The organism is Microcella sp. (genome assembly GCF_025808395.1).
Classification (GTDB): domain Bacteria; phylum Actinomycetota; class Actinomycetes; order Actinomycetales; family Microbacteriaceae; genus Microcella.
Map to the genome: position 1 here is coordinate 2,044,969 of NZ_CP075524.1, position 56,057 is coordinate 2,101,025.

General features: G+C 67.1%; 56 protein-coding genes and 3 tRNA genes (2 of these 59 only partly in view). 31 read left to right on the top strand and 28 right to left on the bottom strand.

Annotation, left to right across the window (positions count from 1 at the left end):
- From KIT89_RS10000 to KIT89_RS10010, 3 genes are all read right to left on the bottom strand, one after another.
- On the bottom strand, positions 1-92 hold the beginning of the coding sequence (locus KIT89_RS10000) for a single-stranded DNA-binding protein (protein WP_297601016.1). Its footprint begins 415 nt before the window's first position; the window shows 92 of its 507 coding nt (coding positions 1-92); it begins with the start codon at positions 90-92; the stop codon falls past the left edge of the window.
- 2 nt (positions 93-94) lie between these two features.
- Positions 95-496 carry a 30S ribosomal protein S6 gene (gene rpsF, locus KIT89_RS10005; RefSeq protein WP_297601019.1) on the bottom strand — a complete coding sequence of 134 codons (402 nt, stop codon included), beginning with the start codon at positions 494-496 and terminating at the stop codon, positions 95-97.
- A gap of 145 nt (positions 497-641) precedes the next feature.
- Positions 642-2,072 carry a CCA tRNA nucleotidyltransferase gene (locus KIT89_RS10010; protein ID WP_297601022.1) on the bottom strand — a complete coding sequence of 477 codons (1,431 nt, stop codon included), beginning with the start codon at positions 2,070-2,072 and terminating at the stop codon, positions 642-644.
- A gap of 25 nt (positions 2,073-2,097) precedes the next feature.
- On the opposite strand from KIT89_RS10010, the gene KIT89_RS10015 reads away from it, so the two are divergent.
- From KIT89_RS10015 to KIT89_RS10040, 6 genes are all read left to right on the top strand, one after another.
- Positions 2,098-4,191, top strand: coding sequence for a DUF6049 family protein (locus tag KIT89_RS10015; protein ID WP_297601025.1), 2,094 nt, complete (start codon positions 2,098-2,100; stop codon positions 4,189-4,191).
- Positions 4,188-5,834: a murein biosynthesis integral membrane protein MurJ gene (gene murJ / locus KIT89_RS10020; RefSeq protein ID WP_297601027.1), complete on the top strand. Its 1,647-nt coding sequence runs from the start codon at positions 4,188-4,190 to the stop codon at positions 5,832-5,834. The genes KIT89_RS10015 and murJ overlap by 4 nt, the downstream gene beginning before the upstream one ends.
- Positions 5,835-5,905: 71 nt before the next feature.
- Complete coding sequence (gene trxB / locus KIT89_RS10025; RefSeq protein WP_297601030.1) at positions 5,906-6,868, top strand: thioredoxin-disulfide reductase; 963 nt, start codon at positions 5,906-5,908, stop codon at positions 6,866-6,868.
- Positions 6,869-6,888: 20 nt separating this feature from the next.
- Positions 6,889-7,212, top strand: a complete 324-nt coding sequence (gene trxA, locus KIT89_RS10030; protein ID WP_297601033.1) for a thioredoxin — start codon at positions 6,889-6,891, stop codon at positions 7,210-7,212.
- 137 nt (positions 7,213-7,349) lie between these two features.
- Positions 7,350-8,660, top strand: a complete 1,311-nt coding sequence (locus KIT89_RS10035; RefSeq protein WP_297601036.1) for a PLP-dependent aminotransferase family protein — start codon at positions 7,350-7,352, stop codon at positions 8,658-8,660.
- A 3-nt stretch (positions 8,661-8,663) separates the two neighbouring features.
- Positions 8,664-9,635 (top strand): D-alanine--D-alanine ligase, encoded by a 972-nt coding sequence (locus KIT89_RS10040; protein ID WP_297601037.1) that lies wholly within the window; start codon positions 8,664-8,666, stop codon positions 9,633-9,635.
- A 161-nt stretch (positions 9,636-9,796) separates the two neighbouring features.
- On the opposite strand, the gene KIT89_RS10045 is transcribed toward KIT89_RS10040, so the two are convergent.
- From KIT89_RS10045 to rpmH, 8 genes are all read right to left on the bottom strand, one after another.
- Entirely contained in the window at positions 9,797-10,741 is a 945-nt protein-coding gene (locus tag KIT89_RS10045; protein WP_297601040.1) for a ParB/RepB/Spo0J family partition protein, read from the bottom strand.
- Positions 10,741-11,655, bottom strand: coding sequence for a ParA family protein (locus KIT89_RS10050; protein ID WP_297601042.1), 915 nt, complete (start codon positions 11,653-11,655; stop codon positions 10,741-10,743). Before KIT89_RS10050 ends, KIT89_RS10045 begins: the two co-directional genes overlap by 1 nt.
- Before the next feature lie 72 nt (positions 11,656-11,727).
- On the bottom strand, positions 11,728-12,372 hold the full coding sequence (rsmG, locus tag KIT89_RS10055) for a 16S rRNA (guanine(527)-N(7))-methyltransferase RsmG (protein ID WP_297603954.1): 645 nt from the start codon (positions 12,370-12,372) through the stop codon (positions 11,728-11,730).
- A 46-nt stretch (positions 12,373-12,418) separates the two neighbouring features.
- Entirely contained in the window at positions 12,419-12,898 is a 480-nt protein-coding gene (locus KIT89_RS10060; RefSeq protein WP_297601045.1) for a R3H domain-containing nucleic acid-binding protein, read from the bottom strand.
- Positions 12,899-12,901: 3 nt separating this feature from the next.
- The gene (gene yidC, locus KIT89_RS10065) at positions 12,902-13,861 is read right to left on the bottom strand and encodes a membrane protein insertase YidC (RefSeq protein WP_297601047.1); all 960 of its coding nucleotides are present in this window, start codon (positions 13,859-13,861) and stop codon (positions 12,902-12,904) included.
- An 8-nt stretch (positions 13,862-13,869) separates the two neighbouring features.
- Positions 13,870-14,187: a membrane protein insertion efficiency factor YidD gene (gene yidD, locus KIT89_RS10070; protein WP_297601050.1), complete on the bottom strand. Its 318-nt coding sequence runs from the start codon at positions 14,185-14,187 to the stop codon at positions 13,870-13,872.
- A complete protein-coding gene (gene rnpA / locus KIT89_RS10075) occupies positions 14,184-14,525 on the bottom strand; it encodes a ribonuclease P protein component (RefSeq protein ID WP_297601053.1) in 342 nt (113 codons plus the stop codon). Before rnpA ends, yidD begins: the two co-directional genes overlap by 4 nt.
- A gap of 8 nt (positions 14,526-14,533) precedes the next feature.
- Entirely contained in the window at positions 14,534-14,671 is a 138-nt protein-coding gene (gene rpmH, locus KIT89_RS10080) for a 50S ribosomal protein L34 (protein WP_055823896.1), read from the bottom strand.
- 269 nt (positions 14,672-14,940) lie between these two features.
- Between rpmH and dnaA the strand changes: the two genes are divergently transcribed.
- From dnaA to KIT89_RS10130, 10 genes are all read left to right on the top strand, one after another.
- Positions 14,941-16,353: a chromosomal replication initiator protein DnaA gene (dnaA, locus tag KIT89_RS10085; protein ID WP_297601070.1), complete on the top strand. Its 1,413-nt coding sequence runs from the start codon at positions 14,941-14,943 to the stop codon at positions 16,351-16,353.
- A 398-nt stretch (positions 16,354-16,751) separates the two neighbouring features.
- Entirely contained in the window at positions 16,752-17,894 is a 1,143-nt protein-coding gene (dnaN, locus tag KIT89_RS10090) for a DNA polymerase III subunit beta (protein WP_297601075.1), read from the top strand.
- Positions 17,895-17,899: 5 nt separating this feature from the next.
- Entirely contained in the window at positions 17,900-19,060 is a 1,161-nt protein-coding gene (recF, locus tag KIT89_RS10095) for a DNA replication/repair protein RecF (protein ID WP_297601078.1), read from the top strand.
- Positions 19,057-19,587: a DUF721 domain-containing protein gene (locus KIT89_RS10100; RefSeq protein ID WP_297601080.1), complete on the top strand. Its 531-nt coding sequence runs from the start codon at positions 19,057-19,059 to the stop codon at positions 19,585-19,587. The genes recF and KIT89_RS10100 overlap by 4 nt, the downstream gene beginning before the upstream one ends.
- Positions 19,588-19,758: 171 nt before the next feature.
- The gene (gene gyrB, locus KIT89_RS10105; RefSeq protein WP_297601084.1) at positions 19,759-21,732 is read left to right on the top strand and encodes a DNA topoisomerase (ATP-hydrolyzing) subunit B; all 1,974 of its coding nucleotides are present in this window, start codon (positions 19,759-19,761) and stop codon (positions 21,730-21,732) included.
- Positions 21,733-21,773: 41 nt separating this feature from the next.
- Positions 21,774-24,347 carry a DNA gyrase subunit A gene (gene gyrA / locus KIT89_RS10110; protein ID WP_297601086.1) on the top strand — a complete coding sequence of 858 codons (2,574 nt, stop codon included), beginning with the start codon at positions 21,774-21,776 and terminating at the stop codon, positions 24,345-24,347.
- Positions 24,344-24,751 (top strand): DUF3566 domain-containing protein, encoded by a 408-nt coding sequence (locus KIT89_RS10115; RefSeq protein WP_297601089.1) that lies wholly within the window; start codon positions 24,344-24,346, stop codon positions 24,749-24,751. The genes gyrA and KIT89_RS10115 overlap by 4 nt, the downstream gene beginning before the upstream one ends.
- Before the next feature lie 63 nt (positions 24,752-24,814).
- Positions 24,815-24,888, top strand: a tRNA-Ile gene (locus tag KIT89_RS10120).
- 41 nt (positions 24,889-24,929) lie between these two features.
- Positions 24,930-25,002, top strand: a tRNA-Ala gene (locus KIT89_RS10125).
- A gap of 328 nt (positions 25,003-25,330) precedes the next feature.
- Positions 25,331-26,224 (top strand): alpha/beta hydrolase, encoded by an 894-nt coding sequence (locus tag KIT89_RS10130; protein WP_297601091.1) that lies wholly within the window; start codon positions 25,331-25,333, stop codon positions 26,222-26,224.
- A 31-nt stretch (positions 26,225-26,255) separates the two neighbouring features.
- Here the strand turns inward: KIT89_RS10130 and KIT89_RS10135 are convergent, their stop codons facing one another.
- A complete protein-coding gene (locus KIT89_RS10135) occupies positions 26,256-26,822 on the bottom strand; it encodes a hypothetical protein (protein WP_297601093.1) in 567 nt (188 codons plus the stop codon).
- Between the two features lie 122 nt (positions 26,823-26,944).
- Here KIT89_RS10135 and KIT89_RS10140 point away from each other — a divergent pair, with 122 nt between their 5' ends.
- Both KIT89_RS10140 and KIT89_RS10145 read left to right on the top strand, forming a co-directional pair.
- Positions 26,945-27,487 (top strand): peptidylprolyl isomerase, encoded by a 543-nt coding sequence (locus KIT89_RS10140; RefSeq protein ID WP_297601095.1) that lies wholly within the window; start codon positions 26,945-26,947, stop codon positions 27,485-27,487.
- Positions 27,484-28,332, top strand: a complete 849-nt coding sequence (locus KIT89_RS10145) for a rhomboid family intramembrane serine protease (protein ID WP_297601097.1) — start codon at positions 27,484-27,486, stop codon at positions 28,330-28,332. Before KIT89_RS10140 ends, KIT89_RS10145 begins: the two co-directional genes overlap by 4 nt.
- A 77-nt stretch (positions 28,333-28,409) precedes the next feature.
- Here the strand turns inward: KIT89_RS10145 and KIT89_RS10150 are convergent, their stop codons facing one another.
- Positions 28,410-28,649: a cell division protein CrgA gene (locus KIT89_RS10150; RefSeq protein ID WP_297601098.1), complete on the bottom strand. Its 240-nt coding sequence runs from the start codon at positions 28,647-28,649 to the stop codon at positions 28,410-28,412.
- A 53-nt stretch (positions 28,650-28,702) separates the two neighbouring features.
- Here KIT89_RS10150 and KIT89_RS10155 point away from each other — a divergent pair, with 53 nt between their 5' ends.
- From KIT89_RS10155 to KIT89_RS10165, 3 genes are read left to right on the top strand one after another with little or no spacing between them, the layout of a single operon-like run.
- Positions 28,703-29,587, top strand: a complete 885-nt coding sequence (locus tag KIT89_RS10155; protein WP_297601100.1) for a class E sortase — start codon at positions 28,703-28,705, stop codon at positions 29,585-29,587.
- A gap of 24 nt (positions 29,588-29,611) precedes the next feature.
- Positions 29,612-29,770 (top strand): hypothetical protein, encoded by a 159-nt coding sequence (locus tag KIT89_RS10160; RefSeq protein WP_297601103.1) that lies wholly within the window; start codon positions 29,612-29,614, stop codon positions 29,768-29,770.
- A 1-nt stretch (position 29,771) separates the two neighbouring features.
- Positions 29,772-30,419 carry an aminodeoxychorismate/anthranilate synthase component II gene (locus tag KIT89_RS10165; protein WP_297603955.1) on the top strand — a complete coding sequence of 216 codons (648 nt, stop codon included), beginning with the start codon at positions 29,772-29,774 and terminating at the stop codon, positions 30,417-30,419.
- 10 nt (positions 30,420-30,429) lie between these two features.
- On the opposite strand, the gene pknB is transcribed toward KIT89_RS10165, so the two are convergent.
- The 7 genes from pknB to KIT89_RS10200 form a co-directional block, all read right to left on the bottom strand.
- Complete coding sequence (gene pknB / locus KIT89_RS10170) at positions 30,430-32,151, bottom strand: Stk1 family PASTA domain-containing Ser/Thr kinase (RefSeq protein WP_297601105.1); 1,722 nt, start codon at positions 32,149-32,151, stop codon at positions 30,430-30,432.
- Between the two features lie 107 nt (positions 32,152-32,258).
- Entirely contained in the window at positions 32,259-33,911 is a 1,653-nt protein-coding gene (locus tag KIT89_RS10175) for a serine/threonine-protein kinase (protein WP_297601106.1), read from the bottom strand.
- On the bottom strand, positions 33,908-35,362 hold the full coding sequence (locus tag KIT89_RS10180) for a penicillin-binding protein 2 (protein ID WP_297601108.1): 1,455 nt from the start codon (positions 35,360-35,362) through the stop codon (positions 33,908-33,910). Before KIT89_RS10180 ends, KIT89_RS10175 begins: the two co-directional genes overlap by 4 nt.
- Entirely contained in the window at positions 35,359-36,777 is a 1,419-nt protein-coding gene (locus tag KIT89_RS10185; RefSeq protein ID WP_297601110.1) for an FtsW/RodA/SpoVE family cell cycle protein, read from the bottom strand. Before KIT89_RS10185 ends, KIT89_RS10180 begins: the two co-directional genes overlap by 4 nt.
- Positions 36,764-38,002, bottom strand: a complete 1,239-nt coding sequence (locus KIT89_RS10190; protein ID WP_297601113.1) for a PP2C family serine/threonine-protein phosphatase — start codon at positions 38,000-38,002, stop codon at positions 36,764-36,766. The genes KIT89_RS10185 and KIT89_RS10190 overlap by 14 nt, the downstream gene beginning before the upstream one ends.
- A gap of 4 nt (positions 38,003-38,006) precedes the next feature.
- Positions 38,007-38,522, bottom strand: a complete 516-nt coding sequence (locus KIT89_RS10195; protein WP_297601116.1) for an FHA domain-containing protein — start codon at positions 38,520-38,522, stop codon at positions 38,007-38,009.
- The gene (locus KIT89_RS10200) at positions 38,519-39,229 is read right to left on the bottom strand and encodes a DUF3662 and FHA domain-containing protein (RefSeq protein WP_297601118.1); all 711 of its coding nucleotides are present in this window, start codon (positions 39,227-39,229) and stop codon (positions 38,519-38,521) included. The genes KIT89_RS10195 and KIT89_RS10200 overlap by 4 nt, the downstream gene beginning before the upstream one ends.
- A 120-nt stretch (positions 39,230-39,349) precedes the next feature.
- Between KIT89_RS10200 and KIT89_RS10205 the strand changes: the two genes are divergently transcribed.
- Positions 39,350-39,436, top strand: a tRNA-Leu gene (locus KIT89_RS10205).
- A 65-nt stretch (positions 39,437-39,501) separates the two neighbouring features.
- A complete protein-coding gene (locus KIT89_RS10210; protein ID WP_297601121.1) occupies positions 39,502-40,041 on the top strand; it encodes a YaeQ family protein in 540 nt (179 codons plus the stop codon).
- Positions 40,042-40,268: 227 nt separating this feature from the next.
- Here the strand turns inward: KIT89_RS10210 and KIT89_RS10215 are convergent, their stop codons facing one another.
- On the bottom strand, positions 40,269-41,438 hold the full coding sequence (locus tag KIT89_RS10215) for a helix-turn-helix transcriptional regulator (protein WP_297601123.1): 1,170 nt from the start codon (positions 41,436-41,438) through the stop codon (positions 40,269-40,271).
- An 87-nt stretch (positions 41,439-41,525) separates the two neighbouring features.
- Here KIT89_RS10215 and KIT89_RS10220 point away from each other — a divergent pair, with 87 nt between their 5' ends.
- Genes KIT89_RS10220 through KIT89_RS10230 form a run of 3 tightly spaced genes read left to right on the top strand, consistent with a single transcriptional unit; the run spans position 41,526 to position 44,885 of the window.
- Entirely contained in the window at positions 41,526-42,161 is a 636-nt protein-coding gene (locus KIT89_RS10220; protein WP_297601125.1) for an NAD(P)-dependent oxidoreductase, read from the top strand.
- Positions 42,162-42,206: 45 nt separating this feature from the next.
- Positions 42,207-42,581 carry a heavy-metal-associated domain-containing protein gene (locus KIT89_RS10225; protein WP_297601128.1) on the top strand — a complete coding sequence of 125 codons (375 nt, stop codon included), beginning with the start codon at positions 42,207-42,209 and terminating at the stop codon, positions 42,579-42,581.
- Positions 42,582-42,629: 48 nt separating this feature from the next.
- Positions 42,630-44,885, top strand: a complete 2,256-nt coding sequence (locus tag KIT89_RS10230; protein ID WP_297601131.1) for a cation-translocating P-type ATPase — start codon at positions 42,630-42,632, stop codon at positions 44,883-44,885.
- A 53-nt stretch (positions 44,886-44,938) separates the two neighbouring features.
- On the opposite strand, the gene KIT89_RS10235 is transcribed toward KIT89_RS10230, so the two are convergent.
- The gene (locus KIT89_RS10235; RefSeq protein ID WP_297601134.1) at positions 44,939-46,750 is read right to left on the bottom strand and encodes a GMC oxidoreductase; all 1,812 of its coding nucleotides are present in this window, start codon (positions 46,748-46,750) and stop codon (positions 44,939-44,941) included.
- Positions 46,747-48,447 carry an aldehyde dehydrogenase family protein gene (locus KIT89_RS10240; RefSeq protein WP_297601136.1) on the bottom strand — a complete coding sequence of 567 codons (1,701 nt, stop codon included), beginning with the start codon at positions 48,445-48,447 and terminating at the stop codon, positions 46,747-46,749. The genes KIT89_RS10235 and KIT89_RS10240 overlap by 4 nt, the downstream gene beginning before the upstream one ends.
- A gap of 114 nt (positions 48,448-48,561) precedes the next feature.
- Here KIT89_RS10240 and KIT89_RS10245 point away from each other — a divergent pair, with 114 nt between their 5' ends.
- From KIT89_RS10245 to KIT89_RS10255, 3 genes are read left to right on the top strand one after another with little or no spacing between them, the layout of a single operon-like run.
- On the top strand, positions 48,562-49,626 hold the full coding sequence (locus KIT89_RS10245; protein ID WP_297601139.1) for a type III polyketide synthase: 1,065 nt from the start codon (positions 48,562-48,564) through the stop codon (positions 49,624-49,626).
- Positions 49,623-50,153, top strand: coding sequence for an isoprenylcysteine carboxylmethyltransferase family protein (locus KIT89_RS10250; protein WP_297601141.1), 531 nt, complete (start codon positions 49,623-49,625; stop codon positions 50,151-50,153). The genes KIT89_RS10245 and KIT89_RS10250 overlap by 4 nt, the downstream gene beginning before the upstream one ends.
- Positions 50,150-51,193 (top strand): NAD(P)/FAD-dependent oxidoreductase, encoded by a 1,044-nt coding sequence (locus KIT89_RS10255; RefSeq protein ID WP_297601143.1) that lies wholly within the window; start codon positions 50,150-50,152, stop codon positions 51,191-51,193. The genes KIT89_RS10250 and KIT89_RS10255 overlap by 4 nt, the downstream gene beginning before the upstream one ends.
- Before the next feature lie 4 nt (positions 51,194-51,197).
- Here KIT89_RS10255 and KIT89_RS10260 read toward each other — a convergent pair whose 3' ends face one another.
- The gene (locus KIT89_RS10260) at positions 51,198-51,851 is read right to left on the bottom strand and encodes an HAD hydrolase-like protein (protein ID WP_297601145.1); all 654 of its coding nucleotides are present in this window, start codon (positions 51,849-51,851) and stop codon (positions 51,198-51,200) included.
- 147 nt (positions 51,852-51,998) lie between these two features.
- Between KIT89_RS10260 and KIT89_RS10265 the strand changes: the two genes are divergently transcribed.
- The gene (locus KIT89_RS10265) at positions 51,999-53,513 is read left to right on the top strand and encodes a hypothetical protein (RefSeq protein ID WP_297601147.1); all 1,515 of its coding nucleotides are present in this window, start codon (positions 51,999-52,001) and stop codon (positions 53,511-53,513) included.
- Here the strand turns inward: KIT89_RS10265 and nucS are convergent.
- Positions 53,510-54,205: an endonuclease NucS gene (nucS, locus tag KIT89_RS10270; RefSeq protein ID WP_297601150.1), complete on the bottom strand. Its 696-nt coding sequence runs from the start codon at positions 54,203-54,205 to the stop codon at positions 53,510-53,512. The genes KIT89_RS10265 and nucS overlap by 4 nt on opposite strands.
- Positions 54,206-54,268: 63 nt before the next feature.
- Between nucS and KIT89_RS10275 the strand changes: the two genes are divergently transcribed.
- Entirely contained in the window at positions 54,269-55,228 is a 960-nt protein-coding gene (locus KIT89_RS10275) for a hypothetical protein (RefSeq protein WP_297601153.1), read from the top strand.
- A gap of 101 nt (positions 55,229-55,329) precedes the next feature.
- On the opposite strand, the gene KIT89_RS10280 is transcribed toward KIT89_RS10275, so the two are convergent.
- The 3 genes in view from KIT89_RS10280 to KIT89_RS10290 are tightly spaced (at most 37 nt apart) and all read right to left on the bottom strand, a layout consistent with a single transcriptional unit that may run on beyond the window.
- Positions 55,330-55,569, bottom strand: coding sequence for a hypothetical protein (locus KIT89_RS10280; RefSeq protein ID WP_297601155.1), 240 nt, complete (start codon positions 55,567-55,569; stop codon positions 55,330-55,332).
- Positions 55,566-55,826, bottom strand: a complete 261-nt coding sequence (locus tag KIT89_RS10285) for a ribbon-helix-helix protein, CopG family (RefSeq protein WP_297601158.1) — start codon at positions 55,824-55,826, stop codon at positions 55,566-55,568. The genes KIT89_RS10280 and KIT89_RS10285 overlap by 4 nt, the downstream gene beginning before the upstream one ends.
- A gap of 37 nt (positions 55,827-55,863) precedes the next feature.
- Positions 55,864-56,057, bottom strand: the end of a protein-coding gene (locus tag KIT89_RS10290; protein ID WP_297601161.1) for an SDR family NAD(P)-dependent oxidoreductase. It continues 628 nt past the right edge of the window; only the last 194 of its 822 coding nucleotides appear in the window; its start codon lies beyond the right edge, outside the window; the stop codon is at positions 55,864-55,866.

Below are 56,057 nucleotides of genomic sequence, written 5' to 3' on the forward strand. Positions count from 1 at the left end.
AAGTTGGCCACCGCCAGGCCGCTCTGCGTGTACCGCAGCTCGGGGTCGGCCGTGAGGTTTCCGACGACGGTGATGATCGTCTCGCCGGCCATGACTACTCGGCGGCCTTCGCGGCAGCGGCGGCCTTGCCGGCGGCAGCGGTCGCGCGAGCGGCCTTCGCCTCAGCGCGAGCGGTGTTATCGGCCTCGATCGAGGCGGCACGAGCGACTGCCTCTTCGGTGCGCAGAACCTTCGTGCGCATGACAGCCTCGCTGAGCTTCAGCTGGCGGTCGAGCTCGCTGGTCGCCGCGGGAGTCGCCGAGAAGTTGACGACTGCGTAGATGCCCTCGTTCTTCTTGTTGATCTCGTAGGCGAGGCGGCGTCGGCCCCAGATGTCGACGTTCTCGATCGTTCCGCCATCGTTGCGGATGACACCGAGAAATTTGTCCAGACTCGGAGCGACGGTGCGCTCATCGATCTCTGGGTCGAGAATGACCATCAATTCGTACTGATGCATGACTCACCCACCTCCTTCGGACTCGAACGGCTGCAGACGGTCTGCAGCAGGAGGGTTATGGCATCGTGTGCGAGCCCGTGCACGAGCGCGGGCGCAACCTGAGGAGTCTAGTCGCACACGGGGCTCGACTCAAACCGCGCAGCACTCAGGCGGTGCGGGCCGAGAACCACTCTCGCAGTCGTCGTTCGGCCTCTGCTTCACCGAGCGGGCCGTCGTGGAGCCTCTGCTCGAGCAAGTAGCGGTATGCCTCGCCGACCAGCGGCCCCGGCGAGATCTCGAGGATTCTCATGATCTGCTCGCCGTCGAGGTCGGGGCGGATGGCCTCGAGCTGCTCTTGCTCGGCAAGTGCTGCGATGCGCCGCTCGAGCTCGTCGTACGCAGCTCGCAGTCTCGAGGCCTTGCGGTGGTTGCGGGTCGTGACGTCGGCGCGGGTCACGATGTGCAGCCGGGGCAGCTGCTCGGCCGCGTCACGCACATATCGACGCACTCCCGAGTCTGTCCACGGGGCGTCGCTGTAGCCGAAGAACCGCAGGTGCAGCTCGATCAGCCTGCTGACCGCTGCGATCGTGTCGTTGTCGACGCGCAGAGCGGCGAGGCGCTTGCGGGCGAGCTTCGCGCCCACGACATCGTGGTGGTGAAATGTCACCGCGCCCGAGGCTTCGACCTTCTTCGTCGCGGGCTTGCCGATGTCGTGCAAGAGCGCCGCCCACCGCAGCACCAGATCGGGTTCGGCGTCGGGGTGCCGCTCTCGCTCGAGCTCGATCGCCTGCTCGAGCACGGTGAGCGAGTGCTCATAGACGTCTTTGTGGTGGGCGTGCTCGTCGATCTCGAGCTGCAGGGCCGGCAGTTCAGGCAGCACGAGCGCGGCGATGCCGGTATCGACGAGCAGCTCGAGCCCGACACGGGGCGAGTCGGCCGCGAGCAGCTTTCCGAGCTCGTCGCGAATGCGCTCTGCCGACACGATCGACAAGCGGTCGCGCATCCGGTGCATCGCCTCGACGACCGCCTCGTCGACCGCCACGCCGAGCTGGGCCGCGAATCTGGCGGCGCGCAGCATGCGCAAGGGGTCGTCGCCGAATGACTGCTCTGGGCTGCCCGGCGTCACCAGCCGACGAGCGAACAGGTGGTCGAGCCCGCCTGACGGGTCGACGAGGGTGAGCGACGGAAGCCGCAGGGCGAGAGCATTCATGGTGAAGTCTCGGCGCACGAGATCGCCATCGAGGGTGTCGCCGAACTGCACCTCGGGCTTGCGCGAATCGCTCGCATAGGCGTCAGAGCGATAGGTCGTGATCTCGACGGTCGCCTCGCCGAGCCGGGCCCCGATCGTGCCGAACGCGCGCCCGATCTCCCAGTGCGCGTCGGCGATCGGGCGCACGATGCGAACGATCTGATCGGGATGCGCGGAGGTCGCGAAGTCGAGGTCGTTCACGGGGCGGCCCAAGAAGGCGTCGCGCACGGGGCCCCCGACGAGCGCGAGTTCGTGCCCCGCCGCCTCGAAGCGCGAGGCGAGGGTCGCGAGAGGCTCGGATGCCGCGAGTGCCTGCAACCGGGTGACGGCCGCGGCCACGCTCTCCATAGTGACCAGAGTCTAGACTTCCCCCATGGCGGCCGTGCGGGAACGAAGGGGTCGTCGCGCCTTCACCCGGCAGTCATCGTTCTGGGCCCTCGCGCTCTCTGGCGCCCTGCTCTGGGGTGCGGCACTGCCGGCGTCGGCGACGACGAGCGACCCTGCGAGCGAGCCGGTGCTCGAGGTGATCGCCGCGCCCAGCGGGTCAGGAGCCGTTCGAGAGGGGCAGGCACTCAGCGTGCGCGTCACGCTCTCGAATGATGGAGGCAGAACCAACGGCGCGCTCGACGTGGCCCTCACGATCGACGGCAGTCGGGCGGCCGAGCAGACCGAGCTCGCCGCCTGGTTCTCGAGCGACGACGACATCGGGCTCGCCGAGTTGTCGCCCTCGACCATCGAGACCCTCTCGCCCATCGACGCCGGCGCGAGCGCCGTTCTCGACCTCACGGTGAGTGCCGGAAGCGCACTGTGGCAGGGCCCGTTCGGCCCACGACTCGCCGAAGTGACCGTCACCGACCGCACGTCGGGCACCGTCGTGGCTCGCGACCGCACCTCGGTGGTGTGGGTGCCGGCCGATACAGCGATCCCGGTGGCCTCCACGGTGTTCGTGGCCGCCCTCTCGACCCCTGAGTCGACCGAGGCCCTGCTGACTGCCGACACCCTGGCCACGCTCACGAGCGAGACCGGTTCGCTGAGCCGCACGCTGAGCGCCGTGACTGGTCGACCCGTGCTGCTCGCCATCGATCCGCGCATCATCGCCTCGATCAGGGTGCTCGGCGAGCAGGCACCGCCGAGCGCGCTCGACTTTCTCGAGCGGCTCGCAGCCGCACCCAATGAGAGCTTCCTGCTGCCGTGGGCCGACGCCGACGCGGTGGCCGCGCTCGCGGCGACCGAATCGCCGCTGCCACGTCCCGAAGGAACAGGCGTCGCCGTGGCGGCCCTCGAGCTCGAAGGCTCCGGGGCGACGGCCGACCCAGACGATCAGTCGTCCGACGCCGCACTCACGCAGTCGCTCGCGGAGCTTCTCGAGTGGCCGGTCACGTTCGAGCACGCGCTGTGGCCGGCAGCAGAGGGCCTGACGGCAGAGTCGCTCGACGCCCTTGCGGCTGCCGGAACCCGACTCGTGCTGACCCCGTCGACCGTGCTCGGCTCGCTGTCTGCCGTTCAGCAGCGCGGCGACGTGACCCTGCTGCGGGCCGACGAAGCGCTCAGCACCGCCGCGCGCGCCGCCAGTCATGCTCCGTCGCAGCAGCGGTTCGACAGTGCGATGGCGCGAGTATCGGCCCTGGTCGCCGCGAGCGCCGCGCCGGGCACCTCGACCGCCGTCGTCATCGCGCTCGATCGCGAGGCGGTCGTCGGCAGCGATCGAGTGCTCGACACGGTGTCGCAGACGATCGCTCTGCCGTGGTCGACCGGATCAACGGTGTCGTCGGCGATCACGGGCCGTGCAGCTGCCGCCACGATCGTCGACCGGCCGGTCGATGAGGTGCGCTCGACCGCGATCAGGGCTGCTGTCGCGGCGGAGGCCGCCGATCGGCGGTTCGCCCAGATCGCCCTCACTCCGGGAGCGATCAGCGACGTGCGCAGGCTCGAGCTGCTGTCGGCGCTCTCGCTGGGCTGGGGCGACGACTCGGTGGCCGCCCTCGAGCGGTTCGTCGATGCATCGTCGAGGCTGCGGTCATCGGTCAACGTGGCCGAGAGCAGCGCGATCCTGCTGCTGAGCGACCGTGCGTCGATTCCGGTCACCGTGCAGAACGACCTGGATGTTGCGGTGCGGGTCTACGTGAACGTCGATCCAGATACCGCGCAGTTGCGCGTGCTCGACCCGCAGGTCGAGACTCTCGTCGAACCGCAGTCGCAGACGCGCGTCGTCGTGCCGGTCGAGTCGCTCACGAATGGCGAGGTCGACATCACGGTGACGGTTCAGGATGCTGACGGCAGGTCGCTCTCGACTCCGACCCGAGTCTCACTCAACTTGCAGGCCGGGTGGGAGACGGCCGGAACCATCGTCGTCGCCCTCGCCGTCGCCGGGCTGTTCGTGACCGGCATCGTGCGCGACGTGCGCAAGCGCCGCCGGCGCCAGGCGGCGGCCGACCCAGCCGACCCGAGCGAGGTGACGAGCACGTGAGCGCGCCGACCTCCGCCGCCGGCGACAGCATCGGTCGCGCGAGCATGCTCCTGGCGTCTGGCACCGTCGTCTCGCGCCTACTGGGGTTCGTCAGCGCCGTCGTGCTCGCTCAGACGATCGGCACGGTCGGCGCCGGCGCCGACGCGTTCGCCCTCGCCAATCAGCTGCCGAACAACATCTACGCGATCGTGGCCGGCGGCGTGCTGAGCGCCGTGCTCGTGCCGCAGATCGTCAAGGCGGGGCTGCACGACGACGGCGGGGCGAGGTTCGTGAATCGCCTCGTGACCCTCGGGTTCGTCGTCTTTCTGGGTGCCGCGGTCATCGCGACCCTCGCTGCGCCCCTGCTCGTCACGCTGTACTCGCAGCAAGCGGGCGACGGCGGGCGCGGCTTCACCGACGACGAGCTCGCGCTCGCGGTCGCCTTCGCATACTGGTGCCTGCCGCAAGTGCTGTTCTACGCCGTGTATGCGCTGCTCGGCGAGGTGCTCAACGCCCGCAAGGTCTTCGGGCCGTTCACGTGGGCCCCCGCACTCAACAACGTCGTGGCGATCATCGGACTCGTGGCGTTCTCGCTGCTGTTCTCGAACGACGTCACCACGGCCACGTCGTGGACCCCAGCCATGATCTCGGTGCTCGCTGGTTCGGCCACGCTCGGCATCGCCGTGCAAGCGCTCGTGCTCTTCGCCTTCTGGCGACGGGCGGGATTGCGCTATCGACCCGACTTCCGCTGGCGGGGAGTCGGCCTCGGGGCGACAGGCCGCGCGGCCGGCTGGGTCTTCGGCATGGTGCTCGTCACCCAACTGGCCGGCATCGTGCAGGCCAACGTGGCCTCGCTCGCGGCGGCGGGGGGCGAGCCCTCGCTCGCAGTGCTGCGATTCTCGTGGCTCATCTTCATGCTGCCGCACTCCGTCGTCACCGTCTCGCTCGCCACCGCATACTTCACGCGCATGAGTCAGCACGCCCGCGACGGCGATCGAGACGCCGTGCGGGCCGATGTGAGCGAGTCGCTCAGGCGCATCCTCATGATCATGGTGCTCGCGACCATCGGCCTGCTGGTCGTCGCGGGCCCGTTCGCCCGGGTGTTCGGGGGCACCCCCGAGGTGGTCGACGGCATGGCACGGGTCATCGCCGCATTCGTCGTGGGTCTCATCCCGTTCACGGTGCTGTTCGTAGTGCAGCGAGTCTTCTACTCACTCGACGACACCCGCACGCCCTTCTTCATCCAGCTGGCGCAAGCGGGGCTCTTCGTCAGCGGCGCAGGTCTCGTCGCGACGCTGCCGACCACCGCCATCGCCGTCGGCCTCGCCTTCGTCACGTCACTCGCCGGCACCGCGCAGACCCTCATCGCGCTGCTGCTGCTGCGCCGGCGGCTCGACGGCATCGACGCACTGCACATTGCGCGTAGGTTCGGGCAGTACGCGATCGCCGCACTGCCCTCGAGCGCGGCGGGCGCCGGTGTCGGCTGGGCGCTGGGAGCGTTCGCGGTCGATGGCGCCGCCCGCTCGAGCGAGGCGGCCGCCCTCGGCTCGATGGTGCTCATCGGAGTCGTGATGACGCTCGTCTACGGTGCAGTGCTGGCGGCGATGCGCATCCCGGAGTTCTCGGCGATCATCGACCCGATCATCAGGCGACGTCGCCGGTAGAGCGGAATACTGCCGACCTAGACTGGGTTGAGTCTGCTGACTCTCACGGCACGCCCAACACAAGGGGAATCATGCGTCACGTCATCATCATCGGCTCGGGCCCGGCCGGCTACACCGCGGCCATCTATGCCGCGCGCGCGAACCTCTCGCCGCTCGTCATCGCCAGCTCGGTCGAGTTCGGCGGCGAGCTCATGAAGACCACCGAGGTCGAGAACTTTCCCGGCTTCCCCGACGGCATCATGGGCCCCGAGCTCATGACCCGCATGCAGCAGCAGGCAGAGAAGTTCGGTGCCGAGATCGTCTACGACGACGTCGTGTCGCTCGAGCTCGAGGGGCCGGTGAAGTCTGTCACCCTCGGCAACGGCGACCGCCACGAAGCCCACGCGGTGATCTACGCAACCGGGTCGGCGTATCGCAAGCTCGGTCTCGCCGATGAAGAGCGCCTGAGCGGCTACGGCGTGTCGTGGTGCGCCACGTGCGACGGCGCGTTCTTCCGGCAGAAGACGGTCGCGGTGATCGGCGGCGGCGACTCTGCGATGGAAGAAGCGACCTTTCTCACCCGATTCGTCGACAAGGTCTACCTCGTGCACCGCAGTGAGATCTTCAGGGCGTCAGCGGCCATGCTCGATCGTGCCAAGGCTGACGAGAAGATCGAGTTCGTCACGAACGCGAGCGTCACGCACATCTACGGCACCGACCTGGTGAGCGGCATCGGCATCGTCGACACCGTCACGGGCGCCGAGCGCACGCTCGACGTCTCTGGCGTCTTCGTGGCCATCGGTGCCGACCCGCGCACCCACCTCGTGCACGGAGTGCTCGACCTCACCGAGCACGGCACGATCGCCGTCGAGGGCCGCTCGTCGCGCACGAGCGTCGAGGGCGTGTTCGCGGCGGGCGACGTCGTCGACCCCACCTACAAGCAGGCGATCACCGCCGCCGGCAGCGGCACGGTCGCCGCGCTCGACGCCCAGCACTATCTCGAGACAGTCGCCGACGACGTGCGCCGCACGGCCGCCGCCGTCTCGACACCGTAACCACCACCGAAAGGGAAACCATGTCAACCCGCGACGTCACCGATGCCACGTTCGAGAGCGAAGTGCTGCAGAGCGAGAAGACCGTCATGGTCGACTTCTGGGCAGAGTGGTGCGGCCCGTGCCGCGCCGTGTCGCCGATTCTCGATGCCATCGCGAACGAGAACTCCGACAAGCTCGACATCGTCAAGCTCAACGTCGACGACAACCCCGAGACCGCCATGAAGTACCAGATCACGTCGATTCCGGCGATGAAGGTCTTCCGTGGGGGAGAGGTCGTGAAGACGGTCATCGGTGCGAAGCCGAAGCCCGCGCTCGAGGCCGATCTCGCCGAATTCTTGGCGTAGCCTCGCCGGCGTGCGACTCAGAGCACGCCCGGCCGTGATGCCCGTCCCCGTTCGCGGGGGCGGGTTTTCTCGTGGCTCGTCGTAGTCTGATACTCATTGCCGACTCCGGCTGAGACTACTGACGAGGATCCACGAGCATGACGATCTCGCGCGAGGGCACCAACCTCGACCCCTGGTACGGGCACTACGCCGAGCGCACGGCCGGCTTGAGCGCCTCAGAGGTTCGTGCGCTGTTCGCCGTCGCCTCGCGCCCCGAGGTCGTCTCGCTCGCGGGCGGCATGCCCGCTGTCTCCGCTCTTCCGCTCGACACCGTCGCCGAGTCGATGGCCCGGGTGATGCACCATCGCGGGGCTCACGCCTTGCAGTACGGCTCGGGGCAGGGCACGCCCGACCTGCGAGAGCGCATTCTCGAAATCATGGCGATCGAGGGAATCCACGCGGGCGTCGACGACGTCGTGGTGACCACCGGTTCGCAACAGGCCCTCGACCTCGTGGCGAAGCTGTTTCTCGACCCGGGAGACGTCGTGCTCGCCGAGTCGCCGTCGTATGTCGGCGCGATGGGCATCTTCCGCTCGTACCAGGCGACCGTCGCCCATATTCCGATGGATGCTGACGGCATGATTCCCGCGGCACTCACCGAGCGCATCCAGAGCCTCAGAGCTGCCGGGCAGCGACTGAAGCTGCTCTACCTGATTCCGAACTTCCACAATCCAGCGGGGGTCACCCTCAGCAGCGAACGACGCCTGCAGATCATCGATATTGCGCGCTCCGAGGGCATTCTGATCCTCGAAGACAACCCTTATGGGTTGTTGTGGTTCGACCGGCCGGCGCCGGCGGCCATGCGCTCAGTCGAGAGCGAAGGAATCGTCTACCTCGGATCGTTCTCGAAGACCCTCGCGCCCGGCTTCAGGGTCGGCTGGGCGCTCGCACCGCACGCCATCCGCGAGAAGCTCGTGCTCGCTGCCGAGGCAGCGATCTTGAGCCCGAGCTCGCTCAACCAGATGGTCATCAGCGACTACCTCGACCACGCAGACTGGCGCGGCCAGATCGACGTCTTCCGCACGCTCTACCGCGACCGACGCGACGCCATGATCGACGCGCTCGAGCACCACTTGCCCGACCTGAGCTGGACGATGCCCAACGGCGGCTTCTACGTGTGGGTCACCTTGAGCGACGGGCTCGACTCGAAGGCGATGCTGCCCCGAGCCGTCAAAGAGCTCGTCGCCTACACCCCCGGCACGGCCTTCTTCGCCGACGGATCGGGCCGCCAGCACCTTCGACTCGCGTTCTGCTACCCGACGCCCGCTGACGTTCGGGAGGGCATCCGGCGCCTGGCGACCGTCGTCCGCGGCGAGCAAGAGCTGCTCGAGACCTTCGCGCCCACCGGCCAGATCGAGGCGGTGCGCTACGACCCCCACGTCGCCAGCCCGCCCCCGAACCTCTCCTGACCGATGACCGCAGCAGCTGATCATCGCGCCGACCGGGTCATCGTGCTCGCCGGCGGCATCTCGCACGAACGCGACATCTCGTTGAAGTCGGGTCGACGGGTCGCCGACGGACTCATCGCCCACGGCTTGCACGTCGAGTTGCGCGATCCAGACGCGACCCTGCTGCCCTCGCTGCTCGCCGATCGTCCCGATGTCATCTGGCCGACGCTGCACGGCGCGAGCGGCGAAGACGGCGCACTGCGCAGCCTGCTGGAGTTTCTCGGCCTCGCCTACGTCGGCTCGTCGGCCAGCGCGACCCGCCTCGCGTGGGACAAGCCTCGAGCCAAGACCATCGTCGAGCGCGCCGGAGTGCCCACCCCGCACTCGATCGCACTCACACGCGACGCCTTTCGCGAGCTCGGCGCCGAGAGCGTGCTCGCCGTCGTGCGCAACGAACTGCCGCCACCCGTGGCCGTCAAGCCCGCACAGGGCGGCTCGGCGCAGGGGGTCAGCCTGGTCGAGAACGACGACGAGCTGCGCCGCGCGATGGTGCTCGCGTACACCTACTGCGACGTCGCCCTCATCGAGCAGCGTGTCACCGGGGTCGAGGTGGCGATCGGCATCATCGACACGGGCGACGGGCCGGTGGCGCTGCCCCCGGTCGAGATCGAGCCGCTCTCGGGCGTCTACGGCTTCGAGGCGCGCTACAACGCCGGCGAGACGCGGTTCTACGCTCCCGCGCGCATCAGCGACGCCGAAGCGGCTCGTGCCACCGAGGTCGCACTCGCGGCGCACACTGCGCTGGGGTTGCGGCACATCAGCCGCATCGATCTCATCATCGACGCCGCGTCGACTCCGTGGTTTCTCGAAGCGAGCGTCATGCCGGGGCTCACCGAGACGTCGACGTTCGCGCTGGCACTCGAGGCTGCCGGGTACGACGTGGGCTGGGTCTATGCCGAGCTCGCACAGGCGGCGGCGCGCGACGCCCTCGCCTGACCCTCACCGCTGTCAGCCGGCTGCCGCAGGTGTGCGCGTTCGTGGCATGAGCGCCCGAACGTTCTGGCGCTCATGCCACGAACGGCGCACGTCGTTCTCGCCCGCGCGATCGAGGTGAGCGGGCGTGCGAAGTGTGACAGGGAGTAAGCGCTATCGGCGGCTCAGCGGAAGCCGTCGTCGCCGAGCTCGCCCAGAATGCGGTTCAGGTCGGCGACCGTCGCGAACTCGATCGCCAGAGTGCCCTTCTTCTGCCCCAGGCTGATCGACACGCGCGTGTTGAGACGGTCACCCAGTCGCTCAGCGATCTCGTTCAGCTGACCCTGGCGCGAGCCGGCGGCGGGGCGCTTGACCGTCTTCTTGGCTGCCGAGCCGCCGAGCAGCGCCGCAGCGGCCTCGGCCTGGCGCACCGACAGCTCTTCTCGCACGATCTTGTCTGAGAGCTTGAGCATCGCCTCGGCGGTGGGTGCGGCGAGAATCGCTCGAGCGTGGCCCGCACTCAGCACACCGGCGGCGACGCGGCTCTGCACGGGCGGCGGAAGCTTCAGCAGCCGCAGCGTGTTGGTGATCTGCGGTCGCGAACGGCCGAGCCGGGCGGCGAGCTGCTCTTGCGTGATGCCGAAGTCTTCGAGCAGCTGCTGGTAGGCGCTCGCCTCTTCCAGCGCATTCAGCTGCGCCCGGTGCAGGTTCTCGAGCAGAGCGTCACGCAGCATGGCATCATCGGCCGTGTTGCGCACGATGGCGGGAATGGTCTCGAGGCCGGCGATGGTGGATGCTCGCAGTCGCCGTTCGCCCATGATGAGCTCATACGGCGCTTCGCCTTCGGCAACCCCCGAGCGCTCGCGCACGACGATCGGCTGCAGCACCCCGTACTCGCGCACGGAGTGCACCAGTTCGGCGAGCTCGTCTTCACGGAACTCGGTGCGGGGCTGCTGCGGGTTCGGAACGATGTCGCTCGGGGCGATGGCCGCGAGGCGCGCCCCTGGCACCTCGCCCAGCTCGGGGCCCGTGACGGGTGCCGGGAAGAAGACGTCGACGGGGCGTTCGCCATCGCCGGTCGGAATGAGGGCGCCGATTCCGCGGCCCAGGCCGGTGCGCTTCGTCGCCATCAGGCTGCCGCCCCGCGTCGCGCGATCTCAGCTGCCGCTTCGAGGTACGACAGCGACCCGGGGGAGCCCTCGTCGTAGCTGATCACGCTCTGGCCGTAGCTGGGCGCCTCACTGATGCGCACCGACCGCGGAATGAGCGTCTCGAGAACCTGCTCGGGAAAGTGCTGTCGCACATCGCTCACCACCTGGTTCGCGAGGTTGGTGCGAGAGTCGTACATTGTCAGCAGGATGGTCGACACCCGCAGTTGCGGATTCAGGTGGCGCTCGATCAGCTGGATGCTGTTGAGCAGCTGGCTGAGCCCTTCGAGCGCGTAGTACTCGCACTGAATCGGGATGAGCACCTCGCGCGCGGCGACGAAGGCGTTGATGGTGAGGAGTCCGAGCGAGGGTGGGCAGTCGATGAACACGTAGTGGAACGTCTCGGAGCTGCCTTCGAGAAACGCGTCGAGCGCCGTGCGCAGTCGCTGCTCGCGCGCGACGAGCGAGACGAGCTCGATCTCGGCGCCCGCCAAGTGGATCGTCGCCGGCACGCAGTAGAGCTGGTCGAACTCTGGGCTCTTCTGCACGACATCGACGAGCGGCGAGTCGCCGACGACCACGTCGTAGACGCTGGGCGTCTCTGCACGGTGCTCGACGCCGAGTGCGGTTGATGCGTTGCCTTGCGGGTCGAGATCGATCACGAGCACGCGGGCGCCTGATCGAGCGAGCGCGGCGGCGAGGTTGACGGTCGTCGTGGTCTTGCCGACGCCGCCCTTCTGGTTCGACACCGTGATGACACGGGTGGTCTCGGGCAGCGGCAGGCTCGTCGACTCGAGCGCAAGACGACGACGCGTGATCTCGGCGACTTCGCGCGCCAATGGCGTTGACTCGTCGTAGGGTGCCTCGGTGGTCACAGCACGGCCTCCTGCTCGCAATGTTTCACGTGAAACGCTTCCCTGCTCTGGTGCTCGTTCGGCATCGTCTCCGCTCAGCGGCGACGCGTCGCGTCAGGATGCCCCGCCTACTGTAGCCCGAAAGAGACGAGTGGCTTCTGGCGCGAGCCCTTCGCCCACTTCGAGCACCTGGATGTCATGAATGCGGTACTGGCGAATGGCCTTCGACGCCGCAGTGATCTCGTCATGCACTCGCGCGCCCTTGAGAAGCATAAGCTCACCGCCCTCGCGTGCGAGGGGTGCCGTGAGGGGGATGAGCTTCGACAGCGCGCTCACCGCCCGGGCCGTCACCTGATCGAAGGCTCCGGCGGAAGCAGCCTCTTCGGCACGCGCCCGCAGCACCGTCACATTGTCGAGGCCCAGCCGCTCAGACTCCGCGGTGAGCCAGTCGGTGCGGCGCTCCATCGGTTCGATGAGCACGAAGTCGACATCGGGGCGTGCGATCGCGAGCACGAGTCCGGGCAGGCCCGCGCCGCTTCCGACATCGGCGACCCGCCCGGCAGCTACGAGGAACGGTGCGATGACCCCGCAGTTGATGATGTGCCTCGACCACAGTCTCGGCAGCTCGAGTGGGCCGATGAGCCCCAGCTCTTCTCCGTGCCGACCGAGGCCGGCCGCGAACTGCCGGGCGAGGTCGAGGCGGTCACCGAAGACTGCGGCGGCAGACGCCGGCTCGGGCTCGATAGCGCCCTCGCTCAACGGCCCCGCAGCGCCCGATGTTTCACGTGAAACATCGCGCGACTCGTCATCCACGCCGGATGACGGTGTGCCGGTCGGCGCCCTCACCCTCCGACGCTGACGTGAAGCCGCGCTCGGAGACCAGGTCGTGAACCAGCTTGCGTTCGTAGCTCGACATCGGTGGCAGTGCGGCCGAGGCGGCACCGGCCTCGATGCGCTCCACTGCGCGGTCGACGAGCTTCTGCAGCTCGTCTGCGCGAGCGTCGCGAGAACCCGCGATGTCGAGAATGAGGCGAGAGAACTCTCCCGTCTTCGCGTGAACCGCGAGCCGAGTGAGTTCTTGCAGCGCCGTGACGGTGTCGGGCTTCGAGAGCAGACGCAGAGCATCCTGCTCCTCAGCCTCGACCGTCAGATAGACGCGCCCAGCGCGCGTCTCGATCTCGATGTCGCCATCGAGGTCGGCGATGTCGAGCAGTGCTTCGAGGTAGTCCGCTGCGACATCGCCCTCGTCGACGAGAGCCACGTCGGGCTCGATGGTGTCGGTCATGGTCTACCGACCGCCCTTCTTCTTCGCTCGGTTCTTGCTGACGGGCTGCACCCGCTGCGGCTTCTTCGGTTCTTCGACCGCAAGGCTGCCCGGCTCGTCCTCGATGATCTCGGGAAGCCCGCGGCGCTGACGCCGCTTGGCCAGGCGGGCCTCGCGAGCGAGCGCCGCCTCGCTGCCCGGAGTGGGCAGGTTACGGATGACGATGAACTGCTGCACCATCGTCCAGAGGTTCGAGACGAACCAGTAGAACATCACGCCGAGCGGGAAGGCGACGCCCGAGAAGAGGAAGACGAGGGGGAGGATGTACAGCAGGATGCGCTGCTGCTTGTACATCGGCGAGGCCTTCATCTCGGGGCTCTGGTTCTTCGACATGATCTGCAGCTGCGTGATGAACTGCGACGCGGTCATGAGAATGACGAGCACTGCGGCGATGAAGATCACCCAGCCGTTGCCGTCTGACGTGAGCATGGTCGCCCCGAGCGGCGCGATGCCGAACAGCGTTGCGGTGCCGAACTCGCGAGACAGCTGCTCGTCGAGCAGGCCGACACCCGAGAGACCGGCGAACGAGCTGTTGAGCACCGAGAAGAGCCCGAAGAAGATCGGCATCTGCAAGAGGATCGGCAGGCACGAGGCGAGCGGGTTGGTGCCGTGCTTCTTGTAGAGCGCCATGGTCTCGCGCGACATCGCCTCGCGCGAGAACTGGTCTCGCTTGCCCTTGTACTTGTCTTGAATCTTCTTGAGGTCGGGCGAGATCTCGAGCATCTTGCGCTGGTTCTTGATCTGACGCACGAACACCGGGATGAGCGCTGCGCGCACCACGACGACGAGACCGGCGATCGACAAGACCCAGGTGAGCCCGGCCTCGCTCTCGAGCCCCATGAACGTGAAGAGCCAGTGGAAGCCCACGAGGATCGCCTCGATGACCCATTTGATGGGCCAGAGGATGGCGCCGATGATGTCCATGTGGAGGTCTAAGCCTTTCTGTCGAGCACGATGAGACCCCTGCGGGTGCGCCGATAGGGGGAGTGTTCACGAACGGGCCAGTCGTCGATGCCGCCTTCGGCCCAGGGGTGGCAGCGAGCGAGGCGCCGTGCGGCCAGCCAGCCGCCCTTCGCGACGCCGTGCTCTTGCACAGAGCCGAGCGCATAGGCAGAGCAGCTGGGGTAGTACCGGCAGACGTCGCCGTACAGCGGAGAGATGACCGCTCGATAACCGCGAAGGACGAGCACGATGGCGTTGCGGGGAATCAGCCCGATGATGCGCGCGACATCGACGAGAGCATGGGTCATCGTGCCATCACCGCCCGTCGTAGTCCGTCGCCGATCTCAGTGCGCAGGGTATCCCACGAGACCTCGGGGCTGCCCGGGAGGGCCCTCACGACGACCAGGTCGCCCGCGGGTAGGAGCGAGGCCGAGCCGGCGCAGATCGACTGGATGCGACGGCGCACCAGATTGCGCACGACGGCACCGCCGACCTTCTTCGAGACGACGACAGCGAAGCGTGGAGGGTGCGGCTCTGCGGTCGACACTCGGTAGAGCACTGCGTGGGGAGTCACGGTGCGGCGACCGCGTCGAACCGCCATCGTGACGTCACCACCCCGCGAGATGCGGTGTGCCCGCGAGAGCACAGGCGTGATCAGGCCGAGAGTTCGGTGCGACCCTTGCGCCGACGTGCGGCGAGGATCGACCGGCCAGCGCGCGTGCGCATGCGCAGACGGAAACCGTGGACCTTCGCCCGGCGACGGTTGTTCGGCTGGAAGGTGCGCTTGCTCATGGCTATCTCCTCGGCCCCGAGGGCCAGCGACGATGGATCAGGTGTGCTCGCCGGCCGCGAATCGGCTGCAAGCAGAAGTCAACCGGTTAACAATAGGTCGCGACCAGGCCCGGGTCAAACCGTGCGGGCAAGCAGGGCATTATCCACATGCCTCGCCGAAGCTGTTGGTAACGACGCGCCGGGTCGAACTACAGTAGGCGCACGGCCTCTCGGCGTGACACCGTCGGGGCCGATCCCTGTTGCACCGACACGAGTCAAGGAGTTGCGTTATGCCGGATGACGCCGATTCTCCGCACGATCTCTGGGAGTCGGTGAAGGCTGTGCTCACTGCAGACGACCGCATCACCCCTCAGTTGTACGGCTTCATCAACCTGGTCGAACCGCGCGGCGTCATGGCGTCGACTCTGTACCTCGAGGTGCCCAACGAGCTCACCAGGGGCATGCTCGAGCAGCGCATCCGGCTGCCCCTGCTGAGCGCCCTCACCTCGATAGCGGGAGAGACGGTCTCGAGCTTCGCCATCGTCGTCAATCCAGAGATTCAGCATGAGAACTTCGAGAGTGCGCCGGAGTCGCTCGACGTCAGCAATCCCTACATCGAGCAGTCGATGCCGGCCGCTCAGACTGAAGCGTCCGGTCGACGAGGAGACAGTCGGCTCAACGGAAAGTACAGCTTCGACAACTTCGTCATCGGTGGTTCGAACAGGTTCGCCCACGCAGCGGCCGTGGCGGTCGCCGAAGCACCCGCCAAGGCCTACAACCCGCTCTTCATCTATGGCGAGTCAGGCCTGGGCAAGACCCACCTGCTGCACGCCATCGGCCACTACGCCGAGAGCCTGTACCCGGGCATCCGCGTGCGGTACGTGTCGAGCGAGGAGTTCACGAACGACTTCATCAACTCGATCGCCAACAACCGCGCGTCGCTCTTCCAGTCTCGATACCGCGAGATCGACATTCTGCTCATCGACGACATTCAGTTCTTGCAGGGCAAAGACTCGACCCAAGAGGCCTTCTTCCACACATTCAATACGCTGCACGATCACAACAAGCAAGTGGTCATCACGAGCGATCTGCCGCCGAAGCACCTCACCGGCTTCGAAGACCGCATGCGCAGCAGGTTCGAGTGGGGCCTCATCACCGATGTGCAGGCGCCAGACCTCGAGACGCGCATCGCGATTCTGCGCAAGAAGGCTCAGAACGACAAGCTGCAGGTGCGTGATGATGTGCTCGAATACATCGCCTCGAAGGTGTCGAGCAACATCCGCGAGCTCGAGGGAACCCTCATTCGCGTGACCGCATTCGCCAACCTCAACCGCACGCCCGTCGACATGCAGCTCGTGCAGACCGTGCTGAAAGACCTCATCACGCTCGACGAGGACAACGTCATCGCACCGGTCGACATCATCAATCACACGGCCGCCTACTTCAAGCTCACCGTCGACGATCTCTACGGCTCGTCGCGGTCGCAAGCCGTCGCCACCGCACGGCAGATCGCCATGTACCTCTGTCGTGAGTTGACGAACCTCTCGTTGCCGAAGATCGGGCAGCTCTTCGGCAACCGCGACCACACGACGGTGATGTACGCCAACAAGAAGATCAGCGACCTGATGAAAGAACGACGGTCGATCTACAACCAGGTCACCGAACTGACCAGCCGCATCAAGCAGAACCACCGCTACAGCTGACGACAGCGCAGCACCGGCTTGCGATGTGCGGGTTTCGCACACTGGGGACAGCCTGTGGATAACTCTGCGCCCGCATGGGGATGATCTGTTGACGACGAGGGCGATGGTGTGAAAGTCGTCGACTCGAGCTCGAGGCTGTTCGCATCGACGTCTTCAGGTTCCGCATCGTTGTGCACAACTTGCACGCGTGTAGTTCAGCCTGAACGCTCTCTGCCCCCGCAGTTATCCACACTGTGCACAGGGGTTAATGATGGTGTTCTTCTCTATCTCTTCATGATCATCGAGGGATAACCTTTCGAGCACCGCCGTCGCCGCTGAGACAGAACACCACCCGCAGACCGGCTGTGCCAGTATGGAAGGCCCGAGTGCCGGGAGAAGATCGACCGAAAGGGAGCCGCGTGAAGTTCCAGGTCAATCGCGACGTGTTCAGCGATGCAGTGTCGTTCGCCGTCAAGCTTCTTCCGCAGCGCACCACGCTGCCGATTCTCAGCGGAGTGCTGCTGCGTGCCGAGGGCGGGGCGGTGACCCTCTCGTCGTTCGACTACGAGGTCTCGGCGCAGACGTCGATCACGGCAGACGTCAGCGAAGACGGAACCGTGCTCGTCTCGGGCCGTCTGCTCGCAGACATCGCTTCTCGGTTGCCGAACGCGCCAGTCGAGTTCTCGACGAGCGACGGCAAGATCGCGGTTCGGTGCGGCTCAGCCCGCTTCACTCTCTCGAGCATGCCCGTCGAAGAGTATCCGAGCCTGCCGACGGTCGACGGGCCCAGCGGCGTGCTGCCCGGCGACGCGTTCTCAGACGCGGTCGGACAAGTCTCGGTCGCGGCATCGAGAGATGATGTGACTCCTGTCATCACCGGTGTGCAGCTGGAGATCGGAGACAACACCCTCTCGCTCGTCGCGACAGACCGATACCGGGTCGCCGTCCGCGAGATCGAGTGGGATTCGACCGCGGTCGCGGAAGGCGTGACGGCGCTGGTGCCGTCACGCACCCTGTCAGAGATCGGCAAGATCTTCTCGCACGCCTCGACCGTGACCGTGACCATCGTGTCGGGGGGCGACCGTGAGCTGATCGCGTTCTCTGCCGACCAGAAGACGGTGACGTCGTTGCTCATCAAGGGAAACTTCCCGCCCGTGAAGAGGCTCTTCCCCGACACGGTCGACAACTACGCGGTGATGAACACGGCCGAGCTCATCGAAGCGACCCGTCGGGTGCAGCTCGTGCTCGAGCGAGACGCTGCGCTGCGCTACAGCTTCAGTGACGACGGACTGACCCTCGAGGCGATCGGCTCAGAGAATGCGCAGGCCTCTGAGACGATCGATGCGCACGTCACCGGCGGCGACACGACGGTCTCGCTGAAGCCCCAATTTCTCATCGATGGTCTGTCGGCTGTGCACAGCGAGTTCGTGCGCATCTCTTTCACGAAGACCGACAACCCGAACAAACCGGGGCCGGTGCTCATCACGAGCCAGTCGTCGAAAGACCAACCGGGCAACGACAACTACCGATACCTGCTGCAGCCGAACCTGCTGCTGCGCTGACGCGCGTGCACGTCGCGCATCTCACGCTCGCTGACTTCCGCAATTACGAGCATGCCGAGATCGCGCTCGACCCTGGGGCAGTGCTGTTCGTCGGGCGCAACGGTCAAGGCAAGACGAATCTGGTCGAGGCGATCGCGTACGCCGGCACCGCGAGCTCGCACCGGGTGTCGACCGATCAGGCACTCATCAGATTCGGCGCAGAGTCGGCGATCATCAGGGCTCGAGTTCACCACGACGATCGCGCGATCGTCGTCGAGATCGAACTGAATCGAGGGTCGCCGAATCGCGCGCAGGTCAATCATTCGGCCGTGCGGGTGCGCGACCTGCCCCGCTACTTCTCGAGCGTCGTCTTCGCTCCTGAAGATCTGGCTCTGGTGAGAAGCGACCCTGCGGTGAGGCGAGGTTTTCTCGACTCCCTCGTGGTGCAGAAGACGCCTCGCTTCGCCGGAGTGATGGCCGACTACGAGCGAGTCGTGCGCCAGCGCAATTCGCTGCTGAAGTCAGCCCGCGCCTCGCGACTGCCAGCCGACAAGCTGACCACTCTCGATGTCTGGGATGACCGGCTCGTATCGCTCGGAACCGAGATCATCATGGCGCGCGCGGCGCTCGTCAACGACCTGCAGCCGCACGTTGCTCGGGCGTACTCCGCCGTGGCGGGCGACGAGCACCGCACGCGACTGAGCATGCGGTTGAGCGTCAACGGTCGCGGCGATGATGAGGCCGCGACCTCGGTCGACGACCTCGCCGACGACTCTGCCGACCAGGTTGCAGAGAGGTTTCGCCAGGCATTGATCGAGAATCGTCGGGCAGAGCTCGACCGAGCTGTCACGATGATCGGGCCGCACCGCGATGATCTCGTGCTCGAGCTCAACGACCTGCCGGCGCGAGGCTATGCGAGCCACGGCGAGAGCTGGTCGTATGCCCTCGCGCTGAAGCTCGCGTCTGCCGAAGTGCTGAGAGAGAACGCCGTCGCCGGCGACCCGGTGCTCATTCTGGACGACGTGTTCGCCGAACTCGACGAGGGTCGACGCGAGAGACTCGCCGATGCAGTGGGTGGTTTCGAGCAGGTGCTCATCACGGCGGCGGTCGGCGCCGATGTTCCCGAGCGTCTCGCGGCGCGCAGAATCTCGGTGGTGGCCGGAACGATCGTGCAGGACGAGTCATGACCGAGCCGGGTACTGATGACCTCGTACCCGCCGACGAGCTCGAGCCCGAGAGCGAGGCGGTGGCCGTCTACCTGCGGCTGCGTCGACTGTTCGGCGAGCCTGGTGCGCGCTCTGCTGATGCGCGCAAGCGGGCGATCAGGCTTCCCGGCGACTCGACTGCCTTCGGTGCGGGCCGTGACCCCGAAGACCTGGGCGCGGTGCTCGAGGGCATGACTCAATCGCTCGGCTGGTCGTCTCCGCTCGCGAGGGGCGAGCTGCTCGTGTCGTGGCCCGAGCTCGTGGGGCCGGAGGTCGCAGCGCACTGCGAGCCAGCCGGCATCGACGAGGGAGTGCTCACCGTGCAGTGCGACTCGACGGCATGGGCGACGCAGTTGCGCATCATGCGCGCCGACATTCTCACGACGATCGTGCGGCGATTTCCCGAGGCGCAGGTGCAGAGCATCCGTTTCATCGGTCCGGGCGCGCCGAGCTGGAAGCGGGGCCCGCGCTCGGTGCCGGGCAGAGGGCCCCGCGACACCTACGGCTGAGCATTGGGCGTCGCGATCACAAATCACTCCACCACAGCCACGAAATCTCCCCAGAGGTACCGCCTGGCGCCTCTGGGGGGCATTAACTTGGTAGGATGGACCCGCTGCAGGGGGCCCATCAGGCACCCGTGATCGGCCACCACGATCGACCTCGGCGGGAGCCCCATTTCCATGACGACCTCGTCTACACCCCCTCGCAACGAGCACAGCTATGGCGCCGGCGACATCCAAGTACTCGAGGGGCTCGAGGCGGTGCGCAAACGCCCCGGCATGTACATCGGCTCGACGGGCCCTCGAGGTCTTCACCACCTCGTCTACGAGATCGTCGACAACTCTGTCGACGAAGCCCTCGCCGGGCACTGCGACACGATCAGCGTCACCCTTCTGGCTGACGGCGGCGTGCGCGTCGTCGACAACGGTCGCGGCATTCCCGTCGACGAGCACCCCATCGAGAAGAAGTCGACGGTCGAGGTCGTGCTCACGATTCTGCACGCCGGCGGAAAATTCGGCGGCGGCAGCTACGCCGTCTCGGGCGGCCTGCACGGAGTCGGCAGCTCGGTTGTCAACGCGCTCTCGAAGCGCCTGCTCGTCGAGGTTCGCCGACAGGGCAGCGTCTGGCGGCAGTCGTATCAGAACGGGGTTCCGGATGCCCCTCTCGCGCAGGCAGAGAAAGCAGACTCGACGGGCACCACGATCAGCTTCTGGCCCAATGACGAGATCTTCGAGACCGTCGAGTTCGACTACGACACCCTGCGCACGCGCTTTCAGCAGATGGCCTTTCTCAACAAGGGGCTGCGCATCGAGATCGCCGACGAGCGGCCCGTCGACGGCGAGGCAGAACCGCGCCGCGAAGAGTTTCTCTACGAGAAGGGGCTCGTCGACTACGTCGAGTTCTTGAACTCGGCCAAGAAGATCGAGGTTGTGCACCCCGAGATCATCTCGTTCGAGTCTGAAGACACCGAGCGACGCATCGCCCTCGAAGTGGCCATGCAGTGGACTCTGAGCTACTCGGAGTCGGTGCACACCTACGCCAACACCATCAACACGCACGAGGGTGGCACGCACGAGGAAGGCTTTCGAGCAGCGCTGACGACACTCGTCAACAAGTACGCGCGCGAGAAGGGCATCCTCAAGGAGAAAGACGAGAACCTGTCGGGCGACGACGTGCGTGAAGGCTTGACCGCGGTCATCTCGATCAAGCTCGGCGAGCCGCAGTTCGAAGGGCAGACGAAGACCAAGCTCGGCAACACCGAGGCGAAGTCGTTCGTGCAGAAGGTCACCGGCGAGTTTCTCGGCGACTGGTTCGAGCGCAACCCCGTGCAGGCGAAAGATGTCATCCGCAAAGCACTGCAGGCGGCAGCTGCTCGACTCGCCGCGCGCAAGGCGCGCGAGCAGACCAGACGCAAGGGCCTCCTCGAGTCGGGCGGCATGCCCGGAAAGCTCAAAGACTGCCAGTCGAAAGACCCTTCGCTGAGCGAGATCTTCATCGTCGAGGGCGACTCGGCCGGCGGCTCGGCGGTGCAGGGGCGCAACCCCGAGACGCAGGCGATCTTGCCCCTGCGGGGCAAGATCTTGAACGTTGAGAAGGCGCGCCTCGATCGAGCTCTCGGCAACGCCGAGGTGCAGGCGATGATCACCGCGTTCGGTGCGGGCATCGGCGAAGACTTCGACCCAGACAAGGTTCGCTACCACAAGATCGTGCTCATGGCCGATGCCGACGTCGACGGTCAGCACATCACGACGCTGCTTCTCACCCTGCTGTTCCGCTACATGCGCCCCCTCATCGACCTCGGCTATGTCTACCTCGCGCAGCCACCGCTCTACCGCCTGAAGTGGACCAACGCCGATCACGAGTACGTCTACAGCGATCGTGAGCGCGACGCCCTGCTCGAGGCGGGCATCGCCGGCGGCAAGAGGATTCCGAAAGACAACGGCGTGCAGCGCTACAAGGGCCTCGGCGAGATGAACCACCAAGAGCTCTGGGACACCACGATGAACCCCGAGTCGCGCACCCTCTTGCAGGTGACGCTCGACGACGCGGCCATTGCCGACAGCGTGTTCTCGACCCTCATGGGTGAAGACGTCGAGTCGCGGCGAACCTTCATTCAGCAGAACGCCAAAGACGTGCGGTTTCTCGACATCTAGTCGAGCACCGACCCGCTCACCACCACCAAGGGAAACTCTTCATGGCAGACGACACGACCGGCACCGAGCCCATCGACGTTGACCCCGTCGACTACGGGCCAGGCGGCCGCGTGAACCAGGTCGACCTGCAGCTCGAGATGCAGCGCTCGTACCTCGACTACGCGATGAGCGTCATCGTCGGCCGCGCCCTGCCCGACGTGCGAGACGGGCTCAAGCCGGTGCACCGGCGCGTGCTCTACGCGATGTTCGACGGCGGGTACCGGCCCGACAAGGCGTACTCGAAGTGCTCGCGAGTCGTCGGCGACGTCATGGGCCAGTTCCACCCGCACGGAGACTCGGCGATCTACGACGCCCTGGTTCGACTCGTGCAGCCGTGGTCGATGCGCTACCCCCTCGCCGCCGGTCAGGGCAACTTCGGGTCACCGGGCAACGACGGCGCAGCCGCCCCGCGGTACACCGAGACCAAGATGGCCCCGCTCGCCATGGAGATGGTGCGCGACATCGAAGAAGACACCGTCGACTTCCAAGACAACTACGACGGCCGCACGCGTGAGCCGAGCATCCTGCCCTCGCGTTTTCCGAACCTGCTCGTCAACGGCTCGGTCGGCATCGCCGTCGGGATGGCCACCAATATTCCTCCACACAATCTGCGTGAGGTCGCGTCGGCCGCGCTCTGGCACCTCGAGCACCCCGACGCTGATCGTGAAGAACTGCTCGACGCGATTCTGCAGCGGGTCAAAGGCCCCGACTTTCCGACTGGGGCGCAGATTCTCGGCGTCAAAGGCATTCACGACGCCTACCGAACCGGCCGCGGATCGATCACGATGCGCGCCGTCGTCACGGTCGAAGAGATTCAGAACCGCACGTGCCTCGTCATCACCGAGCTGCCGTACCAGGTCAACCCCGACAACCTCGCGATCAAGATCGCCGACCTCGTCAAAGAGGGAAAACTGGCCGGCATCGCCGACATTCGCGATGAGTCGTCGGGGCGCACCGGCCAGCGGCTCGTCATCGTGCTCAAGCGCGATGCGGTCGCGAAGGTCGTGCTCAACAACCTCTACAAGCACACGCAGCTGCAAGACAACTTCGGTGCCAACATGCTCGCGATCGTCGACGGCGTTCCGCGCACGCTGCCCATCGACGGATTCATCACCTATTGGGTGGCGCATCAGATCGAGGTCATCGTTCGACGCACGGCGTTCCGGCTCGCGAAGGCCGAGGCAGACGCCCACATTCTGCGCGGCTACCTCAAAGCACTGGATGCTCTCGACGAGGTCATCGCCCTGATCCGTCGCTCGCAGACCACCGAAGAAGCCCGCGACGGCCTCATGCAGCTGCTCGACGTCGACGAGCTGCAGGCGACGGCCATCCTCAATCTGCAGCTGCGCCGCCTCGCCGCGCTCGAGCGGCAGAAGATTCAAGACCAGGCCGACGAGCTCGAACGGCTCATCGCCGACTATCAGGCCATCTTGGCGAGCCCAGAACGGCAGCGCACGATCGTGAGCGACGAGCTCACCGAGATCGTCGATCGCTTCGGCGACGACCGGCGCACCGAGATCATGTTCGGCTTCGACGGCGACATGAGCGTCGAAGACCTGATTCCTGAAGAAGAGATGGTGGTCACCGTCACGCGCGGCGGCTACATCAAGCGCACTCGCAGCGACAACTACCGATCGCAGCACCGGGGTGGCAAGGGCGTCAAGGGCGCACAATTGCGGGCTGATGATGTCGTCGAGCACTTCTTCGTCACGACCACGCACCACTGGCTGCTCTTCTTCACGACGACGGGGCGCGTCTACCGGCTCAAGACCTACGAGATTCACGAGGCCGGGCGTGACGCGAAGGGCCAGCACGTCGCCAACCTTCTCGCCCTGCAGCCCGACGAAGAGATCGCGCAGATTCTCGACATCCGCGACTACTCGGTCGCTCAGCACCTGGTGCTCGCGACTCGCAAGGGCCTGACCAAGAAGACCGCCCTCACCGAGTACGACACCAACCGCACCGGCGGCATCATCGCCATCAACCTGCGCGAGGGCGACAGTCTCGTCTCAGCGATGCTCGCCGACGACTCCGACGACATCCTGCTCGTCTCGCGCCTCGGCATGTCGCTGCGCTTCACGGCAGACGACTCGGCCCTTCGCCCCATGGGTCGATCGACGTCGGGGGTCACCGGCATGAAGTTCCGCGCGGGCGATGAGCTGCTGTCTGCCTCGGTCGTCGGTGAGCGCGGCTACGTCTTCGTCGTCACCGAAGGCGGCTACGCGAAGCGCACCGAGGTCGACCAGTACCGCGTGCAGCAGCGCGGTGGTCTCGGCATCAAGGTGGCGAAGCTGAGCGAAGACCGTGGAGCACTGGCGGGTGGGCTGATCGTCGCCGAAGACGACGAGGTGCTCGTGGTGATGCAAAACGGCAAGGTGGTACGCTCTGCCGTGGCCGAGGTGCCCGCGAAGGGACGCGACACCATGGGGGTCGTGTTCGCGCGGCCCGACGATGACGACCGCATCATCGCCATCGCCCGCAACAGCGAGCGCAACCTGGTCGATCCAGATGCAGAGAACGAAGACACCACCGAGGCAGCACCAGTGGCCGAGGTCGGAAAGGACGAGAACGAGTGAGTACTGTCGCCGAGAAGCTGCAACGCAAGTCGCAGCGCCAGGCCCCCACCAAGCAGGTGCGCCTCAAGCTCGTCTACATCGACTTCTGGTCGGCGGTGAAGCTGTCGTTCCTCGTCGCCATCTGCGGAGCCATCCTGCTGCTCGTCACCACCCTGCTCATCTGGATCGTGCTCAACTCATTGGGCGTCATCGAACAGGTCGACTCGGTGTTCTCTGACATCATCGGCGACGACGCGACGAGCCTCGCCAGCGTCTTCTCGCTCGGTCAGGTCATGTTCTTCGCCAGCATCGTCGCGGTGCTGAACATCGTCGGCGGTACCGCCATCGGCGCGATCAGCGCACTGCTCTACAACTTGAGCGTGCGACTCACCGGCGGGCTGCTGGTCGGCTTCACCAACAACTGACGCGTCGCCCCGCCCGAATTGGGCGAGGGTCGACGGGTGCTGTACAGTCGTATCCGGTCTCCCGGGGATATAGCTCAGGCGGTTAGAGCGCTTCGCTGATAACGAAGAGGTCCGAGGTTCAAGTCCTCGTATCCCCACTCCCCATCCTGTTTCACAGCTTCGGTAGAATCGAAGCCACGGGGCCTTAGCTCAATTGGTAGAGCGCCTGCTTTGCAAGCAGGAGGTCAGGAGTTCGATTCTCCTAGGCTCCACTCCTTGCCCGCCGCTCTGTCGCTCGCGCTCAGGCTCGACGCGCAACCGTCAGGGGCGGTCGCGGGAGTTCGATTCTCCTAGGCTCCACTCCATTGTTGATCGCGCCGCCGCTCCTGCGGCGCGATGGCGCTTCCGCGTCGCGAGCGTGGTCGCGACGCTTCGCGTGTTCGGCATGGGATGCTCGAGACCGCTCCTGCGGCGCGACGGCGCTTCCGCGAGACGAGCGTGGTCGTCTCGCTTCGCGGCTCGAAGCGGGGTGGCACCAACGCGCTCACCCTCGACGCGCGCGGCCGATCCTCTCGTGACGTGACCGCTATGGTGAAGCGTGTGACGAATGAACTCGAGCTCACCTTGTCAGACGGCAGGATCATCACCTACCTCGAGGCGGGCGACCCGGCGGGTGAACCTGTGCTGTACTCGCACGGAGCACCGAGTGGCAAGCTCGAAATACTGTTCTTCGACCTGCACGAGCGGGCGGTCGCTGCGCGAGTGCGACTCATCGTCGCAGACCGACCAGGCGTCGGAGGCTCGACGGCGCAGCCTTCTCGCACGATGCTCGACGCCGGACGCGATGCATGCGAGCTCGCCGACGCGCTCGGCATCGAACGATTCGCGCTGCTCGGTTACTCAGTGGGAGGAGCCTTCGCCCTTGCGACACGGCACGTCGCCGCAGGCCGCATCACGGCGACGGCGATCGTGTCGGGAATCGGCCCCGCCGATGCGCCAGGCATGACCGAGGGGCGATCGAGCGATGTCAGCCGAATCTTCAGCATGGCGATGAGGGCGCCTCGACTCACGCAGCTCATGCTGCGATTCATGAGGTTCGGCACCCGCACACCAGATCGCATGATCGCCGCGACCGGCAAGAGCATGCCGCCGCCCGACCGCGCGGTCGCGGAACGGCAAGGAGCGGCGGAGCCATTCGCTGCTTTTCTCGCCGATGCACTACGAGAGGGCACGCGCGGCGTGCTTCGCGACCTTCAACTCGCGGCATCGCCGTGGGGATTCACGCCGCAGTCTGGTGCGAGCTCCGTGGCCGTGTGGCATGGAGCGGCAGACCGCAACGCCCCGGTCGGCAGCGCCCATTGGCTTGCGGATCGTCTGCCCGAGGCAGTCGTCACGGTGACCGACGACGACGGCCACATCTCGCTCTTCGACCGTGAGGCCGAAGCCGTGCTGGTCACTCTGGCGGAGCTGTCTCGAGCAGCCCGAGTGGACTAGTCGTAGTCGCTCGACCGCCCGCCGAGCACGATCACTCTGCGACAGGCTCGAGCGACTCGTCTTCTTCGACCCACAGGTCGTCGTCGGCACGCAGTGTCTGCCATGCGGCGTAGGCGACCGCGCCGGCGGCGACGACGCCGAGGCCGATCAGAATGTACCGGCCGGGGCCGGGCGACTTCTTGACCTCGATGATGCCGACGCGCTGCCCGGCCTTGGTGGCGAGCTCGCGACCGGTGGCCGAGACCTGCCGCAGGGCATCCCGAATGCGCTTGTCGCGGGCCACGTCGAGAACGGCGATGGCCGAACCGATCGCTCCGGTGACAGCGGGAAGCACATCGTCGACGAATCGGTCGCGCGTGGCGCTCGCCGCGTGCTTCACCGAGCCGACGCCCGCCTCGACAGAGGGCACGACGCGCTTCTCGTAGGTGTGGCGCACTCGAGGCGCCACATCGTCGCGAGCGACATGCGCGGCCTGCCGACTCGCATCGCGCAGGATGCTGGCTGCATGCTCGAGAACCTCACGCTGCTCGTCCCAGACGTCTCCGGCCTCACGGCGAAGCTTCTTCAGCTGGCGCTTGTTCTTGCGTGACAGTTCCATGGCGTCCTCCTCGGTCGACGATTGGCGACGCCACCATCCTGGCACCGATGCGGTGTTCTCCCCACCGGCGTCTATCGAATGCTCAGGATTCCGCCAGCGCGCTCCGTGCCAGAATGGGCATCATGACGATTCACACTGCTGTCGCCACCATTCACACCAACCACGGCGACATCGTCGTCAATCTGTTCGGCAACCACGCGCCGAAGACGGTGAAGAACTTCATCGGCCTCGCGACCGGCACGCAAGAGTGGACCCACCCGGCCACCGGTCAGAAGACCACCGAGCCGCTCTACAACGGTGTCATCTTCCACCGCATCATCACCGACTTCATGCTGCAGGGCGGAGACCCGCTCGGGCAGGGCATCGGCGGCCCCGGGTATGAGTTCGACGACGAGATTCACCCCGAGCTGCAGTTCACCGAGCCCTACCTGCTGGCGATGGCGAACGCCGGCAAGCGCATGGGCAAAGGCACGAACGGCTCGCAGTTCTTCATCACCACCAAGCCGACCACGTGGTTGAACGGCAACCACACCATCTTCGGTGCCGTGGCCGACGACGAGTCGAGGAAGGTCGTCGACGCGATCGAAGCCGTGCCGACCAACGCGAACGACAAGCCGCTGACCGACGTCGTCATCTCGTCGATCGAGGTCGTCGAGGTCGCGTGACCGACTCGACCGGGGGCGCAGCGCGCGCCGGGTCTAGCGACGACGTCTGCTACCGCCACGGCGACCGGCGCAGCTTCGTGCTGTGCCAACGCTGCGGCCGCACGATCTGCCCGCAATGCCAGATACCTGCGGCCGTCGGAGTGCACTGCCCGGAGTGCGTCGCCGCGGCACGAGCCGCACAGCCGCCGAGGCGTTCTGCGCTCGCGCGCGCGTTTCGGCCCGGAAGCCGCGTGCCCGTCGTGTCGTACTCGATACTCGCGACGACCCTCGCCGTGTTCGCGCTGCAGCTGCTCAGCCAAGGTGTGGTGACGAGTGCTCTCGCCTACTACCCGCCGCTCACCCTGCAAGAACCGTGGCGCATGCTCACCGTGTCGCTCGTGCACAGCGATCGCTCGTTCTTCCACATTCTGTTCAACATGTACTCGCTGTTCGTGCTCGGGCCGTTGCTCGAATCGCTCATCGGCCGGGCACGCTTCGGCGCGGTCTACATCTTGTCGACGCTCGGCGGATCGGTGGCGGTGCTGTGGCTCGCACCGGGCAGCATCGTCGTGGGAGCATCTGGAGCGATCTTCGGGTTGCTGGGCGCGTTCTTCGTCATTCAACGCCGCCTGGGCGGCACCAGCATTCAGCTGATCGTCATCATCGCGATCAACCTCGCGCTCGGCTTCTTCGTGCCCGGAATCTCGTGGCAGGCGCACATCGGCGGCCTGCTCGTGGGCGCGGCCTGCGCGGCGGTGCTCATGCGCACGCGTCGCGCAGACCAGCAACGACGTCAGGCCCTCCTGCTCGTCGGCATCGGGGTCGTGCTGGTGGTCGCCACGGTGGCGCGATTCGCCCTCGCCTGACACACGACGAAGAAGTTATCCACAGGCGTATCCACAGTGGGGATAATCACACGGATGTAGTTTTGAGAAATCCCCGGTCAGCGCCAGCGCGTGGTCATGAGGAACCCGATGAACATGATGCCGAAGCCCACCATGATGTTCCAGGGGCCCAGTGTCGGCACCGGCCAGGAGGCCTGGCTCACGTAGTAGACCAAGATCCAGATGAGCCCGACGAGCATGAATCCGAACATCACCGGCTTGAACCAGACGGGGTTCGGGGCGTCGGCGCCACGAGGGGTTTCGGGGTTGTCGGCGTTGCGCGCAGTTGACCGGGCCATGACAGGGAGTCTAGCCCGACCACGCGCCCAGCGCCTGCGCCTACACTGGCCTCGTGAACGACGTGCACGACTCGACAGACCCGGCCGCGGCCGAGGCGCCAGACGCGGCAGCGCCGGTGTCGCGGCGTGAGGCTCGAGAGAGCGCGCGCCGCACGCCCGGCGTCTCGAAGAAGGGCGCAGCACGCGCGCCGCGTGAGCCTCGACCGGCGGCGCGACTGACCGTCGTCGGCGTACTGGGCGAACTGCTCATCACCGCCGGCGTCATCGTGATGCTGTTTCTCGGCTGGTACATCTGGCTCGATGACATCGTCACCGGAACCCAGCAGCAGGCCGCCGGTGTCGAGGTGCAGCAAGAGCTGCAGTCAGAGTGGGAGCGCGGCGAGGCGCAGACCGAGCGCCCGGTCGACAACGGCGAGCCGATCGTCGCCGAGCCGGCGGCCGCCGGGCAGGTGTTCGCCACCCTGATCGTGCCCAGGTTCGGCGCCGACTACGTGCGGCCGATCGCCGGAGGCGTCGACATGCGCACCGTGCTCAACAACCGGCAGATCGGCATCGGGCACTACCTCAACACGCAGATGCCGGGAGAGATCGGCAACTTCGCGATCGCCGCCCACCGCACCACCTACGGTGCCCCCTTCGCCGAGATCGCCGAACTGCGACTCGGAGACCTCATCTATGTCGAGACCGCAGACGGATGGTACGAGTACTCGTTCCGCGGCCTCGAATATGTCTGGCCGAGCTACGTCTCGGTGCTCGAGCCGGTGCCGCGTGAGCCCGACATCGCGCCCACAGAGCGTGTTCTCACCATGACCAGCTGCAACCCGAAGTTCTCGTCGGCTGAGCGCATCATCGCCTACGCGGTGATGGAGAATTGGTATCCCCGAGCTGGCGGGCCGCCCGCAGAGTTGAGCGGCGTCGTCGTCGCCGCGGGCAACTGAGACCGGGAAGGCACGGAGTCGACAATGTACGCAGCGCTGTGGAGAGTTCTGCCTGGGCCGGTCTGGGTGCGCATCCTCATTCTCGTGGTCGCCGCCGCGCTCGTGCTGGCTGCCCTCGTCGAATGGGTGTTTCCCTGGGCCTCAGCGACCCTGCTGCCCCAAGAGTCGACCGTCGAGGAGTGAGCTGATGCGCGTTCTCGTGATCGACAACTACGACAGCTTCGTCTACACGCTCGACGGCTACCTGCAGCAGCTCGGTGCTGAGACCAGGGTGGTGCGCAACGACGTGGTCGCCGACGACCACGTCGACGAGCTGCTGGCCGACGCCGACGCAGTGCTCGTCTCACCGGGGCCGGGCAACCCGGCGTCGGCCGGCATCTCGATCGCCACGGTGCGCGCGGCACTGTCGAGCGGTGTGCCGCTGCTCGGGGTGTGCCTGGGCCACCAGGCCATCGCCCAGGCTCTCGGAGCCACTGTGACGCACGCCGACGAGCTCATGCACGGCAAGACCTCGATGATCGAGCACGATGACAGCGACTTCTTCGAGGGGGTGCCGCAGCCGTTTCGCGCGACGCGATATCACAGCCTGGCGATCGTCGATGGCACGGTGCCCGACGAGCTGGTCGTCACTGCTCGCACCGAGGGCGGCGTCATCATGGGGGTTCGGCACCGCACCGCCCCGATTCACGGCGTTCAATTTCACCCTGAGTCGGTGCTCACCGAGGGCGGCTACCGGATGCTCGGCAACTGGTTGGCCGAAGCGGGGCTGCCGAGCGCGCGCGAGGCAGCGCACGGCCTGAGCCCTCTCGTGTCGCTCACGCCGCACGCGTGATGAGCGCGAGCTAGTCTTCGCCCGGAACCCCGCTGCAGTATCGCAGCGTGACGGCTGAGCCCTGCGGCTGATCGCCGGGGGGCAAAGACTGCCCGGTGATGGTCTGCCCGGTGCAACCGCTGTCTCCTTGCACCGAGACCAGCAAGCCGAGTGCGGTGAGCTGCGCCGAACCTTCGCCCACACTGAGGTTGCGCACGTCGGGCACTCGCACGAGCCCCGTCGACACGACGACGTTCACGCGGTCGCCGGCACGCAGTTCGGCACCCGAGGCAGGGTCAGAGCGAATCACGACGTCTTTCGCCACTGATGACGAGTTCTCTGCCGTCACGGTGCCGAGTTCGAGACCTCGCGCCTCGAGCGCCGCTTGCGCTTCAGCGAGCGAGAGCAGGTTGAGGCTGGGCACCTGGATGCGGGCCGGGCCGGCTGACACGACCACCTCGATGACCTGGCCAGGAGCCACCGTGATGCCGGCGGGGGGATCAGTGCTGATGATCACGCCCTCGGCGACATCGGGGTCGGTCACCGTCGTCGGCTGCGGCTGCAGGTTGGCATCGAGCAGAATCTGCCCGCCCTCTTCGTACTGCAGGCCGACCACGTCGGGCACCGCCACGGCGATCGAGTTCGTCAACGGCGTGCGCTCGAGATTGAACGCCCAGTACATAACGGCCGCGACGACGACGACCATGACGGCGATGCCCGCCCAAATCCAGGCCACGGGCGGCCGAGACTGGGTGCGGGTGCGCCGTTCGTCGTCGTCGTCGACCGACAACTGGCGCATCGCGGCCTCAGTGCTGGCAGTGGCTGCGGGGTCGATGCCGAACAAGGTCGACGTGAACTCTGAGCCGTCGTCTCGGCGAGGGGTGGGTGCGAGGCCGGCCGACGCAGCGGCGACGTCGTCGCGAAACTCGCTCGCCGACTGGAACCGGCCGAAGCGGTCTTTCGCCAGGGCGTGCAGCACCACCGAGTCCATGGCGGCCGAGACCTGGGGGTTGATCGAGCTCGGCGCAGCGGGAGCCTCGCTCACGTGCTGGTAGGCCACTGCGACCGCCGACTCACCGTGGAACAGCGGTCGGCCCGTGAGCATCTCGAAGAGCACGACTCCTGTCGCGTAGAGGTCGGTGCGAGCATCCACCGTCTCACCGCGCGCCTGCTCAGGCGAGAAGTACTGCGCAGTGCCGAGAATCGAGCTCGTCTGCGCGACGGTGGCCGCGGAGTCTGAGATGGCGCGGGCGATGCCGAAATCCATGACCTTGACCTGGCCGGTGGCCGTGATCATGACGTTGCCGGGCTTGATGTCGCGGTGCACGACGCCGGCACGATGCGAGTACTCGAGAGCGGTCAGGATTCCTTCGGCAATGCGGGCGGCCTCGCCGACCGGCAGCGGACCATCATCGATGATGTCGCGCAGCAGCCTGCCCTCGACGTGCTCCATGACGATGAAGGGCACCACGGTCTCGGCCCCGCTGTCGTCTCGCACGATCTCTTCGCCGGCATCGAAGACTCGCACGATCGTCGGGTGGGCCATGCGGGCCGCGGCGTGCGCCTCTTGGCGAAACCGGGTGCGGAACACGGGGTCGCTCGCGAGGCTCGACTTCAGCAGCTTGATGGCGACGCGTCGGCCGAGCTTGCCGTCGGTGGCGAGGTGCACGTCTGACATGCCGCCGCGACCGATCAGGGGGCCCAGTTCGTAGCGCCCGGCGATGACCCGTGCGCTCTGTGCGACCTCGTCCATCGCCCCCTCGGTTCTCGTGCGTGCTGCGTGATGTGCGTGCTGGTGTGACGTCGCTCAGTCTAGGCGGTCGCGCTGTGCTCGACTGGGCAGCGGCGCGAGCCGTCGAGTCAGGGCTCGTCGATGTTGATCGAGAGCTCGCTCGAGCGCTGCGACTGCAACGAGCCGCACAGCGCCACGTAGGTGACCTTCATCTGGCCGCTGTCGGCGAGCGTCACGGTCATCTGCGTCGTGCCCGCCGGCACCGGGTTGCTGATCGAGGGGTTGCCACCGACGATCGTGAAGTTGTACCCGGTGAGCGAGAAGCCCGAGGGGCACTCGCTGTAGGCCGGCCAGCTGAGTGTGACATCAGTGCCGCCGACGTAGGGCCCCGAGCCCGGTGCGATCGCCAGGCTGCCCGGTTGCGGCGGTGTCGGAATCGGTGCGTAGAAGAACACCGTGATCGTCGCCCCGCGCTGCACTTCACCGCTGCGCGGGTTGATCTGATACGACAGGCCGACATCGTTCTGCGACGGTGCGATGTTGCGCTCTACCGCGTCGAGCACGAGCCCGAGCTCGGCCGCCTTGGCTTCGATCGCCGCCCGTGTTTTGCCGAGCCACTCGCCCTCGACGATGAGTACGACATCGATCGTCGGTTCAGGGTCGGGAGTCTCGACGGTCGGCTCGACCGTCGGCGTGTCGGTGGGCTCGGGTTCAGGCCCGCTCGGTTGTGCGAACACCGCGATGAGAGCACCGACCAAGAGCACGACGAGAAGCCCGATGAGGGCGACGAGCGGCCAGGTCCACGGGCTGCGCTGCGTCTCGGTCTGCACCGTCGGCGTCTCGGTCATGCTCGGCAGCACGCGGGTGCTCTCGTCGCCCGCGGGCGAGGCCATGACTCGAGTCGCCGCTGTCGCGGCCGCCCCCGACGCGATCGCCGGCACGATCGCGGCCGCAGCTCCGACATCGCCGCGGCGAAGAGCCTGTGCGGCGCGTGCGAACAGCTGCGCCGTCGCCGGACGGTCGGCGGGCTTCTTCGCGATCGCCGCGAAGACGAGATTGCGCACCGGCTCGGCCACGGTGACCGGCAGCTCGGGCGGAGCCTCGTTGATCTGGGCCATCGCGATCGCTACTTGCGATTCTCCGGTGAAGGGTCGGCGCCCTGCGAGGGCTTCGTAGGCGACGATGCCGAGCGAGTAGATGTCGGTCGACGGCGATGCAGGATGCCCGCTCGCCTGTTCCGGAGACAGATACTGCACTGTTCCCATCACCTGACCGGTTGCCGTCAGGGGAACCTGGTCTGCGATGCGCGCGATGCCGAAGTCGGTGATCTTGACGCGACCATCGGGAGTGATGAGCAGGTTGCCCGGCTTGATGTCGCGGTGCACGAGCCCCGCCTGGTGCGCGGCGTGCAGGGCGGCTGCGGTCTGGGCGACGTAGTCGAGCACCTGGTCGGCCGGCAGCACGCGCTCGCGCTCGAGAATCGTCGAGAGCGCCTCGCCCGGCACGAGCTCCATGACGAGAAAGGCGCTGCCCTCTTCTTCGCCGTAGTCGTAGACGTTGGCGATGCCTTCGTGGTTGACGAGGGCGGCGTGGCGGGCCTCCGCGCGAAAACGCTCGAGAAAGCCGGGGTCGCCGAGGTATTCGTCTTTCAAGATCTTGATCGCGACGGTGCGGCCGATGACGAGATCGGTCGCCTGCCAGACCTCGCCCATGCCGCCGATCGCCACGCGCGACAGCAGTTGGTAGCGCCCGCCGAAGGTCACACCACTCGTGGGTCTCATCTGCTCAGCACCGCCTCAATCACTCTCTTCGCGATCGGCGCCGCGATCTGGTTGCCTGACCCGCTCTGACCGCGCCCGCCGCCATCTTCGACGACGACCGCGATCGCCACCTGCGGATTGTCGGCAGGCGCGAATCCGGTGAACCACAGCGTGTAGGGGCGGTCGCCGCCGTTCTCGGCGGTTCCCGTCTTACCTGCGACATCGACCCCCCCTATTCTGGCATTAGAGGCGACACCATTTGAGACCCCGTCGACCATCAAGCGGGTCATAGTCTCCGCCGTCGTGCGGGTGATCGGCTGGCTGACGAGCACGGGCTCTGGCTGCTGCACGATCGAGAGATCGGGCGCGATGATGCGGTCGAGCAGCGTGGGTTGCATGAGGTTGCCCCCGTTGGCGATCGTGGCGCTGATGAGCGCCATCTGAAGCGGAGTCACGCGAGTGTCGTACTGACCGAACGACGACAGCATGAGCTGCGCGTCGTCCATGTCCTGCGGGTAGGTCGAGGGGCGAGCGGGCATCGGAACCTCGAAGGCCGTGCCGAAGCCGAAAGCCGTCGCATACTCGTCGATCGTGTCTTGACCGAGCGCCAGCCCGAGTTGGGCGAAGGGAATGTTGCAGCTCAAGCGCAACGCCGTCTCGATCGTGACCGTCTCGCCGCCGCCGCAGGTGCCACCACCCGAGTTGCTGATGGTTCTCGTGCTGAGGGGCAGCTGCAGCTGGGGAGGATTCGGAAACACGTCATCGGGCACGAACGCCCCCGAGTCGAACGCGGCGGCGGCGACGAGAATCTTGAAGGTCGACCCCGGAAAGTAGAGATTGCCGCTGATGGTGCGGTTGATGAGCGGGTCGTTCGGGTCGGCGAGCAGCTCGTCATAGGCCGCGAGCACGCTCTGCGTGCTGTGCGACGACAGGCGGTTCGGGTCGAAGCTCGGTGTCGACACCATGGCCAGGATGCGACCGGTCGCCGGCTCGATCGCGATGACGGCACCCTTCAGGTCACCCATCGCCTCGAAGGCAGCCTGCTGCACGACGGGGTCGAGCGTGAGCTGCACGGCAGCGCCGCGAGGGTTCTGACCAGTGACGAGGGCGCCGAGCTGGTCGAGGAACTGCTCGTTCGCCGTGCCGGTCAAGAAGTCGTTGAAGGCGCCCTCGATGCCGGTGTTGCCCTGGTTGAGCGTGAAATAGCCGGTCACCGGGGCGTACAGCTCAGGCTCGGGGTAGATGCGCAAGAACTCGAAGACCGAATCGACGGCGACAGATTCGGCGATCGGCGTGCCGGCCAGCAGAATCGGCCCGCGCTCGGCCGAATAGCTCGCATAGAGCGTGCGCACGTTGCGGGGGTCGGCGCGCAAGTCGTCGACCGCGAAGACCTGGATGACGCTCGTCGACACGAAGAGCGCGAGAAACATCGCGAGAGTCGCGATGCTGATGCGGCGCAGTTCGATGTTCATGAGCCGTCGACCACCAATCGTGGTTGGTGCCGCACGGTGTCGCTGAGCCGCAGCAGCAGGGCGACGATGATCCAGTTGGCGACGAGCGATGAGCCGCCCGCCGCCAAGAAGGGCGTCGTCAGACCGGTCAACGGAATCACGCGCGTGACACCACCGATGACGATGAAGACCTGCAGCGCGACGACGAAAGCGAGCCCGACCGCGAGCAGTCGACCGAAGTCGTCGGTGCCGTTGAACCCGATGCGGAATCCGCGCGCGACGAACAGCAGATACAGCCCGAGGATGGCGAATAGGCCGACCAGGCCGAGCTCTTCACCGAGACTCGAGATGATGAAGTCGCTCTCGGCAAGAGGAACGATGTCAGGACGACCCTGACCCAGCCCGGTGCCGATGAGGCCGCCATTGGCGAGCCCGAACAGACCCTGCACCAGCTGATAGCTGCCGCCGATGGCGTCGTAGTTCTGCTGCTCGAAAGCACCGAGCCAGGCGGCGAACCTGTTGTTCACATACCCCAGGGTGCTGCTGGCGGCGATGGCGCCGCCGAGAAACAGCGTGAGCCCGAGCATGACCCAGCTCAACCGGCCTGTGGCGACGTAGATCATGACGAGGAACAGGCCGAAGTAGAGCAGCGAGGTTCCGAGATCGCGCTGGAAGACCAGCACGCCCATCGCGGCGATCCACACCACGAGAATCGGCCCGAGGTCGCGGCCGCGCGGCAGGCGCATGCCGAGGAAGGTTCTGCCGACGATCGACAACGACTCTCGAGCCGTCACCAGGTAGCCGGCGAAGAACACGGCGAGAGCGATCTTGCCGATCTCTCCTGGCTGAAACGAGAACGGCCCGAGTTGAATCCACAGCCGGGCGCCGTTGATGGTCTGCCCGATGCCGGGCAGCATCGGCAGCAGCAGCAGCACGATGCCCGCGAGCATCGCGACATAGCGATACCTGGCCAGAACGCGATGGTTGCGCACGATGAGCAGCACGGCGAGTGCGACCACCATCGCGATCGCCGTCCACACCATCTGCCGCACCCCGGCCATGTCCCAGCCGGTGAAGCCTTCGGCAAGGTCGAGCCGGTAGATCATGGCGATGCCGAGGCCGTTGAGCGTGACGGCGATGGGCAGGATGAACGGGTCGGCGTCGGGAGCGGTGAGACGCAGCACGACGTGCATGCCGAGAGCGAGCATCCCGAGGCCGGCGCCGTAGCCGATCATGGTCGAATCGAGCTCGCCGAGGGCGCCGAGCTGCACGAGAGCGATCGCGGCGCCGCTGATGCCGATGGCGACCACCAGCAGGAACAGCTCGAGGTTGCGCAGCTTCGCCGGCGTGCGCAGCTTGATGGTGATGGCCTCGGTGAACGTCGGTCGCGGCTCGGCGAGCTCGACCGTGGGGCGCGGTGCATCAGTCGAGCTCATCACGCAGCCGATCGATGATCGAGAGGGCGTCGGCAAGGTCGTCGGCATTGATCGTCGACTCGACGCGCTGGCGAGAGAACGGCTCGAGATCATCGACGTCGATGCCGCTCTCGAGGTAGACGCTCGACAGCGGGAAGGGCCCGATGCTCTGCTGCACGCCCTGGAAGATCGCGACCTGACCGTCGGTCACCCCGACGAAGAACCGCGTCTGAGTCCACTGGTAGCCGGCGACCAGGGCAGAGGTGACGAGAGCGATGACGAGCAGCAGGCCCACCGACCAGGTGATGCGCCGACGCACCTTGCGCCGCGCGTCTTCGGCGATGAGCTCTCTGAAGAACTCTTCAGACTCTGGCTCGAAGTGCTCGTCTTCGGGAATCGACTGGGCCTTGAGCGGATGCAGCAGCAGGGCGGGCAGTCGAACACTGCGCTTCGTCACCGAGGCGCCGAAGGTGAGCGGCTGCGCGGCCGAGCCGACGAAGAGAGGGCGCGAGACAGCGCTCGACGGCGACTCGTCGACCCCGACGATGACGATCGTGACATTGTCGGGCGCGCCCTCGTCGAGGCTCTCGTCGATGAGCGCTTCGACGGCCGCCGCCGCGTCGGCGTGCTCGGCGAGAAGCTCGGCGATGCGGTCTTCGCTGACGAACCCGCTGAGACCGTCAGAGCACAGCAGCCACCGGTCGCCCGGCTCGGTGTCGACGATCTCGCTGTCGATCTCAGGAGTCAGGTCGACGTCGCCGAGCACCCGCATGAGCACCGATCGACGAGGGTGCACGGCCGCCTCTTCAGCACTGATGCGGCCGCTGTCGACGAGGCGCTGCACGAAGGTGTGGTCTTTCGTGATCTGAGTCAGTCGTCCGGCGCGCCACCGGTAGATGCGGCTGTCGCCGATGTGCACGATGGCGAGGCGGTGGCCCACGCGCACGAAGCCGCTGACGGTGGTGCCCATTCCGGTGAGCTCCGGATGCTCGAAGACGGCTTCAGCCAACTCCTGATTCGCGTCGAGCAGTGCTGAGCTGAGCGCCCGCGCGGCCTCGTCGGCCGACTCGAACGGCCGATCCATGTCGGCGATCGACTGCAGCGTCATGGCACTCGCCACATCGCCGCCCGCGTGGCCGCCCATGCCGTCGGCCACCACGAACAAGTGCTCGCCGGCATAGCCGGAGTCTTGATTGTTCGCGCGCACCTTGCCGACGTGCGAACCAGCGGCCGAGAGGGTCGTCATGCGCCTACCGTCGCAGCTCGAACGTCGTCGTGCCGATGCTGACAGGAGTGTTCGGCGGCACCGGCGTCGGGGCGCCCACCTTCTTGCCTTTCACGAACGAGCCGTTCGTCGAGTCGAGATCTTGCAGCATCCACACGTCGTCCCAGAGCATGAGCCGCGCGTGATGCGTCGAGGTGTAGTCGTCGCGGATCACGAGCCCCGAGTCTGCCGAGCGCCCGATGGTCAACTGATCGCCCTCGAGCGGCAGCTCGAGACCCTCTTTGGCTCCTGACGTGATGACCAGGCGGCGAGCGGGAGGCCCGCCAGCTGCGGGCGGTGAGCTGGGGGTGCGAGCGACGGGGGCTGCCACAGGAGCCGCAGTGCTCGAGGCGGCGGCAGCCGCGGGGGTGCCGGCGGCGGGCATCCGGCGCACCTTCGTGCCGAACAGATCAGATCGCAGGGCGTAGACGATCGCGAAGACGAACGCCCACATCAGAATGAGAAAGCCGATGCGCAGCAGCAGCAGGGTGAGCTCGCTCATCGGCCTCCTCCAGGGGGTCGCGTTCGGGGTTCGGCGACGGCACCGCGCTGGGCGAGCACGCGAAACTCGATGCGGGTACGCCCGATCTCGATCACGCTATCGGGCGGCAGCACGGCTCGCGTGACCGGCTCACCGTTGAGCAGGGTTCCGTTGGTGCTGCCGAGGTCGGTGACCTGGGCGCGCTCGCCATCCCAGAGAATCTCGATGTGCTTGCGGCTCGTGCCCGAATCATCGAGCGTGATGTCGGCTTCGCTGCCCCGACCGATGATGGTGCGCGAGCGGGTGAGGCGGTGCCGGGCTCCGTCGATGTCGAGCACGGGGCTCCACACGACCTGGCCCTTGACGGTGGTGCTGGCGATGGCGACGACGCCCTCAGCGATGCTGTCGTCGCGGTCGAGCGTGATGTCGATGCCGCCCGGAAAGGTGTAGCCCTGCGCGGTGGCGTGCCGCTGCAGCAGCAGCGTGAGCTCATCGATGAGCGACTCGCCGAGGTCGTTCATGCGCGCGAAATCGGCGGGGGCGAGGCGCACGTGCAGCTCGTTCGGCACCAGAATGCGGTCGCGCGAGACGACGGCGGCTTTCGTGTCGAGCTCGCGGCGCAGCGACGCGGCGATCTCGAGCGGTTGCACTCCGCTCTTGAACGTTTTCGCGAACGCACCGCCGACGGCGCGCTCGAGACCGCGCTCGAAGCTGTCGAGAAGCCCCACCTGCGTCCTCCCTCGGCCGATGACCCTCTGATGGTAGTCGTCTCGCCTTGCCAGCGCCGCACAGCGACCTGGGTGCCCTGTGCTAATCTCGCTGAGTTGACGGGCCGTGAGGCGCGTCGCGCGCGAGTGGCGGAATTGGCAGACGCGCTGGCTTCAGGTGCCAGTGCCCGTAAGGGCGTGGGGGTTCAAGTCCCCCCTCGCGCACCAGAGATTTCTTCTGGTGCGACTCTTCGTGACGGCGGTCATCACGCCGCGGGCTAGGCTCGGGCACCATGGCAGCCGGCGCAGTGGTCTACACGTTCACAGGATCATTGGCCGACGTCGATCGCGCCGTCTACGACGACCTCAGTCTGCGCGTCGCACGCCACCCGAGCGAGACCGACGCCTACATGATGACGCGCGTGCTCGCCTACTGCCTCGAATTCCACGAGGGCGTCGCCTTCAGCGAGGGCGTCTCGTCGACCGATGAGCCCGCCGTCATCGTGCGTGATCGCACGGGTCGCGTCACGACATGGGTCGAGGTGGGGGCACCGGATGCTGCGCGCCTGCACCACGGCAGCAAACTGGCCGACCGCACGACGATCTACACGCACCGCGACCCGAGCAAGGTGCTCGCCCAGTGGGCGGGCAAGAAGATTCACCAGTCAGAGCGGATCGTGCTGCACAGCTTCGACCCCGGGTTCATCGAGGCCGCGGTCGCGGTGCTCGAACGCCGCAACACCATCACCGTCTCGGTGACCGAGCGGCAGGTCTACCTTGAGCTCAACGGCACCACGCTGAGCACGGTCGTGCACGATCACCCGCTCACGTAGAGCCGCGGAGACAAGAAAGGCGACGGCCCCTTCATCAACCCGAATGATGAAAGAACCGCCGCCAGAACCTTGACTGCCTCGGCAGGCCCCCGGCGATCCCCCGATCGCCACCTGCCGTTGCGTTGGCTCCACTCTGCTCGACGCGACGACGGCGTGCAACGGTGAAGCGGGCAGAAGATTCGCAATGCGAACGGCGCCCCCCGAGTGGGGGACGCGATGGCGCACTGCTATCGCGCCACCGGCCCGCCGCGCACTGGTTCGCCGCGCAGGACGCGCTGCTCGTTGTCGCGGAAGCGGGGTTCGTAGTGGGTGAAGAAGATCTTGCCGACCAGATCGCGACGGCTGCGCACTCCCGTTTTCTCGAAAATGTTGCGCAGGTGGTTCTGCACGGTGAGCGGTGAGACAACGAGCGACGTGGCGATCTCGTGCGTCGAAGAACCCGTGAGCACCAGTTCGACGACATCGCGTTCACGCTCGGTGAGGCCGTAGGCCGACATCAGCAGCGGGTAGATGCGGGCGGGGTGCGCCTGTTCGACGATCACGGCGACCCGGTGTCGATCGTCGCCGCTCAGCGGGGCGCCGTGCAGCAGCATCCACGTGCCGTCATCGGCGGGCACTCTCGAGAAGGCGACGGTCGCCGGCTGGTGATCGGCGACGCTCTGCAGCACCTGCGCGGCGACTGCGATGACCGCTGACGGCAGGCGACCCGCCGCGAGATCGCCGTCAGGCAGCCGTGCGAGCCATCGCTCTGCCCCCGGAGTGGCCGACCGCACCTGCCAGCGGTCGTCGATCACGACGAGGCCAGGAGCATCGGCCGTCTCGGGATCACGCGCCTCGCCGAGCGCCAGCGCCCGCCGAGCACCCGCGGCCAGCTCGGGGCCGATCGCACGCAGAAACCGCTTGTCGTCATCGGTGAACCGCGGCGCACCCGGTTCGCGGTAGAGGCCGATCGCGCCCCAGGTCTCGCCCTGCTTCGTGCGCAGGCGGGCGATCAGCTCTTGGTCTCCGCCCATCGACATGTTGAACTTCCAGCGAGGGCTCGCGCTCGGATCACCCCCGGTCGCCTCGTGGAGGGTCGAGACGCCCTCAGGCGACCGAACCACGTCGACGAGCGTGTACACATCGTCGCCGTAGTACTCGTGAGCGAGTGCGTCGGCCGGAAATTCATCGAGACCCTCATGGAAGTGACTCGTGACGAGGTGCGATGCCGGGTCGAGGGTGAAATAGCACGGAGTCCAGTAGTGGGGAACGACGCTCGAGATGATCTCAGTGCACGACCGCCAGTACGTCGCCAGGTCGAGTGGAGCCGTGGCGAGGGCGGCGACCTTCTCGATCGCCCGCTCGGTGCGGTCGGGCATCACGCTCTCAGGGTAGACCGCGACTCCCATCGTCAACATGGCGGAAATCTGCCATGGGCACGGCCACGAGGGCGAACTATGGTCGACCACCACTGAGACTGCAGTCATCACGAGAGGGGGACGACCATGAAGATCGCCGTATTCGGAGGAGCGGGGCTCGCGGGCTCAGCCTTCGTGGAGCACGCTCTTCGGCAGGGTCATGGCGTGAGAGCTCTCGTTCGCGAGTCGACCTCGGTGCCACCCGGGCTCGCCACCGCAGAAGTCGTGCGAGGGGATGCGCTCGATGCGAGTGCGGTCGCCGAGACGATCAGCGGCTGCGATGTCGTCGTCTCGAGCCTGGGCGGATTCAGGGGGCCCGAGAGTCTCGACGCAGGCACGGCGAACATCATCGACGCCATGCGCCGACAAGGGCTGCGCCGACTCGTGGTGCTGCAGGGCTTTCACGTGAGCTTCGAGGGAGACCCCGAGAACTTCGCCAAGCGCATCGTGAAGCTGTACTTGCGGCTGCGGTGCCGACCCTTGCTGCCGCACAGTGCCGCCTTGGGGCGACTGCTGCGCGAAACCGATGACATCGAGTGGACCCTCGTGCGAGTTCCGCCCATCGTCGACGCGCCGTTCACCGGCCGCGCCGAGTTGGGGCGCTTCGCGCTCGGCCCACTGAGCAAGGTGACCGTCGGAGACACCGCAGCGACCCTGCTCGACTTCGCGACCAGCACCGCGTCTGTTCACGACGCCCCGATGCTCGTGACCGGGCGACGCTGACGCACGCGCAGGCGGTACCCCACGGGGGTATGAGAAGATGGCGGGATGACTGCGAACACAGACCTCTCGTCACGCACCACTCCCCTCAACCTGCTCGGTGACCAGACCGCGGCGGGCGGTTGCTGCGGCGGCGGCTCGTGCATGTGCGGCAGCCCCGCCGGCGCCGCGAGCCCCGGGGCGCAGACCGTTGACGACCACGCCCCGTCGGCGGCCGCGCACGAGTTTCTCGTCACGGGAATGACGTGCGGGCACTGCGTCTCGAGCGTAAGAGAAGAGGTCGGTGCGATCGCGGGGGTCGAGTCGGTCGAGGTGGTGCTGAAGAACGGCGGCGAGTCTCGAGTGACAGTGCGCGCAGCGGGTGCGCTCGACCCTGACGCCGTGCGCGCCGCTGTCGAGGAAGCCGGCTACAAGCTGGCCTGACCAGAGGAGCCTTGAGTACCCCAGGGGGGTATTGCTAGAGTGGGGCCCATGACAGCCTCGCCCGCGACCGATCTGCAGCTCGATCTGCAGGGCATGACGTGCGCATCGTGCGCGAACCGCATCGAGCGGGGGCTCAACAAGGTGCCCGGAGTCGAGGCCACCGTCAACTTCGCCACGGAGCGGGCCACCGTGCGTGCGACGCCGGAGGCGGCGGGGCAACTCGATGCCTCAGCGTTGCTCGCGGCGGTCGAGAAGGCCGGGTACTCGGCGACGGTCGTCGGCGCGCGCGACGAGAGCGCAGCATCCACCGCTCTTCACACGACTCCGGTCGATGAGCTCGCGCCCCTGCGCCAGCGGCTCATCATCTCTGCCGCGCTGACGGTGCCCGTGCTCGTGCTGTCGATGGTTCCGGCGTGGCAGTTCACGAACTGGCAGTGGCTCGCACTCGCGCTCGCCTCGCCCGTCGCCGTGTGGGGGGCGTGGCCGTTTCACCGGGTGGCCCTGCACAATGCGCGGCGATTCATCGCCAGCATGGACACACTCATCTCGGTCGGCGTGACCGCCGCCTACCTCTGGAGCCTGTACGCGCTGTTCTTCGGCGAAGCAGGCATGCCGGGCATGACCATGACGCTGCAGCTGCTCGGCACGCCAGAAGCGGGAGCCCACGAGATCTACCTCGAAGTCGCTGCCGCCGTGACGGTGTTCATCTTGCTCGGGCGCTACCTCGAAGCGCGCGCCAAGCGTTCGTCTCGCGAAGCCCTCGACGCGCTGCTCGATCTCGCTGCGCGCGACGTCGCAGTGCTGCGCGATGGCGTCGAAGTGCGCATTCCGGTCGGGCAGCTGCAGCTGGGCGATCGCTTCGTCGTGCGGCCAGGCGAGACCATCGCGACCGACGGCCTAGTCATCGAAGGCTCATCGAGCGTCGACCAGTCCCTCCTGACAGGCGAGTCAGTGCCCGTCGATGTCGCCGTCGACAGCCGGGTGGTCGGCGGCACCCTCAATGTCGGGGGGCGGCTTGTCGTCGAGGCTTCGCGCATCGGGGCCGACACCGAGCTCGCCCGCCTGGCGCGACTCGTCGAAGAGGCGCAGACCGGCAAGGCCGAGGTGCAGCGGCTCGCCGACCGTGTGTCGGGGGTGTTCGTTCCCATCGTCTTCGTGCTCGCTCTCGGCACGCTGCTCGCCTGGATTCTCATCGGCAACTCGGTCGAGATCGGCTTTACGGCCGCCGTCGCGACCCTCATCATCGCCTGCCCGTGCGCCCTCGGGCTCGCGACCCCCACCGCGCTGCTCGTCGGCACCGGGCGGGGCTCGCAGCTCGGCATTCTCATTCGAGGCCCGCAGGTGCTCGAGCGCACGCGGCGCATCGACACGATCGTGCTCGACAAGACGGGAACAGTGACGACCGGGCAGTTGGCGGTCACGGGCGTCGAGGCCGTCGGCAGCATCGATCGCGACCGGATGCTCGCACTCGCCGCCTCGGCCGAAGAAGGGTCTGAGCATCCGCTCGCCAGGGCGATCGTCGGCCACGCCCGCGACGCCGGCATCGAGTTGCTCGCGGCCGAGAGCTTCGAGTCGCACGCGGGCGCTGGGGTCACCGCGGTGGTCGACGGGCACGCGCTCGCGATCGGCCGCGCGTCATGGCTCTTCGAGTCGTGGGCTGTCGAGGTCGACGCTTCGCTCATCGTGACCCACGAGTCACGAGGAGCGACCCCGATCGTCGTCTCGATCGACGGTGCGGTCGCAGGCATCATCGTGCTTGCCGACACGCTCAAGCCGACGTCGGCGCTCGCCCTCGACCGGCTGCGTGCCCTGGGGCTCGAACCCGTGTTGCTGACTGGCGATAACGCCGGCGCGGCCCGAACAGTGGGGGCGGAGCTCGGTATCGACGACGTGCGCGCAGGGGTGACGCCGGCGGGCAAGCTCGATGTCATCCGCGAGCTGCAGGCTGATGGGCACGTCGTCGCGATGGTCGGCGATGGGGTCAACGACGCGGCGGCGCTCGCCGCGGCCGATCTGGGCATCGCGATGGGCGGCGGAACCGACGCGGCCATGGCGGCGTCAGATCTCACCGTCGTGAGCGGAGACCTGCTCGTCGTCGTCGACGCCATCCGACTCGCTCGGCGCACGTTGCGCACCATCATCGGCAACCTGTTCTGGGCGTTCGGCTACAACGTGGCGGCGATACCGATCGCCATGCTCGGGCTGCTCAACCCGCTGCTCGCGGCACTCGCGATGGCGTTCTCGAGCGTGTTCGTCGTGACGAACTCACTGCGGTTGCGCGGGTTCAAGCCCCAACCTCGGTGAGCGTCTGCGCGCTGTGACCAGCATGCTCTCCCGGGGTCGCGGTGGGGTGCGACTCAGGCGCGGCGCACGCGCGGGAGGCCCAGCGACACGGGCACGCGCAACTCGCCGACCGCGCCGACCGGCACGACGGGCGACCGAGGGGCGACCGGCGGCACGGGGCGGTAGGCGGCGCCGAGCTCGGGGCGGGCATCCGAGTCGCCGCGGTTCGGCCAGAGCGCGAAGGCGCGTTCCGCCTGGGCGGTGATCGTGAGTGAAGGATTGACGCCGAGATTCGCGGAGATGGCCGCGCCGTCGACGACGTGCAGACCCTCGTGACCGAACACGCGGTGGTAGGGGTCGACGACTCCCGACTCGGGCGAATCGCCGATGGCGCAGCCTCCGAGAAAGTGCGCCGTCATCGGAACATCGAACACTTCGCTGACCCCCGACTGCGCAAAGCCGCGCATGTGACGGGCCATGCTCTCGTAGGCCTGATTCGCCTGAGGAATGAACGTGGGGTTCGGCTCGCCGTGGCCCTGACTCGACCGCAGCCTGAAGCGGCCGAAGGCCCCCCGACCAGCCCGCACCGTGAGCGAGTTGTCGCGGTTCTGCATGACGAGCCCGACGATCGTGCGGCGGCTCCAACTGCCGATGCCGAAGATCATCGACGCGACGCGCGCGGGGTGGCGCAGCAGCTGGCCGATCCACAGCAGCCAGCGCGGAGTGCGACCGCCCCCCGGAATCGCGAGCGTGGCGAGAAGGGCGAGAGCGTTCGATCCGTGGCCGTAGCGGCAGGGCTCGAGGTGCGTCGACTCGTCGAGGTGCACCGACGAGGTGATCGCCACGCCCTTCGTGAAGTCGATTGCCCGAGAGTGGCGCAGGGCGGTGGATGCTCCGCCGAGGGCCTCAGAATTGGTGCGCGTCAACTCGCCCAAGCGGTCAGAGATTCTGGGCAGGTGCCCCTCGGCCTTCATGCGGTGCAGCAGCTGCTGCGTGCCCCATGCGCCCGCGGCCACGACGACCTGATCGGCCGTCCAGGTGCGCTCGGTGCGCCGACCTCGTCCGGTGGTACGCGTCGTGACCCTGTACCCGCCCTCGCCTCTCCCAGATGTGCCGCGAATTGTGTCATCGCCCGCGACTGAGCGCCCATCTGCGCCAGATCTGGCAGGAAGGGGCTGTATGCGGGTGACTGTTGTGAGCGGGAAGACCTCGGCACCCGCCGACTCAGCGAGGTGCAGGTAGTTCTTCACGAGCGTGTTCTTGGCGTTGTGGCGGCACCCCGTCATGCACTCGCCGCACTCGAGGCAGCCGCGTCGCGCAGGGCCAGCACCGCCGAAATAGGGGTCAGGCGACTCGACCCCCGCCCCCTCGCCGAAGAACACTCCCACCGGAGTCAGGCTGAAGCTGTCGCTGACCCCGAGGTCGGCCGCCACCTTCTGCATGATCTCGTCGGCGGGAGTGACGCTCGGGTTCGGAGTCACACCGAGCATGCGCGAGGCCTGGTCGTAGAACGGGTCGAGCTCGGTCTTCCAGTCTGTGATGTGCGCCCACTGCCGGTCGCGAAAGAACGCGTCGCTCGCCGGTCGGTAGAGCGTGTTCGCGTAGACGAGCGAGCCGCCGCCGACCCCCGCCCCGGCCAAGATCATGACGTTGTCGAGCAGGTGGATGCGCTGAATGCCGAGCATCCCCAGCGCAGGAGCCCAGAAGAACCTGCGCAGGCTCCACGAGGTGCGGGCGAACTCGTCGTCGGCGAACCGACGGCCGGCTTCGAGCACCGCGACGCGGTATCCCTTCTCGACCAGTCGCAGCGCGGCGACCGACCCGCCGAAACCCGAGCCCACCACGAGCACGTCGACGTGGGTCGAGGCCGAACGCGACTCGGTCATCCCTTGCGATAGCTCTCGATCGCAGCCGCACCGAGGGGTGCGGCGATGGCCCACGAATCGATGCCGGCGAAGCGGGTCAAGCGCCGCGCCGTGACGTGTGCCGTCTTGTTGTCGACGTACCAGAGGGGGGTCGGCGAAGGCTTCCAGTTTCCGCTGCCGACCGTGCGCTCGACGTGCTCGGGGTCGAGCAGTAGCGCGTTGTGCACGATGCCGATACCGCTGCCGACGTCGTCGAGCGTCTGCCCGGGAAACGCGCCCCACGTGCCGGCGGGCATGCCGAAGATCGTGCCCGTCCACGCATTGATGCCGATGGTGCCGTAGCGCAGGTCGGCGACAGCGGTGTCGAAGTGCTCGCCGAGGCGCTCGCGCGTGACGGGGTGGATGTGGATTCCGGCACTCAGTGAGCCGTCGAGGCGATCATTGGCGAAGGCGACGGCCGCAGGCAGGAAGGCCTGAGGCTCGCGCGATCCGGGCAGCCGCACCACGCCCAGCACGGGGGCGAACGTCTCGACGGTGAACAGGTGCTCGTCGGCCTTCTCGGGGTCGAGGTGGTCGACGAGAGTGCGGGGCACGTTGGGGTCGCCGCCGAGCACGGCGGCATCGGGGTGCACGGTGACGACGGCGAGCTGCCGGCTCGAAGCACCGGGGTAGTAGGCGGGCCGAACCGGGGCGGCGGCGAGATACCTGCGCATGGCGTCGACGAACTCGTCGGCACGCTGCCACGCATCGGGCAGCACCACCACTTGCGTCGCGACGCAGTTGAAGCCGCTGTTGTGCAGGCGCTGCGTGACGATGTTGCGGGCGACGTCGTCGACGTTCTCACTCGACCAGCCGTCTTCGGGCACCACGATCGCCGGCCCGACGCCGCCGAGCTCGCTCGAGATCGGCTTGCTCAGCAGCGGAGTGCCGGCGGCGCGCCGCTGCTCAGCCTGATCGTCGCGACCCCACACGATCGCATCGTGCGTGTGGCGGCTGCCCGTGAGGTGCACGCGGTCGATCAGCTCGTGCGCCATGAGGGCTTCACCGAGCTCGTGATCGCCATCGGTGATGAGCACGACGCCGAGGTCGATGAGCGGGGCGAATGCTTGCGCGATCGCGTCGCCGACGGCGGCGTTGATCGGGTTGAGCTTGACGACGACCGCTGATGCTTCTTGGTACAGCGCGGTGAGCACGTCGAGAGCGGGGATGCCCGTGATGTTGCCGGCCCCGAGCACGAGGGTGACGCGAGGCTCGCGGTGCGGGTCGCGCAAGGCGCGTGCTACACCGCGGCGAGCCTGATCGAGTGAGACGCCCGGGCGCAGCCACACCCTCGCCTCATACCCCTGCAGCACGACGTCTTTCGGCAGATACGGATATACCTTCAGGGTGGTGCGGCCGCCGGGGGCCGTGCCGAACTCGACCTCGTCGATCGGAGAGCGGCCCCGCTCGAGCTGCCGCAGCGTCTTCTCGAGGGCGCTCGTCGCGGTGATCACCGAATACGGACCGCTCGACCACTCTTCGCCCGCGAGGGGCTTGCGGGGGTCGATGCCTTTGATCGCGCACGCCGCCTCGACCCAGGCGGGCGCCGCGGCCAGGGTGGTCGCGCGCACCTCGCGCAGCAGTGCCCGCTTCTCGGCGAGAGGCAAGCGCACCCACCGCTCGGCGCCCTCGCGCAGGGCGATCAGCGACGGTTCGAGCTCGGCGATGGTGGCTGGCACTTCGGCTCCTCTTTCTGGGGTTCGGCGGTGAACGATCAGACGAATCGACCCTACTCGCGCACGGTCTCTGTCAACCCTGCGAAATGGCGCAGGCGGCTGTGTCATCATTCGCCCATGCCTCAGATTCTCGCGGTAGCACCGGTGCTGCCCGAGCATGCCGTCACCCAGCAGCAGATCACGACCGAGCTCGCCGACGGCATGACCGACGACCCGGCCGCGCGCGCCGTGATGCAGCGCATCCACTCGGCGAGCGGGATCGACACCCGGCACTTGGCGCTGCCGCTCGCCGACTACCGCAGCATCGAGGGCTTCACGGCGACCAACGCCCTCTTCGCCGAACTCGCACTGCCGCTCGCTGAGCGCGCGGTGCTGACGGCGCTCGCCGGGACGGGCCTCGGGGTCGCCGATGTCGACCACCTCTTCTTCACGACGGTGACCGGGCTCGGTGCGCCGTCGCTCGACGCGCAGCTCGCGACGAGCCTGGGCTTCAGGTCAGACCTGCGGCGCGTGCCGAGCTTCGGGCTCGGATGCGTAGCGGGTGCAGCCGGCCTTGCTCGCGTCGCCGACTACCTGGCGGGGCACCCCACAGGAGTCGCCCTGCTCGTCTCGGTCGAGTTGTGCTCGTTGACGCTGCAGTGGAACGACCACTCGATGGCCAACGTGGTCGGCACCGGCATCTTCGGCGACGGCGCGGCCGCCGTCGTGATGGTGGGGGATGCCCATCCGCTCGCTCTCGACGCCGCCGAGCCGCGCGCCCGGGTCGTCGGCAGCCGCAGCGCCCTCTACCCCGAGAGCTCAGAGATGATCGGCTGGCGCATCGGCGAGAGCGGCTTTCGGCTCATGCTCGCGGCCGGGGTGCCCGCGCTCATCGACGGCCACTTCGCCGCGGCAGTCGACGAGCTGCTCGCCGAGGCGGGGTGGAGTCGGGCCGACGTCGACGACTGGATCGCGCACCCGGGAGGGCCGCGCGTGCTCGAGTCGTTCAGCGCCGCGCTCGACCTGCAGCCGGCGGCGCTCGCGACGAGCTGGGCCGTGCTCGCGCGAGCGGGCAACATGTCGTCGGCCGCCGTTCTGCACGTGCTTGCCGAAGGGGGCGCACGCCCGGCCGGCACGCGCGGAGTGCTCTTCGCCCTGGGCCCAGGGGTCACCGCTGAGATCGTCTTGCTGGAGTGGTCATGAGTGTTGTGCTGTACATCGTGCTGGTGCTCGCCACGGGGGTCGAACGACTCGTCGAGCTGGTCATCTCGAATCGCAATGCTGCGCATGCCTTCGCACAGGGCGGGGTCGAGCACGGCAAGGGGCACTTCCCGTTCATGGTGGTGCTGCACACGGGCCTCCTGCTCGCCTGCATCGCCGAGGTCGTGCTGCTCGATCGCCCGTTCATCGGCGCCCTCGGCTGGCCCATGCTCGTCATCGCGCTGCTGTGCCAGGCGGGCCGCTACTGGGTGATCGCATCGCTCGGGCGGCAGTGGAACACACGCGTCATCGTCGTGCCCGGAGCGACGCGGGTGACGCGCGGGCCCTACCGCTTCGCGTGGCTGCGGCACCCCAACTACTGGATCGTCGCGATCGAGGGCATCGCACTGCCGCTCGTGCACTCGGCCTGGATCACGGCGATCGCCTTCACCTTGCTCAACGCGGTGCTGCTGCTGGCCTTCCGCATCCCGACCGAGAACCGGGCGCTCGCCGCGCTGCGATCTGCATGACCGCGGCGCTCGACGCCGACGTGCTCATCGCCGGTGGCGGGCCGATCGGGCTGGCGACGGCGCTCGAACTGCACGCGCGCGGGCTCACCGCGGTCGTGCTCGAACCGCGCGAGGGAACGATCGATAAGGCGTGCGGCGAAGGGCTCATGCCCGGCGCGCTCGCGGCGCTCAGCAGGTTGGGCGTCGACCCCGCGGGGCACCCGCTGCGGGGCATCCGGTATCAGGATGCCCGCCGCGCCGTCACGCACCGCTACCGCTCTGCCGCCGGTCGTGGAGTTCGACGCACGGTGCTGCACGAGGCCCTGCGGTCGCGCGCGGCCGAGGTCGGCATCGAGACGCGGCATGAGCGGGTCGACGAGATCACGCAGCACGACGACGCGGTCGTCGTGGGCACGCTGCGCGCGCGCTGGCTCATCGGAGCCGACGGCCTGCACTCGACCGTTCGCGCGGTGAGCGGGCTCGATCGGCCCGCGCGCGAGTCGACCCGGGGCGCTCGCCGATTCGGGCTGCGGCAGCACTTCGCGGTCGCGCCGTGGAGCGACCTCGTCGAAGTGACCTACCTGCCCGCGGCCGAGCTCTACGTCACGCCCGTCGACGAGGGCACGGTCGGCGTCGCCGTGCTCGCCCCTCGGCCGCTCGACCTGACGACGGCGATCGAGCAGGCGCCCGCACTGCGCGAGCGGCTCGCCGGCGCCGATGAGGCGAGCAGCCTGCGCGGGGCGGGCCCGCTGCGCCAGCGCACACTGGCCCGCACGAGCGGACGGGTCGCGCTCGTCGGCGACGCCTCCGGGTACGTGGATGCTCTCACCGGCGAAGGGCTGCGTGTCGGGCTCGCCCAGGCGCAGGTGCTCGCCGAGTGTCTCGCCGTCGGGTCGCTCGCGCGCTATGAGCGCGCGTGGGCGCGGTCGACGCGAGACTTCCGCGTGCTGACGGCGGGGCTGCTCGCTGCGGCGACCTCGCCCGCGCGCGGCCTCATCGTGCCGACCGCCCGAGCGTTGCCGAGCGTTTTCGGCGCGGTCGTCGAACGTCTCGCCCGCTGACCGGTCAGAGACCGAGCAGGGCGCGCAGCTCGTCGACGTCGTGGGCGACGGCGATGGCGTGCGCCCACTCCGACGGCTCGCCGTAGCCCCACGACACGGCGATCGTCGGAACACCGTGCACCGCTGCGCCCTCGACGTCGTGCACGCGATCGCCGACCAGCACGGGGCGCGTGAGATCAGCATCCATCGCCCGCAACCGGATGAGGGCCTCGGCGACGACGTCGGCCTTTGCACTGCGCACCTCGTCGGCCGACGCCCCCGTGATGATGTCGAAGTGGTGGGCGATCGTGAAGTGCTCGAGCATGAGGGTTGCCGGCAGCTCGGGCTTCGAGGTGGCCAGGCTGAGCGGGATGCCCGCCGCGGCGATGTCGGCCACCAGCAGGCCCATGCCGGGGTAGAGCGTCGCGTCGTATGCGCCGCGGTCGAGGTAGCGCTCGCGGTAGATCTCGAGGGCGCGCTCGCGCTCGGCGAGGTTCATGCCGGCCCGATCGCGGAACGAGTCGAGAATCGGCGGGCCGACATAGCGCAGGAGCTCGTCGTGGTCGGGAATCGGCATGCCGAGCACGCCGAAGGTGTGGGCGAGCGTGTCGGTGATGCCGGGGGCCGAGTCGGTGATCGTGCCGTCGAGGTCGAGCAGGATCGTCGTGTACGAGGGCATCGCTCGAGCCTACGCGGCCGTCTCGACATGGAGATTGACCACCCCCGAATGCGTGGCACTGCAGTGCTTGGCAGTCGGGCGGCGAGACGCTACCGTGAAAGCCATTCGACATCCGTCGACGCGTCTACCCCTGAAGTGAGATCAACGATGAACTCGTTCGTCATCCGTCGTATCCGTTCGATCAGTGCCGCAGCGTTGGGCGCCGCACTCGTCGTCGGGCTCGGCGCCACCAGCGCCTCGGCAAGCCACTTCAGAGCGAGCGGCCCCGACTTCGTCGTCGACGGGCAGGTGGCCACCTGGGTCGTGACGACCGCATGGGAGGCCAACGACGCCGACAGCTTCGTGGGCGAGGGCGGCACCACTGAAGTGCTGTCGATCGACTCGTACGCCGACACCCCCGGCGAGGGAACCGGCACGGGAGTGCTGCTCGAAGTGATCAGCGAAGTCGTGTCGGATGAACCGTTGTATGCGCAGACCGTCGAGACCTTCCGCGGCGACCTGTCGTCGCTCGGTGACGGACTCTATGAGTTGTACATCGATAATTGCTGCCGAGTCGACGACATCGAGAACAGCATCGCCGAAGACTTCTCGCAATGGGTGCGGTTCAGCAAGACGGGGTCGACCTACTCGGTCGCGCCCCGATTGAGCGTGCCGATCATCTACGCGCCGCTGTCGATCACAGGCGTCACCACGCTCGTCTCGTATGCGGCACCCGGCGCAGTGAGCTGGAGCCCCGTGAGTGACGAGAACTACCCGTACTACGGCTCAGGAGCCCTGCCGTGCTCGACGTTCAGCGGCGGAGCGCTGCAGGTGGGTGCCGCGCACTGCACAGGCGGCGACGTCTACACCGACATCTACACCGAAGGCAGCTACTGGGCCTTCAAAGTGCAGATCGCCGATGCGGCAGGTCGTCAGAGCGTCGCCGAGACCCTCTTTCGCGTCGAGAGCACGCCCGAGCCGTACATCGATCGACACGTCTGGTTGAACGGCGGCGCGCGGGCTCAGTTCTGGGCGTACGCACCTGACGTGCTCGTGTCGAGCTGGGTGATCGAGTGCACCAACACGAGCGACGCAGGCGATGTCGTCTCGGGCAGTGCGACGAGCCTCCCGATCACGGTCAACGGCTTCACCGGCGGCGAAGAGTATGACTGCGTGGCCTCGGCGACGAACGGTGCAGGAACCGGCAGCAGCGACCCCGGTGACTACGTCATCACCGCCCCCAGCCTGCTGCTCGAGCTGCAGTTCTCAGTCGGCGACTTCTATGCGGGCAAGACGGCGGTCGTCGAGGGCACCGGACTCGACCCGTATACCGACTACTCGCTCGTGATGTTCTCAGACCCGCTGCCGCTGCTGGAGGGCGAGACCGATGGAGACGGCTCGTTCTACGAGGAGGTCACCGTTCCTGAAGAGGCGTGCATTCCCGGCCGCCACGAGCTGCAGCTTGCCGGAACCGCCGGAGACAGCCCTGTGACGACCTCGCAGTGGATCGAGATCGACGAGAACTGCATCGTCATCGAGATTCGCGACTCGGCGTGGGGCGATGACGAGCTCGCCGACACCGGAGCAGCGAATGCCGCCCTGCCCGTGGGCATCGCAGCTCTCATCACCGCCCTGGGTGCTGCCCTGCTCATCGCCCGACGGCGGGGCGAGACCACCGTCTAGAACAGTCGGGGCACGCCGTCGTCGAGACCGCGCATGGCGTCGTAGTCGAGCAGCAGGCACCGGATGCCGCGGTCTTCGGCGAGCGTGCGCGCCTGCGGAGCGATCTCTTGCGCCGCGAAGACGCCGCTGACCGGGGCGAGCAGCGGGTCGCGGTTCATGAGTTCGAGGTAGCGCGTCAACTGCTCGACGCCGTCGATGCCGCCCCGGCGCTTGATCTCGACGGCGACGGATGCTCCGCTCGCGTCGCGCGCCAAGATGTCGACCGGCCCGATCGCCGTCATGTACTCGCGGCGCACGAGCGCGTAGCCCTCGCCCAGCAGCTCGATGTGCTCGGCGAGCAGCTTCTGCAGGTGCGCCTCGACGCCGTCTTTCTGCAGGCCGGGGTCGACGCCGAACTCGTGGGCGGAGTCGTGCAGCACCTCGTGGATGCTCACGACGAGCAGGTCGGCGGTCTTCGCGTGCGTGACGCGCCACAGCTCGACGACCCCCGCCTCGCGCTGGTCGTCGTCGGGCTCGTCGATGACGAGAGTGCACGGCGGGCTCATCCAGTTGAGCGGCTTGTAGCTGAGCGAGTCGGCGTGCACCAGCAGGCTGCCGTCGCTCTTGTGGATGAGCAGGCGCGTCGCGAGGGGCAGGTGCGCACTGAGCCTGCCCGCGTAGTCGACGGAGCAGCGGGCGATGACGAGTCTCACTGCACCACGGTACCGAGAAGTGTGACCGCAACCCGAACCCCGTGCTCGATAGGCTCAAAGCACATGGGACTTCATCACCCGCGCGTATTCATGGCGCGTTCACCTATCGGTCGAGAGCAGCTAGTGGCACTCGATGATCGAGTCGAGTTCGTTCAATTCGACGCTGCCCTGACAGAAGACGATTATCGACTTCTCGGGGAGTGGTTCGAAAACCACACTGACAAGACCTTGAGGGTTTACGGATCATCGGACGGCTCGATCTCCGATCTCGACTTTCTTCGTTACTTCTCCAGCGTTCGCTCGTTCCAGGCAGATGCGCTGTATCACTCCCTTGCGAACATCGACGGGCTGGAGTGCCTCCCCGCCGATGCTCGCTTCATCGGCCTCGGCAAGACGAAGCGTCGGTTGTCGTTGGCGCCCCTGGCTCGATTCAGTGAGCTACAGCACGTGTACCTCGAAGCGCAGACCAAGGACATCGAGGTGGTCGGCGAGCTACGTGCGTTGCGTAGCGTGACCTTGCGATCAATCACGCTCCCGGACCTCTCGCTCCTCCTTCCACTCTCGGGTTTACGTGCCCTTGACTTGAAGCTCGGGGGAACGAAGAACCTGGATCTGCTACCGCGATTCACCGAGCTGGAATACCTCGAACTCTGGATGGTCAAAGGACTGCGGGACCTTTCGCCGGTTGCCGAACTTCCACACCTCGAGTTCCTGTTTCTGCAGTCGCTTCGTCAGGTGGAACGACTGCCCGACATGTCAGGTATGAAAGGCCTTCGTCGCCTATGGATCGAGACGATGCGCGGGCTGTCGGATCTCTCTCCGTTGCGCCGCGCACCCTCCCTCCGGCAACTTGCGGCCATCGATATGGTGCACCTTCAAGCGGAGGACTTCTTGCCTCTTGTTGGCCACCCCACCTTGGCGTCCTTCGCGGCGGGGCTTGGCAGTAAGAGAAAGCATGACGCGGTCGCCAATCTCATCCCGCTACCGCCTGAAGGAGACTGGAGCAAACCTCGACGCAGATAAGGCGGAATCACGTATCGCCACTCGGCGAGGCGCACATGAACAGTGCAGCCGATGAGATTTTGGTGACGAACGTGCTCGCGTTGACGAGGCACTGACAGTGTTCAGTCGAGAAGCGCCCGGTACTGAGGTCTGCACTTCATCGCGTGAATGATCTCTACCGTGCCGTCGTCCCAGACGAGTACGACGATCTCGAGCAGCCGAGTCTTCGTGTCGAAACCGAGTCGAAGCCGACGTTGCGGATTCTCTTCGTCGAGCGGACCGTCGATCAACGCATTTCCGGCGGCTTCTTGCACATCTGCCTCACCGATGCCGTGCTTGAGCGCAGACGGGCGAACGATCACGCGACGTGGGCCCACGAACTGAGCGCAGCCCGAATTGCCTCCGATCGGTTCAGCCCTTCCTTTTCAGCCCGTGCCATGAGGGCGGCGAGCTCCTCGGCCGTGAGGCGAACGGGAATGACCCGCGCAGCCGCTGATCCACGCGGGGCGCGCCCCCAGCGCGAGCGGAGCACCTCGACGTCGTAGCCCTTTTCGGCTTCGTCGACCCACTGATCGATCTGAGCCTCGTCGACTTCTTTGCCCTGAATGGTGCGCTTCATGATCTCATCGTAATACGTAATAGTCGAGAACGAAACCTCAGGCCCAGAGGCCCGGGCGGTGCTCTTCGGCGACCGAGCCGCCGCCGTCGACGACGATGAGCTGGCCGGTGACGTATGACGCGCCGGGGGAGGCGAGCCAGGCGATGGCGCTCGCGACCTCGGCGGGGGTGCCGCTGCGCCCCAACGGCACGAGTTCGCCTTCGACCGCCTCCTGCTGCAGCTGCGACGCCG

Excerpts from the sequence above, each read along its gene's own strand:
- rpsF (WP_297601019.1), bottom strand. The coding sequence starts at position 496 with ATGCATCAGTACGAATTGATGGTCATTCTCGACCCAGAGATCGATGAG.
- KIT89_RS10010 (WP_297601022.1), bottom strand. The coding sequence starts at position 2,072 with ATGGAGAGCGTGGCCGCGGCCGTCACCCGGTTGCAGGCACTCGCGGCA.
- KIT89_RS10015 (WP_297601025.1), top strand. The coding sequence starts at position 2,098 with ATGGCGGCCGTGCGGGAACGAAGGGGTCGTCGCGCCTTCACCCGGCAG.
- trxB (WP_297601030.1), top strand. The coding sequence starts at position 5,906 with ATGCGTCACGTCATCATCATCGGCTCGGGCCCGGCCGGCTACACCGCG.
- trxA (WP_297601033.1), top strand. The coding sequence starts at position 6,889 with ATGTCAACCCGCGACGTCACCGATGCCACGTTCGAGAGCGAAGTGCTG.
- KIT89_RS10035 (WP_297601036.1), top strand. The coding sequence starts at position 7,350 with ATGACGATCTCGCGCGAGGGCACCAACCTCGACCCCTGGTACGGGCAC.
- KIT89_RS10040 (WP_297601037.1), top strand. The coding sequence starts at position 8,664 with ATGACCGCAGCAGCTGATCATCGCGCCGACCGGGTCATCGTGCTCGCC.
- KIT89_RS10045 (WP_297601040.1), bottom strand. The coding sequence starts at position 10,741 with ATGGCGACGAAGCGCACCGGCCTGGGCCGCGGAATCGGCGCCCTCATT.
- KIT89_RS10060 (WP_297601045.1), bottom strand. The coding sequence starts at position 12,898 with ATGACCGACACCATCGAGCCCGACGTGGCTCTCGTCGACGAGGGCGAT.
- yidC (WP_297601047.1), bottom strand. The coding sequence starts at position 13,861 with ATGGACATCATCGGCGCCATCCTCTGGCCCATCAAATGGGTCATCGAG.
- yidD (WP_297601050.1), bottom strand. The coding sequence starts at position 14,187 with ATGACCCATGCTCTCGTCGATGTCGCGCGCATCATCGGGCTGATTCCC.
- rpmH (WP_055823896.1), bottom strand. The coding sequence starts at position 14,671 with ATGAGCAAGCGCACCTTCCAGCCGAACAACCGTCGCCGGGCGAAGGTC.
- dnaA (WP_297601070.1), top strand. The coding sequence starts at position 14,941 with ATGCCGGATGACGCCGATTCTCCGCACGATCTCTGGGAGTCGGTGAAG.
- KIT89_RS10100 (WP_297601080.1), top strand. The coding sequence starts at position 19,057 with ATGACCGAGCCGGGTACTGATGACCTCGTACCCGCCGACGAGCTCGAG.
- gyrB (WP_297601084.1), top strand. The coding sequence starts at position 19,759 with ATGACGACCTCGTCTACACCCCCTCGCAACGAGCACAGCTATGGCGCC.
- gyrA (WP_297601086.1), top strand. The coding sequence starts at position 21,774 with ATGGCAGACGACACGACCGGCACCGAGCCCATCGACGTTGACCCCGTC.
- KIT89_RS10135 (WP_297601093.1), bottom strand. The coding sequence starts at position 26,822 with ATGGAACTGTCACGCAAGAACAAGCGCCAGCTGAAGAAGCTTCGCCGT.
- KIT89_RS10140 (WP_297601095.1), top strand. The coding sequence starts at position 26,945 with ATGACGATTCACACTGCTGTCGCCACCATTCACACCAACCACGGCGAC.
- KIT89_RS10150 (WP_297601098.1), bottom strand. The coding sequence starts at position 28,649 with ATGGCCCGGTCAACTGCGCGCAACGCCGACAACCCCGAAACCCCTCGT.
- KIT89_RS10160 (WP_297601103.1), top strand. The coding sequence starts at position 29,612 with ATGTACGCAGCGCTGTGGAGAGTTCTGCCTGGGCCGGTCTGGGTGCGC.
- pknB (WP_297601105.1), bottom strand. The coding sequence starts at position 32,151 with ATGGACGAGGTCGCACAGAGCGCACGGGTCATCGCCGGGCGCTACGAA.
- KIT89_RS10175 (WP_297601106.1), bottom strand. The coding sequence starts at position 33,911 with ATGAGACCCACGAGTGGTGTGACCTTCGGCGGGCGCTACCAACTGCTG.
- KIT89_RS10180 (WP_297601108.1), bottom strand. The coding sequence starts at position 35,362 with ATGAACATCGAACTGCGCCGCATCAGCATCGCGACTCTCGCGATGTTT.
- KIT89_RS10185 (WP_297601110.1), bottom strand. The coding sequence starts at position 36,777 with ATGAGCTCGACTGATGCACCGCGCCCCACGGTCGAGCTCGCCGAGCCG.
- KIT89_RS10190 (WP_297601113.1), bottom strand. The coding sequence starts at position 38,002 with ATGACGACCCTCTCGGCCGCTGGTTCGCACGTCGGCAAGGTGCGCGCG.
- KIT89_RS10195 (WP_297601116.1), bottom strand. The coding sequence starts at position 38,522 with ATGAGCGAGCTCACCCTGCTGCTGCTGCGCATCGGCTTTCTCATTCTG.
- KIT89_RS10210 (WP_297601121.1), top strand. The coding sequence starts at position 39,502 with ATGGCAGCCGGCGCAGTGGTCTACACGTTCACAGGATCATTGGCCGAC.
- KIT89_RS10215 (WP_297601123.1), bottom strand. The coding sequence starts at position 41,438 with ATGTTGACGATGGGAGTCGCGGTCTACCCTGAGAGCGTGATGCCCGAC.
- KIT89_RS10220 (WP_297601125.1), top strand. The coding sequence starts at position 41,526 with ATGAAGATCGCCGTATTCGGAGGAGCGGGGCTCGCGGGCTCAGCCTTC.
- KIT89_RS10225 (WP_297601128.1), top strand. The coding sequence starts at position 42,207 with ATGACTGCGAACACAGACCTCTCGTCACGCACCACTCCCCTCAACCTG.
- KIT89_RS10230 (WP_297601131.1), top strand. The coding sequence starts at position 42,630 with ATGACAGCCTCGCCCGCGACCGATCTGCAGCTCGATCTGCAGGGCATG.
- KIT89_RS10235 (WP_297601134.1), bottom strand. The coding sequence starts at position 46,750 with ATGACCGAGTCGCGTTCGGCCTCGACCCACGTCGACGTGCTCGTGGTG.
- KIT89_RS10245 (WP_297601139.1), top strand. The coding sequence starts at position 48,562 with ATGCCTCAGATTCTCGCGGTAGCACCGGTGCTGCCCGAGCATGCCGTC.
- KIT89_RS10250 (WP_297601141.1), top strand. The coding sequence starts at position 49,623 with ATGAGTGTTGTGCTGTACATCGTGCTGGTGCTCGCCACGGGGGTCGAA.
- KIT89_RS10255 (WP_297601143.1), top strand. The coding sequence starts at position 50,150 with ATGACCGCGGCGCTCGACGCCGACGTGCTCATCGCCGGTGGCGGGCCG.
- KIT89_RS10260 (WP_297601145.1), bottom strand. The coding sequence starts at position 51,851 with ATGCCCTCGTACACGACGATCCTGCTCGACCTCGACGGCACGATCACC.
- KIT89_RS10265 (WP_297601147.1), top strand. The coding sequence starts at position 51,999 with ATGAACTCGTTCGTCATCCGTCGTATCCGTTCGATCAGTGCCGCAGCG.
- KIT89_RS10275 (WP_297601153.1), top strand. The coding sequence starts at position 54,269 with ATGGGACTTCATCACCCGCGCGTATTCATGGCGCGTTCACCTATCGGT.
- KIT89_RS10285 (WP_297601158.1), bottom strand. The coding sequence starts at position 55,826 with ATGAAGCGCACCATTCAGGGCAAAGAAGTCGACGAGGCTCAGATCGAT.